This window comes from Marinobacterium sp. xm-a-152, from assembly GCF_013282965.1.
Taxonomy (GTDB): Bacteria; Pseudomonadota; Gammaproteobacteria; order Pseudomonadales; family Balneatricaceae; genus Marinobacterium_E.
Genome location: NZ_WBYI01000003.1, coordinates 169769 through 226096, shown reverse-complemented (window position 1 = coordinate 226096; position 56328 = coordinate 169769). Strand labels below are relative to the sequence as shown.

60 protein-coding genes (2 of these 60 only partly in view) are annotated in these 56328 nt (G+C 49.9%); 20 read left to right on the top strand and 40 right to left on the bottom strand.

The window, feature by feature from the left end; translation table 11 throughout:
- On the bottom strand, positions 1-408 hold the 5' end (the start) of the coding sequence (lpxL, locus tag XMA152_RS04205) for an LpxL/LpxP family Kdo(2)-lipid IV(A) lauroyl/palmitoleoyl acyltransferase (protein WP_173482803.1). 519 nt of this gene lie to the left of the window's left edge; the window shows 408 of its 927 coding nt (coding positions 1-408); its start codon is at positions 406-408; its stop codon lies off the left edge, out of view.
- 114 nt (positions 409-522) lie between these two features.
- Between lpxL and msbA the strand changes: the two genes are divergently transcribed.
- Complete coding sequence (gene msbA / locus XMA152_RS04200; RefSeq protein WP_173482802.1) at positions 523-2274, top strand: lipid A export permease/ATP-binding protein MsbA; 1752 nt, start codon at positions 523-525, stop codon at positions 2272-2274.
- The gene (waaA, locus tag XMA152_RS04195) at positions 2267-3520 is read left to right on the top strand and encodes a lipid IV(A) 3-deoxy-D-manno-octulosonic acid transferase (protein ID WP_173482801.1); all 1254 of its coding nucleotides are present in this window, start codon (positions 2267-2269) and stop codon (positions 3518-3520) included. Before msbA ends, waaA begins: the two co-directional genes overlap by 8 nt.
- Here waaA and XMA152_RS04190 read toward each other — a convergent pair.
- On the bottom strand, positions 3511-4515 hold the full coding sequence (locus XMA152_RS04190; RefSeq protein WP_173482800.1) for an NAD-dependent epimerase: 1005 nt from the start codon (positions 4513-4515) through the stop codon (positions 3511-3513). The genes waaA and XMA152_RS04190 overlap by 10 nt on opposite strands.
- Before the next feature lie 3 nt (positions 4516-4518).
- On the bottom strand, positions 4519-4845 hold the full coding sequence (gene cyaY / locus XMA152_RS04185) for an iron donor protein CyaY (protein WP_173480056.1): 327 nt from the start codon (positions 4843-4845) through the stop codon (positions 4519-4521).
- Positions 4846-5015: 170 nt separating this feature from the next.
- On the opposite strand from cyaY, the gene XMA152_RS04180 reads away from it, so the two are divergent.
- From XMA152_RS04180 to XMA152_RS04155, 6 genes are read left to right on the top strand one after another with little or no spacing between them, the layout of a single operon-like run.
- Complete coding sequence (locus XMA152_RS04180; RefSeq protein WP_217363736.1) at positions 5016-5123, top strand: lipoprotein; 108 nt, start codon at positions 5016-5018, stop codon at positions 5121-5123.
- 10 nt (positions 5124-5133) lie between these two features.
- On the top strand, positions 5134-6390 hold the full coding sequence (lysA, locus tag XMA152_RS04175; RefSeq protein ID WP_173482798.1) for a diaminopimelate decarboxylase: 1257 nt from the start codon (positions 5134-5136) through the stop codon (positions 6388-6390).
- The gene (dapF, locus tag XMA152_RS04170) at positions 6390-7223 is read left to right on the top strand and encodes a diaminopimelate epimerase (protein WP_173482797.1); all 834 of its coding nucleotides are present in this window, start codon (positions 6390-6392) and stop codon (positions 7221-7223) included. The genes lysA and dapF overlap by 1 nt, the downstream gene beginning before the upstream one ends.
- A complete protein-coding gene (locus XMA152_RS04165) occupies positions 7220-7891 on the top strand; it encodes a DUF484 family protein (RefSeq protein WP_173482796.1) in 672 nt (223 codons plus the stop codon). The genes dapF and XMA152_RS04165 overlap by 4 nt, the downstream gene beginning before the upstream one ends.
- 1 nt (position 7892) lies before the next feature.
- A complete protein-coding gene (gene xerC, locus XMA152_RS04160) occupies positions 7893-8801 on the top strand; it encodes a tyrosine recombinase XerC (RefSeq protein ID WP_173480061.1) in 909 nt (302 codons plus the stop codon).
- A complete protein-coding gene (locus tag XMA152_RS04155) occupies positions 8788-9504 on the top strand; it encodes an HAD-IA family hydrolase (RefSeq protein WP_173482795.1) in 717 nt (238 codons plus the stop codon). The genes xerC and XMA152_RS04155 overlap by 14 nt, the downstream gene beginning before the upstream one ends.
- On the opposite strand, the gene hemW is transcribed toward XMA152_RS04155, so the two are convergent.
- The 8 genes from hemW to XMA152_RS04115 all read right to left on the bottom strand — a co-directional run bounded on the left by hemW (position 9494) and on the right by XMA152_RS04115 (position 15646).
- Positions 9494-10639: a radical SAM family heme chaperone HemW gene (gene hemW, locus XMA152_RS04150; protein WP_173482794.1), complete on the bottom strand. Its 1146-nt coding sequence runs from the start codon at positions 10637-10639 to the stop codon at positions 9494-9496. The two genes, XMA152_RS04155 and hemW, sit on opposite strands and share 11 nt — an antisense overlap.
- Entirely contained in the window at positions 10640-11242 is a 603-nt protein-coding gene (locus XMA152_RS04145) for an XTP/dITP diphosphatase (protein ID WP_173480064.1), read from the bottom strand.
- Between the two features lie 2 nt (positions 11243-11244).
- The gene (locus XMA152_RS04140; protein ID WP_173480065.1) at positions 11245-11682 is read right to left on the bottom strand and encodes a DUF4426 domain-containing protein; all 438 of its coding nucleotides are present in this window, start codon (positions 11680-11682) and stop codon (positions 11245-11247) included.
- A gap of 12 nt (positions 11683-11694) precedes the next feature.
- Complete coding sequence (gene metW / locus XMA152_RS04135; protein WP_173480066.1) at positions 11695-12285, bottom strand: methionine biosynthesis protein MetW; 591 nt, start codon at positions 12283-12285, stop codon at positions 11695-11697.
- Positions 12275-13441, bottom strand: a complete 1167-nt coding sequence (locus XMA152_RS04130; RefSeq protein ID WP_173482793.1) for a homoserine O-acetyltransferase — start codon at positions 13439-13441, stop codon at positions 12275-12277. The genes metW and XMA152_RS04130 overlap by 11 nt, the downstream gene beginning before the upstream one ends.
- Before the next feature lie 65 nt (positions 13442-13506).
- Entirely contained in the window at positions 13507-14052 is a 546-nt protein-coding gene (locus tag XMA152_RS04125) for a YggT family protein (protein ID WP_173480068.1), read from the bottom strand.
- A 60-nt stretch (positions 14053-14112) separates the two neighbouring features.
- Positions 14113-14937, bottom strand: coding sequence for a pyrroline-5-carboxylate reductase (proC, locus tag XMA152_RS04120; protein ID WP_173480069.1), 825 nt, complete (start codon positions 14935-14937; stop codon positions 14113-14115).
- A gap of 16 nt (positions 14938-14953) precedes the next feature.
- A complete protein-coding gene (locus tag XMA152_RS04115; protein ID WP_173482792.1) occupies positions 14954-15646 on the bottom strand; it encodes a YggS family pyridoxal phosphate-dependent enzyme in 693 nt (230 codons plus the stop codon).
- Between the two features lie 55 nt (positions 15647-15701).
- Here XMA152_RS04115 and XMA152_RS04110 point away from each other — a divergent pair, with 55 nt between their 5' ends.
- Both XMA152_RS04110 and XMA152_RS04105 read left to right on the top strand, forming a co-directional pair.
- Positions 15702-16736: a type IV pilus twitching motility protein PilT gene (locus XMA152_RS04110; RefSeq protein WP_173482831.1), complete on the top strand. Its 1035-nt coding sequence runs from the start codon at positions 15702-15704 to the stop codon at positions 16734-16736.
- A 12-nt stretch (positions 16737-16748) separates the two neighbouring features.
- Positions 16749-17882 (top strand): PilT/PilU family type 4a pilus ATPase, encoded by a 1134-nt coding sequence (locus tag XMA152_RS04105; RefSeq protein ID WP_173480071.1) that lies wholly within the window; start codon positions 16749-16751, stop codon positions 17880-17882.
- Positions 17883-17943: 61 nt separating this feature from the next.
- Here XMA152_RS04105 and XMA152_RS04100 read toward each other — a convergent pair whose 3' ends face one another.
- The 9 genes from XMA152_RS04100 to metK all read right to left on the bottom strand — a co-directional run bounded on the left by XMA152_RS04100 (position 17944) and on the right by metK (position 25804).
- Positions 17944-19221: a dihydroorotase gene (locus XMA152_RS04100; protein ID WP_173480072.1), complete on the bottom strand. Its 1278-nt coding sequence runs from the start codon at positions 19219-19221 to the stop codon at positions 17944-17946.
- A 3-nt stretch (positions 19222-19224) separates the two neighbouring features.
- Positions 19225-20229, bottom strand: coding sequence for an aspartate carbamoyltransferase catalytic subunit (locus XMA152_RS04095; protein WP_173480073.1), 1005 nt, complete (start codon positions 20227-20229; stop codon positions 19225-19227).
- Between the two features lie 12 nt (positions 20230-20241).
- Positions 20242-20754: a bifunctional pyr operon transcriptional regulator/uracil phosphoribosyltransferase PyrR gene (gene pyrR / locus XMA152_RS04090; RefSeq protein WP_173480074.1), complete on the bottom strand. Its 513-nt coding sequence runs from the start codon at positions 20752-20754 to the stop codon at positions 20242-20244.
- A complete protein-coding gene (ruvX, locus tag XMA152_RS04085) occupies positions 20744-21211 on the bottom strand; it encodes a Holliday junction resolvase RuvX (RefSeq protein ID WP_173482791.1) in 468 nt (155 codons plus the stop codon). Before ruvX ends, pyrR begins: the two co-directional genes overlap by 11 nt.
- 10 nt (positions 21212-21221) lie before the next feature.
- Positions 21222-21785 carry a YqgE/AlgH family protein gene (locus tag XMA152_RS04080; protein WP_173482790.1) on the bottom strand — a complete coding sequence of 188 codons (564 nt, stop codon included), beginning with the start codon at positions 21783-21785 and terminating at the stop codon, positions 21222-21224.
- Between the two features lie 65 nt (positions 21786-21850).
- Positions 21851-22801: an energy transducer TonB gene (locus tag XMA152_RS04075; RefSeq protein WP_173480077.1), complete on the bottom strand. Its 951-nt coding sequence runs from the start codon at positions 22799-22801 to the stop codon at positions 21851-21853.
- Entirely contained in the window at positions 22798-23751 is a 954-nt protein-coding gene (gene gshB, locus XMA152_RS04070; RefSeq protein WP_173480078.1) for a glutathione synthase, read from the bottom strand. Before gshB ends, XMA152_RS04075 begins: the two co-directional genes overlap by 4 nt.
- A gap of 12 nt (positions 23752-23763) precedes the next feature.
- Entirely contained in the window at positions 23764-24495 is a 732-nt protein-coding gene (locus XMA152_RS04065; protein ID WP_173482789.1) for a 16S rRNA (uracil(1498)-N(3))-methyltransferase, read from the bottom strand.
- A 118-nt stretch (positions 24496-24613) separates the two neighbouring features.
- Positions 24614-25804, bottom strand: a complete 1191-nt coding sequence (metK, locus tag XMA152_RS04060) for a methionine adenosyltransferase (protein ID WP_173480080.1) — start codon at positions 25802-25804, stop codon at positions 24614-24616.
- 229 nt (positions 25805-26033) lie between these two features.
- On the opposite strand from metK, the gene tkt reads away from it, so the two are divergent.
- The 4 genes from tkt to fba are packed head-to-tail and all read left to right on the top strand — an operon-like array spanning position 26034 to position 31383.
- Positions 26034-28028: a transketolase gene (gene tkt, locus XMA152_RS04055; RefSeq protein WP_173480081.1), complete on the top strand. Its 1995-nt coding sequence runs from the start codon at positions 26034-26036 to the stop codon at positions 28026-28028.
- A 48-nt stretch (positions 28029-28076) separates the two neighbouring features.
- Positions 28077-29099, top strand: coding sequence for a type I glyceraldehyde-3-phosphate dehydrogenase (locus XMA152_RS04050; RefSeq protein WP_173480082.1), 1023 nt, complete (start codon positions 28077-28079; stop codon positions 29097-29099).
- Positions 29100-29120: 21 nt separating this feature from the next.
- Complete coding sequence (locus XMA152_RS04045) at positions 29121-30287, top strand: phosphoglycerate kinase (RefSeq protein WP_173480083.1); 1167 nt, start codon at positions 29121-29123, stop codon at positions 30285-30287.
- A gap of 31 nt (positions 30288-30318) precedes the next feature.
- Complete coding sequence (gene fba, locus XMA152_RS04040) at positions 30319-31383, top strand: class II fructose-bisphosphate aldolase (RefSeq protein ID WP_173480084.1); 1065 nt, start codon at positions 30319-30321, stop codon at positions 31381-31383.
- A 47-nt stretch (positions 31384-31430) separates the two neighbouring features.
- On the opposite strand, the gene XMA152_RS04035 is transcribed toward fba, so the two are convergent.
- Entirely contained in the window at positions 31431-31760 is a 330-nt protein-coding gene (locus tag XMA152_RS04035; RefSeq protein WP_173480085.1) for a hypothetical protein, read from the bottom strand.
- Between the two features lie 96 nt (positions 31761-31856).
- Between XMA152_RS04035 and XMA152_RS04030 the strand changes: the two genes are divergently transcribed.
- Positions 31857-32840, top strand: a complete 984-nt coding sequence (locus XMA152_RS04030) for a serine/threonine protein kinase (protein ID WP_173482788.1) — start codon at positions 31857-31859, stop codon at positions 32838-32840.
- Here XMA152_RS04030 and dbpA read toward each other — a convergent pair.
- Together dbpA and XMA152_RS04020 are read right to left on the bottom strand one after the other, a co-directional pair.
- Complete coding sequence (gene dbpA, locus XMA152_RS04025) at positions 32837-34222, bottom strand: ATP-dependent RNA helicase DbpA (RefSeq protein ID WP_173482787.1); 1386 nt, start codon at positions 34220-34222, stop codon at positions 32837-32839. The two genes, XMA152_RS04030 and dbpA, sit on opposite strands and share 4 nt — an antisense overlap.
- Before the next feature lie 51 nt (positions 34223-34273).
- Positions 34274-35116, bottom strand: coding sequence for an NAD-dependent protein deacetylase (locus XMA152_RS04020; protein WP_173482786.1), 843 nt, complete (start codon positions 35114-35116; stop codon positions 34274-34276).
- A 76-nt stretch (positions 35117-35192) separates the two neighbouring features.
- On the opposite strand from XMA152_RS04020, the gene XMA152_RS04015 reads away from it, so the two are divergent.
- The gene (locus XMA152_RS04015; protein WP_217361966.1) at positions 35193-35864 is read left to right on the top strand and encodes a 2OG-Fe(II) oxygenase; all 672 of its coding nucleotides are present in this window, start codon (positions 35193-35195) and stop codon (positions 35862-35864) included.
- Positions 35865-35907: 43 nt separating this feature from the next.
- Here the strand turns inward: XMA152_RS04015 and XMA152_RS04010 are convergent, their stop codons facing one another.
- The 7 genes from XMA152_RS04010 to XMA152_RS03980 form a co-directional block, all read right to left on the bottom strand.
- Positions 35908-38073, bottom strand: coding sequence for a malate synthase G (locus XMA152_RS04010; RefSeq protein ID WP_173482785.1), 2166 nt, complete (start codon positions 38071-38073; stop codon positions 35908-35910).
- Between the two features lie 308 nt (positions 38074-38381).
- A complete protein-coding gene (locus XMA152_RS04005; protein ID WP_173482784.1) occupies positions 38382-40268 on the bottom strand; it encodes a propionyl-CoA synthetase in 1887 nt (628 codons plus the stop codon).
- Positions 40269-40328: 60 nt separating this feature from the next.
- Positions 40329-41219 carry a 3-hydroxyisobutyrate dehydrogenase gene (gene mmsB / locus XMA152_RS04000; protein WP_173482783.1) on the bottom strand — a complete coding sequence of 297 codons (891 nt, stop codon included), beginning with the start codon at positions 41217-41219 and terminating at the stop codon, positions 40329-40331.
- A 50-nt stretch (positions 41220-41269) separates the two neighbouring features.
- Entirely contained in the window at positions 41270-42367 is a 1098-nt protein-coding gene (locus tag XMA152_RS03995; RefSeq protein WP_173482782.1) for an enoyl-CoA hydratase/isomerase family protein, read from the bottom strand.
- A 9-nt stretch (positions 42368-42376) separates the two neighbouring features.
- Positions 42377-43153, bottom strand: a complete 777-nt coding sequence (locus XMA152_RS03990; protein ID WP_173482781.1) for an enoyl-CoA hydratase — start codon at positions 43151-43153, stop codon at positions 42377-42379.
- A 10-nt stretch (positions 43154-43163) separates the two neighbouring features.
- The gene (locus XMA152_RS03985; RefSeq protein ID WP_173482780.1) at positions 43164-44321 is read right to left on the bottom strand and encodes an acyl-CoA dehydrogenase family protein; all 1158 of its coding nucleotides are present in this window, start codon (positions 44319-44321) and stop codon (positions 43164-43166) included.
- A 42-nt stretch (positions 44322-44363) separates the two neighbouring features.
- Positions 44364-45857: a CoA-acylating methylmalonate-semialdehyde dehydrogenase gene (locus tag XMA152_RS03980; protein ID WP_173482779.1), complete on the bottom strand. Its 1494-nt coding sequence runs from the start codon at positions 45855-45857 to the stop codon at positions 44364-44366.
- 151 nt (positions 45858-46008) lie between these two features.
- Between XMA152_RS03980 and XMA152_RS03975 the strand changes: the two genes are divergently transcribed.
- Positions 46009-46944, top strand: coding sequence for an AraC family transcriptional regulator (locus XMA152_RS03975; protein ID WP_173482778.1), 936 nt, complete (start codon positions 46009-46011; stop codon positions 46942-46944).
- 6 nt (positions 46945-46950) lie between these two features.
- On the opposite strand, the gene XMA152_RS03970 is transcribed toward XMA152_RS03975, so the two are convergent.
- The 3 genes from XMA152_RS03970 to XMA152_RS03960 form a co-directional block, all read right to left on the bottom strand.
- On the bottom strand, positions 46951-47526 hold the full coding sequence (locus tag XMA152_RS03970; protein ID WP_173482777.1) for a cysteine dioxygenase: 576 nt from the start codon (positions 47524-47526) through the stop codon (positions 46951-46953).
- A 127-nt stretch (positions 47527-47653) separates the two neighbouring features.
- Positions 47654-48886, bottom strand: a complete 1233-nt coding sequence (serA, locus tag XMA152_RS03965; protein ID WP_173482776.1) for a phosphoglycerate dehydrogenase — start codon at positions 48884-48886, stop codon at positions 47654-47656.
- A 221-nt stretch (positions 48887-49107) separates the two neighbouring features.
- Positions 49108-49389 (bottom strand): pyrimidine/purine nucleoside phosphorylase, encoded by a 282-nt coding sequence (locus tag XMA152_RS03960; protein WP_173480092.1) that lies wholly within the window; start codon positions 49387-49389, stop codon positions 49108-49110.
- 111 nt (positions 49390-49500) lie between these two features.
- Between XMA152_RS03960 and XMA152_RS03955 the strand changes: the two genes are divergently transcribed.
- The 3 genes from XMA152_RS03955 to XMA152_RS03945 all read left to right on the top strand — a co-directional run bounded on the left by XMA152_RS03955 (position 49501) and on the right by XMA152_RS03945 (position 51886).
- Positions 49501-50688 (top strand): MFS transporter, encoded by a 1188-nt coding sequence (locus tag XMA152_RS03955; RefSeq protein WP_173482775.1) that lies wholly within the window; start codon positions 49501-49503, stop codon positions 50686-50688.
- A 65-nt stretch (positions 50689-50753) separates the two neighbouring features.
- On the top strand, positions 50754-51455 hold the full coding sequence (locus tag XMA152_RS03950) for an SDR family NAD(P)-dependent oxidoreductase (RefSeq protein ID WP_173482774.1): 702 nt from the start codon (positions 50754-50756) through the stop codon (positions 51453-51455).
- 17 nt (positions 51456-51472) lie between these two features.
- On the top strand, positions 51473-51886 hold the full coding sequence (locus tag XMA152_RS03945) for a CopD family protein (RefSeq protein WP_173480095.1): 414 nt from the start codon (positions 51473-51475) through the stop codon (positions 51884-51886).
- On the opposite strand, the gene XMA152_RS03940 is transcribed toward XMA152_RS03945, so the two are convergent.
- The 7 genes from XMA152_RS03940 to argS form a co-directional block, all read right to left on the bottom strand.
- Positions 51883-52488: an SCP2 domain-containing protein gene (locus XMA152_RS03940; RefSeq protein ID WP_173482773.1), complete on the bottom strand. Its 606-nt coding sequence runs from the start codon at positions 52486-52488 to the stop codon at positions 51883-51885. The genes XMA152_RS03945 and XMA152_RS03940 overlap by 4 nt on opposite strands.
- Positions 52489-52513: 25 nt before the next feature.
- A complete protein-coding gene (gene ubiE / locus XMA152_RS03935; RefSeq protein ID WP_173480097.1) occupies positions 52514-53269 on the bottom strand; it encodes a bifunctional demethylmenaquinone methyltransferase/2-methoxy-6-polyprenyl-1,4-benzoquinol methylase UbiE in 756 nt (251 codons plus the stop codon).
- A 60-nt stretch (positions 53270-53329) separates the two neighbouring features.
- Positions 53330-53707 (bottom strand): gamma-butyrobetaine hydroxylase-like domain-containing protein, encoded by a 378-nt coding sequence (locus XMA152_RS03930; RefSeq protein WP_173482772.1) that lies wholly within the window; start codon positions 53705-53707, stop codon positions 53330-53332.
- 14 nt (positions 53708-53721) lie between these two features.
- The gene (gene hslU, locus XMA152_RS03925) at positions 53722-55050 is read right to left on the bottom strand and encodes an ATP-dependent protease ATPase subunit HslU (protein ID WP_173482771.1); all 1329 of its coding nucleotides are present in this window, start codon (positions 55048-55050) and stop codon (positions 53722-53724) included.
- Between the two features lie 10 nt (positions 55051-55060).
- On the bottom strand, positions 55061-55591 hold the full coding sequence (gene hslV, locus XMA152_RS03920) for an ATP-dependent protease subunit HslV (RefSeq protein WP_173482770.1): 531 nt from the start codon (positions 55589-55591) through the stop codon (positions 55061-55063).
- Positions 55592-55653: 62 nt separating this feature from the next.
- Entirely contained in the window at positions 55654-56304 is a 651-nt protein-coding gene (locus tag XMA152_RS03915; RefSeq protein ID WP_173482769.1) for an SPOR domain-containing protein, read from the bottom strand.
- 2 nt (positions 56305-56306) lie between these two features.
- Positions 56307-56328: the 3' end of an arginine--tRNA ligase gene (argS, locus tag XMA152_RS03910; protein WP_173482768.1), read on the bottom strand. The gene runs 1736 nt beyond the window's last position; the window shows 22 of its 1758 coding nt (coding positions 1737-1758); its start codon lies off the right edge, out of view; the stop codon is at positions 56307-56309.

The window sequence follows — 56328 nt, the reverse complement described above, 5'->3', positions numbered from 1 at the left end:
TAAATCCAGTGTTGAGTAGTGGGCTCCTAAGAGAATTACACCCCTGCCTTCTGACAGAGCTTCGTCTAGGTGCTCTTTACCCTCGATAGATACTTTAGAGCGAAATGATTCCCTATCGCTCCACCAGGCCATAGCCGTTTCAATAATTCCTATGCCGTTATTTTTGAAGGTGTCGGCAACTAATTTGGTCTGCTCACCTTTCGTAAGATGTGGGAAGCATAGGTGTATATTTACCTCCGCAATATGTCGGCGCTTTGAAGCTAAGTGTTTAATAATAGAACCTAAGGTCGCTCCAATTTTTATTTGAAGCGAAAAGGGGAGCAAATTGATTAGACGCAAAGCCCCTATACCTAACCATGTAGGCCAGTACCTTGGAGCTAGAAAATAGGTGTGAGCTTCAGTTTTCATAACAATAGCTAAGATGGAATCAATAAAGTTTATAGGTTTAAGTGCTTTATGGGCAATTCCCTAGGGTATACTTATTCCACTTTTTTAAAAGTTAACGCTTTATTAGGTTCAAATATGCACTCTGAGCAAACAAGCTGGTCATTATATAAACGCCTATTGCGCTATGTCCGTCCATACTGGCACGGTTTTGCTATCAGCTTTTTGGGTTTTGGACTTTATGGTGCTTCTCAGGCGGCCTCTGCAAAGTGGTTAGAGATGGTCGTTGATGCCGTTGAAGCAGGTGAGTTTGACCAGCGTTACCTACTGGCCATCATGGTCTTGGCTATTTTCGCCAGTAGAGGTTTGGGGACTTTTATTGGAAGCTACAGTATAGCTTACATTGCACGCCAAGTTATTCATGGACTGCGAGTGGATCTTTTTGAAACACTGCAGCGATTACCGACCTCTTTCTATAACCAATCGAGTAGTGGCCAAATTCTAGCAAAGCTAACTTATAACGTTGAACAGGTTACTGAGGCTGTAACTGAAGCAATAAAGGTTGGGCTTCGCGAAGGGATGACAGTTATTGGGCTGTTTGGGTACATGCTTTATCTAAACTGGAAATTGACCCTGATTTTTATTGGTGCTGCACCATTCATAGGCATAGTCGTTATGATTGCTTCTCGCAAAATGCGCAGACAATCTAAACAGCTGCAGGAGTCGGTTGGAGATATCACTGACGCAGCATCTGAAGCTGTGCGAGGCTACCAAATTGTGCGCATATTTGGCGGTGCAGAATTTGAAAGTGATCGCTTCTTTAAAGCGAGTGATCTAAATCGCAGGCAGTTCATGAAGCTAGTCGTTACTCAATCGCTCAATACCCCAATCATTCAGTTACTTGTTGCTGCTGCATTAGCGGTATTAATGTTTATTGCTATGCATCCATCGGTAATGCAAGGAATGACCACTGGTAGTTTTGTAGCCTTTTTAACAGCGGCAGGTTTGATTACAAAACCTTTGCGCTTACTTACTGATGTGAATACCAAGATTCAACGAGGTATTGCGGCCTCAGAGGGTGTCTTTGCGGTGATGGATGAACCGGTTGAAGTCGACACCGGATTGATTGAGCTTGGTCGAGCGGTTGGTGATCTTAAATTCTCAGACTTAAGCTTTGCCTATCCTGGGACTCAGGATGATGCGCTGAAGCAGATTAATTTAGATATTCCTGCAGGAACGACCGTTGCGTTGGTCGGTAAGTCTGGCTCGGGTAAATCTACTATGGTCAGTCTGTTACCTCGTTTTAATGATGGTTGGCGTGGTGAGCTTTTACTGGATGGTCAGGCAATTGAGTCCTGTACGCTAGAGTCGTTACGTGAGCAGATTGCGTTAGTTAATCAGCAAGTCGTGCTTTTTAACGGCACGATCGCGGACAATATTGCATACGGTGCGTTAGCATCATCTACTCCAGAACAGATTAAAGTGGCAGCAGAGGCTGCGCATGTCATGGAGTTTGTTGAGCGACTGCCCAAAGGTCTTGAAACAGAGATTGGCGAGGGTGGCGTACTTCTCTCAGGTGGTCAGCGTCAGCGTATTGCGATCGCTCGCGCTATTTTGAAAAATGCACCTATCCTGATTCTTGATGAGGCAACTTCGGCACTGGATACAGAGTCGGAACGACACATCCAGGAAGCACTCGATGAGGTCGTAAAAGGGCGTACAACGCTTATCATTGCCCATCGCCTCTCCACCATTGAGAAAGCTGATCTGATCGTCGTAATGGATCAGGGTCAAATAGTGGAGCGCGGTACTCATGCAGAGCTATTGGCTTTGAACGGGGCTTATGCTCAGCTTCACCGCATGCAGTTTAGTGAGCAGCTAGATGGCTAGGCTGCTCTATTCCGCGCTTTATACTTTTCTGCTGCCTCTGTTCGTTTTTCGCCTGTTAGTTCGTAGCTTTAAAGCCCCCGCTTATCGACAGCGTTTGATTGAACGTTTTGGTATTCAGCAGAAAACAATAGGTAGACCGATTTGGATTCACGCGGTTTCTGTTGGTGAAACCATTGCGATTAGCCCGCTTGTCGAGAGGCTCTTGGATCAGGGCGAATCGGTCCTTTTCACAACGACCACACCAACGGGAGCGGCACAGGTAAAACAGCGTTTTGGCGGGCGAGTCGAGCACCGTTACCTGCCATGGGATCTACCGATCTTCTTTACACTGTTTTTTAGAGCTCACTCTCCAAAATTACTTCTCATCGTTGAGACTGAGATTTGGCCGAATCTTTTGTCAGCTACATCAAGTCGAAATATTCCCATCGTTCTGGCCAATGCCCGCTTGTCCGAAAAATCATTTCAGGGCTATAAGCGTTTTTCAGGGTTAACTCAGCAAGCGCTGAATTCGATAACACTTTTGCTAGCCCAACATGAAGCGGATGCAGAAAGGTTTAAGAGTCTTGGCATGCCGGAGGACCTAATGATGGTTTCTGGCAGTATCAAATTCGATATCGACCTTCCTGAAGAGCAGATTCAAATAGGCAGAACTTGGAAAGCTGCTTTTGCCCGCAAAGTGCTAGTGGCTGCCAGTACTCATCAGGGCGAGGATAAGATTTTGTTGGATGCTTGGCGTGTCATTCCACAAGATCAGCGTCCGGTACTCATTCTCGTACCCCGCCACCCAGAGCGTTTTGACTCTGTTTATCAGTTGGCCAAAGGCTATTCTGATTTTGTAAGTAAGCGGTCACTATCTACGGCTGCTAGCAATATCGATATATGGATAGGCGACTCGTTGGGCGAAATGTTCTCTTATTATGCGGCCGCGGATTTAGCATTCGTCGGTGGAAGTTTTTCCGGCACGGGTGGGCATAATCCGCTTGAGCCGGCCGCTCTTGGTTTGCCAATTGTCATGGGGCCAAGTGATTATAACTTCCGCTCGATTATCTCGACGCTGAAAAGTGAAGGTGCACTGGTGCAGGTGCAGGTGCAGGGCGAACAAGAATTGGCTGAGCAGATTAGAGTTTTGCTCGACAATGATAACCACGCAATGTCTCAAGCGGGCATCAGGGTGGTAGAAAAAAATAGAGGCGCTATGGAGCGCCTCTATCAACAGGTTCAAAGTCTAATCACGAATTACCCGTAGTAGGACTTAAACCAGGCTATAAACTGATCTACACCCTCTTCAATCGGTGTGTTGGGCTGGTAGCCTGTGTCGCGCATCAGAGCGGCTACATCTGCATAGGTATGCTCAACATCGCCAGGTTGTAGAGGCAGTAACTCCTTCTCGGTTGTTTTACCTAACGCCTTCTCAATGCACTCAATGTAGTAGAGCAGCTCTACGGGCTGGCTATTGCCGATGTTGTAGATACGCCAAGGCGCTTTTGATGTTGCTGGATCAGGATCTAAGCCAGACCATTCCGGATTGGGTTGAGCTACATTATCCAGTGTGCGCACTACGCCTTGTACGATGTCATCTATGTAGGTGAAGTCGCGGCGGTGCTTGCCGTAGTTAAACACCTTCAGTGGTTTGTCTTCTGTAATCGCTTTTGCGAAAAGAATTGGCGACATATCTGGTCGGCCCCAAGGACCGTAGACAGTAAAGAAGCGCAGTCCAGTAGTCGGCAAGTTGTAGAGTTGACTGTAACTATGAGCCATCGCTTCGTTAGCCTTTTTGGAGGCCGCATACAGCGAAACTGGGTGGTCGACATTATTATTTTCGCTGAACGGAATGGTCTCGTTTGCACCGTATACTGAGCTCGATGATGCGTAAACCAAGTGCTCGACTTGATTGTGGCGACAACCTTCAAGAATATTCAGAAATCCAACAAGGTTGGAGTCTGCATAGGCATGCGGATTTTCAATGGAGTAACGAACACCCGCTTGCGCCGCTAGATGAACAACACGATCAAACTTCTCTTCTGCAAATAAATTAGCCAATCCATCCCGATCGGCGATGTCGAGCTTGATAAAGCGGAAGTTCGATAGGGGTTCCAATTGAGAGAGACGCGCCTCTTTCAAACTCACTTCGTAATAGTCATTAAGGTTATCGATACCGACAACCTCATCACTGCGGTTGCATAGCCACTGGCTGACGTGAAAACCAATAAAGCCGGCTGCACCTGTAACAAGAATTTTCATTAATTAGATCTCAGATAGGTCGAGCTGTTCGTCGGTTTGATCGGCGAATGCAGCCATTAGATGAGTTCGTAGCAGCGAGCCGTCAGAATCTAAAACCCAAGCCTGTTGAGCTTCATCGTAGTCAAAATGCAGCCCTTGTGTGCGGGTTGCCAGCCAAAGCTGCTTCACTGGAGGCTGGCGCGTTAGGATAATCTGGCTACGGTCAGGGCACTTAATCGTCATCATTGCGCCGTTATTGTCATAGTCCAAATCGGATTCCGCATCGTCTAACAGCTCTTCGAGTGCGTTGAGGGTCTCTTCAACACGCTCTAAATAGATCGCATCACTCATTGTCTAACCTCCTGTAAACATTAATTTCATTATACCGATTTCCGCAGCTTTGTCCGTGCTAAATAGGCCATTCGTGGTCGCCTATAGGCCTATTATCAGGGTATACTCAGGCTTTAATTTTATTGAGCAAAACCCGACACCTAAAGGGTTGGTCGTAATTGGAGTGGATTATGCGAATGTTCTTTGCACTGGTGTTCTGTTGTGCGCTCGTTGGATGCGGTCAGAAGGGTCCATTGTCGATGCCGGGTGCTGAAGCTTCGCAGCAATCAAACTCTTAAGAGAGAAAAAATGGAAAGTTTTGAATACCGCGACGGTCAACTGTTTGCGGAAGATGTCTCTGTTGCAGAGATCGCTAATACGGTTGGCACGCCCGCTTATGTTTACTCGCGTGATGCCCTAGAACGAGGCTATTTGGCTTATGCTGATGCGTTAGCAGGGCGCGATGCATTGGTCTGCTTTGCGGTTAAATCTAACTCCAACCTAGCTGTATTAAACGTATTGGCTAAGTTGGGAGCAGGCTTTGATATTGTCTCTCAGGGTGAATTAGAACGCGTACTTTTGGCGGGTGCGGATCCTTCCAAAGTGGTCTTTTCTGGTGTTGGCAAGCAAGCTGCAGAGATCGCTCGTGCGCTAGAGGTTGGCATCCACTGTTTCAATATCGAGTCTGAATCAGAGCTGGAGCGTGTTAATGCGGTCGCTGCTGAGTTAGGCAAGGTGGCCGATGTTTCATTCCGTGTGAATCCAGATGTCGATGCGGGCACGCACCCTTACATCTCAACAGGCCTAAAAGAGAACAAGTTTGGCATTGCCATTGATTCCGCTCTTGAGGTTTATCAGCGAGCGGCTCAGCTTTCAAACGTTAAAGTGGTTGGCGTTGATTGCCACATCGGTTCGCAGTTGACTGAAATCGATCCCTTCCTCGATGCGCTCGATCGCCTATTAGCATTGATCGATCGATTGGCGGAAGCGGGCATCCTGATCGAACACCTCGACCTTGGCGGTGGCTTAGGGGTTTGTTACACCGACGAGACACCACCAGAGCCCAAAGATTACATCGATGCCATCATTGATCGTTTGGGTGATCGTCAGCTTAAGTTAGTGTTTGAGCCGGGCCGTTCGATCTCTGCGAACGCGGGAATTCTACTCACCAAGGTTGAGTTCCTTAAGCGTAATGAAGAGAAGAACTTTGCCATTATCGATGCGGCAATGAACGATCTGATTCGCCCGTCGCTATACAGCGCTTACCAAGAGATTATTCCAGCTCAGCTAGAGTCATCCGCGGAAGAGGCCATTTGGGATCTAGTCGGTCCGATTTGTGAAACCGGCGACTTCCTTGGCAAAGATCGTAAGTTGGCACTGACTCCAGGTGATCTATTGGCAGTCTGCTCGGCAGGCGCATACGGCTTTGTCATGGCTTCAAACTACAACACCCGTGGTCGTGCGGCCGAAGTGATGGTGGATGATGCGCGCTTTCAAGTGGTTCGTGAGCGTGAGCAGTTTGCTGATCTTGTCCGCGGTGAATCATTGCTGTCAGAGGAAGGCTGATGCTACTGCGATTCACTAAGATGCATGGCTTGGGCAATGACTTTATGGTCATAGATGCCATCTCACAACGCGTTCGTGTCAACGCGGACCTTGTGCGTCAGCTTTCGGATCGCAATTTTGGTGTCGGTTTTGATCAGATGTTGTTGGTCGAACCGCCATCCGATCCGGATATGGATTTTCGTTACCGTATTTTTAATGCTGATGGCAGTGAAGTTGAGCATTGTGGCAACGGCGCTCGCTGCTTTGCGCGATTTGTTCGCGATAAAGGGTTGGTGTTGCGAGATACGATTAAGGTACAAACAGCACGTGGTCGCGCGGTGTTGAACATTGTGGGTCGCGATCTGGTTGAAGTTGATATGGGTGCTCCAGAGTTGGATCCGGTCGAAGTGCCTACCAGCTTCACAGAGAAGAGCACGACCTACTCGACCCAACTGGCTTCAGGTGAAACTGTTGAGTTTGGTGCTGTCTCCATGGGGAACCCTCATGCTGTCTTGGTCGTTGATTCCATTGAGGGCGCGCCTGTTGAGAGCTGGGGGCCAGAGCTGGAATCTCATGCTGTCTTCCCTAACCGTGCCAATATCGGATTTATGGAAGTCATCTCTAAGAATGAGGTGAATCTTCGTGTCTATGAGCGCGGTGCAGGTGAAACTCAAGCGTGTGGTACTGGAGCTTGTGCTGCCGTCGTGTCAGGTCGTTTGCGTGGCCTTCTCGATAGCAAAGTCACCGTTCATTTGCCTGGAGGTGATCTTGAGATTGAGTGGTTAGGTGAAGGGCACTCCGTCAATATGACTGGTCCCGTAAGTTCGGTGTATGAAGGGCAGATCTACCTATGAGCCAACCGCTAGATGAAAACCAAGTTGCAGAGTGGCTTGCACAGAATCCCAGTTTTTTTGAGAACCATACCTGGTTACTTGAGAAATTGACGGTACCTCATCAGAGAGGTTCGGCGGTCTCCTTGGTTGAACGTCAAACCAGCATGCTGCGAGAAAAAGCCAATACACTCGAAATCCACCTGTCGGATATGATCGAAGCAGCGCGTCATAACGACGGGCAATTCGGTAAGACCAAGCGGATGGTTCTGTCACTGCTAGAGGCAGACAGCTTTGATGAAGTCAGTATTGCACTTGAAGAGAGCTTGTGTGGCGACTTCAGTGGCGATGAGGTGGAGCTAATCCTCTTCTCGGATACGGAGCTCGACGTTAACTCACTAAGAGTGTTGCCGCGCAGTCAAACGTCAATTGTTCAGCCGTTGATCGACTCATCAAGCCCGGTCTGCGGACAGTTGTCGGATCAGATGACCCGTTTCCTATTCAGAAACCCTCAAAAGCCCGTTGGCTCCTGCGCTGTGGTACCTCTAGTGAAGGGCGAATCTTTAGGTCTTCTGGTTATTGGCTCATACGACGCCAACTACTTCCAGTCTACGCAAGGAACGCTATTTTTGGCGTATATCGGCGAAGTTCTAAGCAGAATCCTTGCGCGTTTGATGAATATTCGAGGCTAGCATGGGTTGCTCGGATAGCGATTTAGAATTTCGCTTTACCGAGCACCTCCGTGTCGAGCGTCAGCTATCCGATAAAACAGTCTTCAACTATCAGCGCGATCTTCAGCGCTTTCGAGAGACGCTACAACTGATTGAATTCACAGGCTGGCTTGAGCTCTCTGAGCGCCCTCTGCGTTACGCGGTGGCCGAGCTGCACTCAGAGGGTCTGTCGGGCCGATCGTTGCAACGAATGCTGTCTGCACTTCGTAGCTTTTATCGATATCTGAATCAGCAATCGATCTGCGAACATAATCCCGCTCTGGCCATTAAAGCGCCGAAAGCCCCTCGCCGTCTTCCACAAACACTGAGTTCTGAGACCTTGAATGAGGTGTTAGACACGCCACAAGATGATCCCTTAAAGATTCGTGATCTAGCCATGATGGAGCTGCTCTATTCCAGTGGGCTGCGCGTATCAGAACTGGTTGGTATTAATCTAAGCGATATCGATTTAGGTTCAGGCTCCGTCATCGTTGAGGGTAAGGGTCGCAAAATGCGCCAAGTTCCAGTGGGCGGTGCGGCTCTGCAGGCCATTAAGCTTTGGCTAAAGGAGCGCTTGGCATTAGCCGACTACAATGAAGAAGCTCTGTTTGTCGGGAAGCTGGGCAAGCGTCTCTCATCCCGCAGCGTCGAGAAACGTTTGAAAGAGCTTGGTGAACAGTCGGGTGTCGCAGGCAATTTATACCCACACCGGCTGCGTCATAGTTTCGCGACTGAAATGCTCGCCGGCTCTGGTGACCTTCGTGCCGTGCAAGAGCTATTAGGTCACGCCGATATCAGTACGACTCAGATTTATACGCACCTAGACTTCAAGCAACTTAAATCGATCTATCAAAATTCACACCCAAGGGCTAAACGACGTGAAAAAAATTAAGTGTGTCACCTTCGATCTCGACGATACCTTATGGGCCGTCCACCCGGTTGTGATTAAAGCGAACGATCTGTTGTGGGAGTGGCTAGAACGCGAGGTTCCAGCTTACACAGAGCGATATTCACTCAGTGATCTCGCCGAAGGGTCAGCACTGCGTCGCTCTCTACTTGAGCGCTATCCAGAAATTGCACACAGCATGACAGAAACGCGTATACGTCTGCTTGAAGAGGGGATGGTCTCAGTGGGGCTTACCCAACAAGAGGCGGAATCCAAAGCGGCGGCAGCTTTTGATCTGTTTTTACATCATCGCCACGCGGTCACGCCCTACGACCAGGTGATCGACATGTTACAGCAACTTAAAGATCAAGGATTGCTGATCGGTGCATTGAGTAATGGTAATGCTGAGGTCGCTAAAACCCCCTTAGCTCAGTGGTTCGATTTTCAATTTAATGCTGATGGAGTGGGTACTGCGAAGCCCCATCCTCTGATGTTTGAGAAGGCTTTAGAGTTTGCTTCGGTCAAGGCTGATGAGGTGGTTCATGTGGGTGATCACCCGATTAATGATATTCAGGCGGCTAAAGAGATTGGAATGCATACCATCTGGGTCAACCCCGAAGGGCTGGAGTGGGCCATTGAGGTGGATGCTGACTGGCACGCTGAGACGATTAGTGAGATCCCTAAGATCGTCGCTAGCCTCAATCGATAAACATCTCTAATAGATCATTCAGGAACAGCTGCCCCTCTTGGGTAGGAGCAATTCTGGTTGGCTCTTCAATTAACATGCCACGTTGACGAGCTTTTGATAGCAGAGGTTCTATACGTTCAATCGAACATCCAGTGCTCTGCTCAAAAAGCTCTGTGGCAACGCCCGATTTCAGGCGCAAGGCGTTGAGCATAAACTCAAAGGGCAGAGCCTCGGATTCTATGATCTCTCTACCTGCAACTGGGTCGATGGCATTCATGTAAGCCTTGGGTTGGCGCTGTTTATGAATACGTTCAATCAGCAGCTGACCTTGCTCCCAGCGGGAAATCTTAGCGTGTGCGCCGGCACCAATACCTAAGTAGTCACCGAACTGCCAGTAGTTGAGGTTGTGTTTTGATTCACCGCCTGGTCGTGCGAAGGCGGAAATCTCATACTGCTCATAACCATGACGTTTTAGCAGTTCACTGCCCTGCTCCTGAATAGCCCATAAGAACTCCTCGATCGGTAGAGAGGGCGGTTTAGCTGCAAACTCTGTGTTGGGCTCAATCGTCAGTTGATACCAAGAGATTTGATCAGGTTCAAACGCGATAGCCTGCTCAAGATCATTCAACGCAGCGTCCGGGGTTTGACCGGGTAGTCCGTGCATCAGATCGATATTGGTCCGTTGAAACAGTTTTGTTGCTGATTGAATGGCTTTAACGGCTTCGCCGCCTGTATGGATTCGGCCAAGAGCTCTCAGCCGATCATCATCAAAGCTCTGCACGCCAATCGACAACCGATTGATGCCCGCATCTGCAAACCCTTCAAACTTCTCTTGTTCAAAAGTCCCAGGGTTTGCTTCCATAGTAATTTCAGCGTCTGGTTCTAGGCTGTAGTTTGATTTAACAGCCTCAAGTAATCTGGCGTAGCTTTCCGGTTTTAGAAGGCTAGGTGTCCCGCCACCGATGAAGATCGAATGTATGGGTCGACCAGACGTTAGGTGTTGCTCGTTTTTTAGTTCTGAAATGAGTCGGTCCAAGTAGAGTGATTCAGGAATCTCATCTCTGACTTGGTGCGAATTGAAGTCACAATATGGACACTTTCGAATGCACCAAGGCACGTGCACATAGAGTGACAGCGGTGGTAGCTTGGCATCCATTTAGGCGAGGAAAGCAGCCAGCTGTTCTGTCAGCTGTGCAACGGCTTTGCCGCGATGGCTGACGGCTTTTTTCTGCTCTGGGGTGAGTTGTGCTGCTGCGCAGTCATACTCAGGTGACCAGAATATAGGATCGTAACCAAAGCCATTCTCCCCTTCAGGTGCACCAAGAATCTTACCTTCCCAGCTGCCCACAGCGATCAGTGGAGTAGGATCATTCTGGTGGCGCATACAGACCAGAACACAGCGAAATCGTGCAGAGCGCTGCTCCGCTTCAAGCTCACCAAGCTCTTGAAGAAGCTTATCTATATTCTGTTGGTCCGAGGCTCCTGGGCCTGCAAAACGAGCAGAGTAGATGCCAGGGGCTCCAGAGAGAGCATCCACCTCAAGGCCTGAGTCATCAGCAATGGCAGGTAAGCCGGTTGCAGCGCAGGCGTTGCGGGCTTTGATGATCGCGTTCTCGACAAAACTTAAACCGGTCTCTTCAGCATCTTCAACACCCAAGTCTCCCTGGGAGACGATCTCAAAATCCAAAGGGGCCAGTATCTTTGAGAACTCCTTGAGTTTGCCCTGGTTACCGCTGGCTAAAACAATCCGCTGGCTCATGCCTACTCCGTGTAGAAGGTTTGGTTGAAGCTAACCTTGATCGGAGCTTGGTTAGGGTCCGGTGTGACCTCGAGCTCGATCGTCATGCGTTCCTCTTCGCTGAAGCGGAACCCGCCAATGTAGTAGATTGCATCGCCTTCAATGATCGGTTTGAATTCGATGGTCTGAATCTGTTGAAGCAAATTACTCGCCTCGCCTTTTATATTGGCACGTACAGCCGTTTTGTCACCGTTCTGCTCAAGTTTGAAAACAGCCACATTGACCAGAGCTCTCACTTTACTGCGCAGGATGCCATTTGCAGCGGCGACTTCAGGGGTAACGAAACTCGAGTTGAAGGCGTTATAGTGCACTTCATAACCACGCTCAATCTGTTTCTGTTCCGCATGACCGGACAGAGCAAATAGCGAAGTGAGTAATAGAACCATTAAAGAACGCATCATTAATCTCAACCTCTAACGTGTGATTCGGTAGATCGCGATTTCACCCATCATGTTGGGCCAGAGCTTATGCCACCAACGCTGGCGGTGCTCATTATCGACTACGGTGCGTTCAATGATTCGGATGTTTCTCTCGATGCAGAGCGCTTCAAAATCTTTAAAGGTACAGAAGTGAATGTTTGGCGTGTCATACCAACTGTAAGAGAGAAACTTGGAGACCGGCATCTTACCGCGAAATGCCAAGTAGAATCGCGCACGCCAGTGGGCAAAGTTAGGGAAGGTGACGATCCCCTCATTACCAATACGCAACATCTCCTCTACGATCAAGTCGGGACGGTGCATGACCTGCAACGCTTGCGTCATAACGACGCTGTCAAAGCTTGAGTCGTCTATGCTGGCAAGACCTTCATCTAAGTTTTTTTCAATGACGTTTACACCGCGAGCAATACAGTGAGTGATATTGTCATGATCGATCTCTAAACCTAAGCCATCAACCTGCTTTTGCTGGGAGAGAAAATCGAGCAGTTCACCGTCACCACAACCCATATCAAGGACGCGCGCCTCGGGTTGAATCCAGTCTGCAATGATCTCTAAATCAGCTCTCATGGGTGACTCCTAGATTGAGTTCATTGGCTACACGGTTCATGTAGGCTCTAAAAACAGCCATGTAACGAGGGCTATCGATTAAGAAGGCGTCGTGTCCGTGATCAGAGTCGATTTCTGCGTAGCTAACATCTTTATTGGCTGCGACCAGTGCATCGGTAATCTCACGCGAGCGCTCGGGAGAGAAGCGCCAGTCTGTTGTAAACGAGACGACGAGAAATTTACAGCTAGCCTGGCTTAATGCTTTTGAAAGATCATCGCCATACTCTGATGCGGGATCAAAGTAATCCAGCGCTTTTGTCATTAACAGGTAGGTATTTGCATCGAACGCCGTCGAAAACTTCTCACCTTGGTATCGAAGGTAACTTTCGACTTGGAATTGAGTATTTAAGTCGAAACTCAGCTCACCCGTGCGCATCTCACGACCAAACTTCTCGGCCATGCCATCATCAGATAGATAGGTGATGTGGCCAATCATTCGAGCCAGTGAGAGCCCTGTTTTGGGAAGGGTTTCGTGATCGTAATAGCGTCCCTCGTGGAACTGAGGGTCTTTCGAAATAGCCTGTCTAGCCACCTCATTGAACGCGATATTCTGTGCCGTTAACTTTGGTGAAGAGGCGATGATTAACGCGTGACCCAGTCTTTCAGGGAAGTCGATTGACCACTGCATAGCCTGCATACCGCCCAAGCTGCCACCCACAATCGCTGCCCAACGTTGGATACCGAAGTGGTCTGCAAGTCGAACCTGACTGTTGACCCAGTCTCGAACGGTAACAAAAGGAAAGTCTGGTCCGTAAGGTTTTCCGGTGTTTGGGTCGATGGAAGTCGGGCCTGTTGAGCCGTGACAGCCACCAAGGTTATTCAACGACACAACAAAAAAGCGATTCGTGTCGATCGGCTTCCCAGGACCAATAGCACTGTCCCACCAGCCAGGGTATTTATCACTCTCTGAATGATATCCCGCCGCATGGTGGTGACCCGAAAGCGCATGGCAGATCAAAACCGCATTTGAGCAATCCGCATTGAGTTGCCCGTAGGTCTCAACCATTAGATCGTATTCAGGCAGCACTCGGCCGGAAGCCAAAGAGAGAGGCTCGGCAAAGTGAATCAATTCTGGTGTAACGATACCGACGGAATCCGTTGGCAAGCTAGCCGGCATTAGGCTATCTCCTGTGCAATGCTGTACGTGAAACAGTATTTAATTCTAGCAAACCACGGGTTCAGTTACATGACCAGACGAGTGATTTGAGATTGTAGAATTTGAATCACTAAAAAGATCAAAATCGGTGATAGATCCAGACCGCCAATAGGTGGAATGACTTTGCGCGCCAAGGAGAACACGGGCTCTGTGATCTGCATGATGAGCTGTGGACCAGGGTGGTAGCTGTTTGGGGCTACCCAGGAGAGAATCACAGACCCAATAACAGCCCAAAAGTAGATGGTGAGAATGCCATCAAGCACCCCGAATAGGCCAAACAGTGCCGCGCCCAACATGTTGGGGATGTTGCCCTGTGTAAAGAATATAATCGCGACAACAACAGCCACTTTAACTGCGAAGGCTAATACCAACGGGGAGATGTCTAAACGCCCAATTCTTGGAACCAGTTTCTGCAGTGGAGCCAAAGGAACTTGGGTAAAGCGAACCACCGATTGAGAGATCGGATTGTAATAGTCAGCGCCACTCGCCTGCAGTAAAAAACGCAGAAGCAGAATAAATGCAAAAACTTCACCAATCGTTCGAATGATTAATGTCAGTGTATCGCCAGCCATGTTCAATCCTATAGTTCGCTTAATGATGACAAGTGTTTAAGAGTAGCTGTTTTGCAGCCATTAGTCTTTACCGAGTTGCTCACTCATCTCTGCTGCACGGTTCTTGCAGGCGGTCATTGCTCGTAACACAACCTCGCCCAGTTGATCCTGTTCGAAGCTGTTAATCGCTTGCTCAGTGGTACCGCCTGGGGAGGTGACATTTTTTCGCAACTGGGCCGGTTCAATCCCAGTTTGAGCGGCCATCTCTGCAGCCCCTTTGGCGGTTTGAATGGTTAGTTGACGCGCCGCTTCAGGACTCATGCCGAGCGCTTGTGCCGCTTCAATCATCTTCTCCATCATTAGGAAGAAGTAAGCAGGGCCTGACCCCGAAACTGCAGTTACCTGATCGATGCCCTCTTCAGTATCACACCAGGTAGCAATGCCGACCGCTTCTGCAATTGAAGAGGCTTGAGCTTTCTGCTCATCACTCACTCTAGGGTTGGCAAACAGGCCGCTGGCGCCTAATTTGAGTAGAGATGGCGTGTTCGGCATTGAACGAATCACGGCCAGTTCACCGCCGGCCCAACGCTCCAAAGAGTCGCAGCTTATGCCTGCTGCCACAGAGATTAACAGCGGTTTACGCTGTTGCAGTGTGGGTGCTAACTCAGTCAGTGTATCGCGCATCATCTGCGGCTTAACGGAGATTACAACAATTTCCGAAGCGTTAATCGCGAGATGGTTATCGGTCGTTGTGTGAACGCCACGCTCAGCGAAACTTGCCAACTTATCGAGCTGGCGACGTGTGGCCCATAGCTTGTCGACGGGGTATCCCGTTGCAATTAAGCCCTCAAGGATTGCACCGGCCATGTTGCCTGTACCAATAAATGCGATAGATGGCTGTGCCACACTTTTCTCCTAAAAATTATTTGTTGTAGTTGCGTGGGCCGAATAGAGCCGTACCAATACGAACGATGGTTGCGCCCTCTTCAATGGCGGCATCCAGATCACCCGACATGCCCATTGATAGGGTATCCAGACTGGGTATCGTTTGTTTGATCTCTTCAAACAGAGTTCTCACCTGACAAAAACGCTCTTTTTGTAGTTCAACATCCTCAGTCGCTTCTGGTATAGCCATTAAACCACGTAAGTTTATTTTGGGGAGTTCGGCAATCTGTTTGGCGAGCTCGAGCGCTTCATCTGGAAGGCAGCCAGATTTGCTCTCTTCACAGCTAATATTAACCTGCAAGCAGATGTTTAAGTCCTCGGCATAGTAAGGCCGTTGTGCTGACAGACGTTGTGCGATTTTCAGTCTATCGACACTATGGACCCAGGCAAATTGCTCTGCGATTGGCTTCGTTTTGTTGGATTGAATGGGGCCAATAAAGTGCCATTCGAGATTAAGGGGCTCAAGAGCGGATATTTTATCCAGCGCCTCTTGCAGATAATTTTCACCGAAAGCACGTTGCCCTAAGCGAGCCAGTTCGACGACCTCATCCACACTGCGGGTCTTACTGACGGCTAGTAGGCATACCTCTTTTTCAGAACGGTTTGACTCAGCGCAGGCTTTTTCTATCTCGGATCTCACCTTTTTCAGGCTCTCTGCTATGCTAGTCATATGTGTCACTACTCATGAGGTTGATGCGGTCGTTTCCGCTAGGGTGAACTCAATTATGGATATTACCGAACTTTTAGCCTTTGCTGTACAGCAAGGAGCATCCGATCTGCACATAACGGCGGGTATGCCGCCGTTGATCCGTGTCGACGGTGATGTGCGTCGCATCAAACTGCCATCGATGGATCATAAACAGGTCCATGGGTTGCTGTATGACATTATGAATGACAAGCAGCGTAAAGAGTACGAAGAGAAGTTAGAAGTCGATTTCTCCTTTGAAGTACCTCAGCTGGCGCGTTTTCGTGTTAATGGTTTTGTTCAAAACCGCGGAGCGGCAGCGGTATTTCGTACCATCCCCAGTAAAGTGCTGACTATGGATGATCTTGGCATGGGTAAGGTCTTCCAGCAGCTCTCCGACCAGCCAAAAGGGCTGGTTCTAGTGACAGGACCAACCGGTTCCGGTAAGTCGACCACGCTGGCAGCGATGATCGATTACATCAATGACTCTCGATCTGAGCATATATTGACGATTGAGGATCCCATCGAATTTGTACACGAGAGTAAAAAGTGTCTGATTAACCAGCGTGAGGTGCATCGAGATACCCTTGGATTTGATGCGGCACTGCGTTCGGCGCTGCGTGAAGACCCCGATGTCATCCTAGTGGGTGAGATGCGTGACCTAGAGACCATTCGTCTTGCGTTGACTGCAGCAGAGACTGGACACTTAGTTTTCGGCACTCTGCATACCACCTCGGCAGCGAAAACCATTGACCGTATCATCGATGTCTTTCCAGCCGCAGAGAAAGATATGGTCCGTTCAATGCTCTCTGAATCGCTGCAGGGCGTTATCTCTCAATCCCTTTTGAAGAAGACAGGCGGCGGTCGAGTCGCAGCTCACGAGATCATGATCGGGACATCTGCCATACGTAACCTGATTCGGGAAGATAAAGTGGCTCAGATGTATTCAGCCATTCAGACGGGTTCCCAGGTGGGTATGAAGACCTTGGATCAGGCCCTTTTAGAGCTGGTTCAAAAAGGCTTTATCACGCCAGAGCAAGCGGCTGCTCGCGCTAAAGACCCTTCGATATTTTAAGTGAGGTAACCCGTGGATTTTACACAGCTATTAAAAGTAATGACCGAGCGCGGTGGTTCAGATCTGTTCATCACTGCGGGTGCACCCCCTTCTATCAAGGTGGACGGCACGATCAAGCCACTGACACGTGAGTCGCTCAACTCATCACAATCACGTGCACTGGTTTACAGTACGATGAGTGACAAGCAGCTGGCCGAATTTGAAGCAACCAATGAGTGTAACTTTGCACTGAGTGTGAACGGTATCGGTCGTTTTCGTGTTAGCGCCTATGTGCAACGAAACACGCCGGGAATGGTGCTGCGTTCTATAGCTAACCACATACCGACTATGGAGGAGCTCAAACTTCCTGAGGTGCTTAAAGATCTCTCGATGACGAAGCGTGGTTTGATCCTATTTGTCGGTGGTACCTCTACCGGTAAATCGACCTCTCTGGCATCAATGATTGATTACCGTAATGAGCATGCTGCGGGGCATATCATTACGGTTGAAGACCCCATTGAGTACATTCACCATCATAAAAAGTCGATCGTGACTCAACGTGAAGTGGGGCTTGATACTGAGTCGTTTGAAGTAGCACTGAAAAACACCTTACGTCAGGCACCAGATGTCATCTTGATGGGTGAAATCCGCTCGGCTGAAACCATGGCGTACGCTCTGGCATTCGCTGAGACCGGCCACCTCTGTTTGGCAACGCTTCATGCTAACAATGCGAACCAAGCCCTTGACCGTATCATCTCGTTCTTTGGCCCTGAGCATCATAATCAGATCTGGATGGATCTATCACTTAACTTGAAAGCGATTGTCGCGCAGCAACTGCTGCCCACTGCGGATGGTAAGGGGCGAAGAGCGGCCATTGAAGTGCTAATCAACACGCCGCTGATTCAGGATCTGATTCGCAAAGGTGAGGTGCACGAGATTAAAGATGTCATCAAGAAATCGAGCAATCTTGGCATGCAGACCTTCGATCAGGCACTGTTTGCGCTCTACAAAGAGGGTGTCATCACTTACGAAGTGGCACTGTCCTTTGCTGACTCGTCAAATGATCTGCGTTTGATGATCAAACTCAGTGATGAGGGGGGTAAGCAAGAAGGTGAGGATCTACCGTCATTTACTCTTCAAGATTCAGACGATACTCTGAATCACTGATTGGTCCATAAATAGGCAAAAAAAGACCCAGCATCGGCTGGGTCTTTTCGTTTTCAGACTATTAACTTAAGCGATGTACTGGCTGACCATTGAGTAGAGTCAGTGTCACACGGCCTTTCAGTTCAGTGTTGATGAACGGGGTATTCTTACCACGAGATTTGAGCGTTTCACTGTTGACCGTCCAGGTCGCTTCTGGATCAAAGACACACACATCTGCATCAGCCCCGACTTCGAGAGAGCCGGCTTCGATGCCTAGCACTTTCGCAGGACCCGCTGTCAATTTTTCAATCAGCTGAGGCAGGGCGATCAACTGCTGCTCTACCAACATTAGGCTCAGCGGTAATAGTGTTTCAAGTCCACTAATTCCTGGTTCAGTCGCCGCGAAAGGTGCTTCTTTTGAAATAGCATCCTGAGGCTGATGATCGGAACAGATGGCATCCAGTGTGTCGGTGACTAAGCCTTGACGCAGTCCCGCACGATCCAGCTGCGAACGCAGCGGTGGGATGACATGGAATAGGCTGTTAAAACCATTAACCTCCTCATCTGTCAGAAGCAGGTTGTGAATCGCCACATCAGCGGTCACATTGAGACCTCGTTCACGGGCACTCTGAATTAATAGAACTGACTGAGCACAGGAAAGCTGGCCGAAGTGAGCCCTTACACCGGTCTCTTCAATCAGAATCAAGCAGCGTGATACCTCTATGGTTTCAGCAGCGGAAGGAATGCCGTTCAAGCCAAGACGAGTGGCGGTGGTGCCTTCGTGCATACAACCCTCGGCAGCCAGTGCTCGATCTTCCGCTTGAAACACTACCAACAGGTCATGTGTGGCCGCGTATTCAAGCGCTCTTAGCATTACACGCGAGCTATCGATCGGGTGACGACCGTTAGTGAAACCGATACAGCCTGAGCTCGCCAGTGCATGCAGTGGCGCAAGCTGCTCGCCTTGCATTGACTGTGTCAGCGCTCCTAGCGGTAGCACTCGTGCCATACCGGCATCGGTTGCACGATCTTGTACCAGTTCAGCAACCGCTGTGCTGTCTACGACCGGTTTGGTGTTAGGTGAGGCTACCAGTGTGGTAATGCCGCCAGCAGCGGCAGCGGCAGTCTCGGATGCGATAGTCCCTTTTTGCGTTAAACCTGGTTCACGCAGATGGGTACATAGATCGATGAGACCGGGGCAGACGATCTGTCCTTCAGCATCAAACTCTTCGTCAGCAGAGAAGCCCTCTGGCGCCTCTCCTATGGCGGCGATGCGTCCTTTGACAATGTAGAGGTCATCAATTCGATCTATATTTTGTGCAGGGTCGATAATGCGCCCGCCGGCAATTTTAATCTGCACTGTTTACTCTCCTGCCTCTAATTTTTTTGCTCTCTCCGCAACCTGGCCACTCATCGCCATCGACATAACGGCCATCCTAACGGCAATGCCGTTGGTGACCTGATTCAGTATCACCGATTTAGGTCCGTCAGCTACGGAGGACGCGATTTCAACGCCTCGGTTAATCGGCCCTGGGTGCATAACGATCGCCTCAGGGTGTGCAAAGGCGAGCTTCTCCTCTGATAGGCCATAGAGTTTGAAGAACTCAGACTCGCTCGGTAACAGAGCGGAGGTCATACGCTCTTTTTGCAGACGAAGCATGATGACGACATCGGCATCACGAAGACCCTGTGCCATGTCGGTAAAAACTTTGACCCCAAGCATCTCGACATTACGCGGTAGCAGTGTACGAGGTGCGATCAGACGAATCTCGGGTACACCGAGAATCCTTAAGGCATGAATCTGTGAGCGAGCTACACGCGAATGAAGTATATCGCCGACGATCGCGACTTTTAGATGCTTAAAGCCACCTTTATGGCGACGAATAGTCATCATATCCAGCATCGCTTGGGTCGGGTGTGCGTGACGACCGTCACCGGCATTGATGATGGCGACGTTGGGTGTGACCTGGCTGGCAATGAAGTGAGCCGCACCGCTATCCGAGTGGCGAACGACAAACATATCCGAATGCATCGCTTCCAAGGTCATCAAGGTGTCTTTTAGCGTCTCCCCTTTTTTTGTGGAGCTGGTGCTGATGTTTAAATTCAGAACGTCAGCCGATAGGCGCTTAGCGGCTAGCTCAAAGGTCGACAATGTACGTGTACTGTTCTCAAAAAAGAGGTTGGCCACGGTTTTACCCCGAAGAAGCGGCACCTTTTTAACCTGCTGCTCACTCATATCCACAAAAGAGTCAGCCGTATCTAGCAGTTCTAATAGCAGTGACTCTGGCAGCCCCTCGATATCTAAAAAGTGCTTTAGCTGGCCATCTTCGGTTAGCTGCGCTTGAGTTGGGTCAGGAAAGTTAAACATGTTCGCTTCCTATTATTTGCTACGCTGACTGATGGTCAGTTCAAGGGGAGATGGGCCTGTTAGCTTTACCTGTTGATCGCTTGATAACGTCAGGGTTCCACCGATGACATCAGCTTGAATCGGCAGTTCGCGGCGTTGTAGGTCAATCAGGGTGACCAGTGTCACAGAGGCTGGACGACCAAAATCGAACAGTTCATTGAGCGCGGCTCTAGCTGTGCGACCACTCATTAACACGTCGTCAACCAAGATAATGTTGCGATCTTCGGTTGCGCTTGGCAGCTTTGAAACCCCTACTTTAGGGTTCAATCCAACGCGAGTGAAATCGTCACGATAGAAGGAGATGTCCAGCACCCCCATCTCATCCTGAATCCCCAGGTGTTGGTGAAGACGTTCAGCCAACCAAACACCGCCACTATGAATGCCAATGATGTACGGGTTATCTAAGCCGCGTGTCTCGATTAACTGCTGTGTGCTGTCACACATTCTTGTTAGGAGCTGTTCAGCGTCCAAAGTTTTACTGGTCATAATAGTCCTCAAGCCTTGCATGGCTTGGTATGCGCTGTTCTTGAAGAAACCAACCTTCTAACATCAATTGAGCGGCGATACCGTCGACAGATTCTGCACCGAAATCGGCTGATCCGCCATTCTCAAGATGAATCGATTTAGCCTCTTGAGATGTTAATCGTTCATCAAAAAGAAAGCAGGGTATTTTAGATCGTTCATGCAGGCGGTTGGCGAATTTTCTCGCTCGTCGCGCCATATCACTGATAGTGCCATCCATGTTCAATGGCAGTCCCACAACGATCGTCTTTGGCTGCCATTCAGCAATCATTTTATCGACTAAACTCCAATCGGGGATGCCATCTTTTGCAGCAATTGGATTTAGAGGTTGGGCGGTGGCTGTTAATGACTGACCAAAGGCAACACCAATTCTGCGTAAGCCAAAATCGAATCCCAGTGCGCTCTCAGTTAACTCAGTCATTGGACCTTAATTATGCGTGCCCCGCCTGTGCGGAGATTAGGTTTAGGTCGACACCCAGAGTAGACGCTGCGGATGAGAGTCTAAATTCGGGTTCAACATCGAACAGTATATCTAAATTTGCGGGTGAGCTTAACCATAGGTTCTGACTCATCTCTTCATCGAGCTGCCCCGGTCCCCAGCCCGCATAACCTAAAGCGAACAGATAGTCTTCAGGCCCCTCGCCACGCGAAATGGCCTCTAGAACATCAAGGGATGTGGTTAACGTCAGTTGCTCGGGTAGGTGTAGTGAGGATTTCCAAGCTTGCTCGCCCTGTCTGTGCAGAATAAACCCATGCTCTTCAGAGACCGGTCCGCCTTGGTAAACAGGCTGATAGTTCAAGGGAGAGTTTTCAGGGAGATCGAGCTGATCAAGGATCTCATCCATAGGAATGTCATGCGGCTTATTGACCACAATCCCCATGGCCCCCTCTTCATTGTGCTCACAAAGATAGATGAGGCTGTTGCTAAAGTAGTCACTCTCCAGACTGGGCATAGACATCAAGAAGTGGTGCTTGAGTAGGTTGGCATTACTCATCTCTTTCTCCTTTAACAACGTCGAATCTTTTTACACCCTCAGTGTAAGCTGAAAATGTTTCGATATCAGTACACTTGGGTATTTTTCTCAAATTTCCAAGTGCGAATGATCTCCAGTCGGTCCAGCCGCTGGCGCATCTCATTAGGGAAGGGCTCGAAGGGTGAAGCGCTCCTAACCGTCCGAACGGCGGCATCATCCAGTATTGAGTAGCCAGAACTTTTGAGGATCTCTAACTGCTTGACGCTCCCATCAGCGGCTAAAGTGACTAGCATCTGCAGACTGCCTTCAATGCCCTTGCGTCGCGCTTCGATAGGGTAGTTGAGATTACCTATCGTTTCGATTTTCTGACGCCAGCGCTCTAGATAGAGTGCATCAGCTTTGGCCAAGGTCGAAAGCGAAGTGACACGCCCCGTGCGTGAGCGACTCTCTAATTTTCGCTGCTCATCTTTTAAGCGCGCTTCCAAAGAGGCGATCTCCTCTGACGCTTTAAACAGAGCCGTTGAGTCGCCTGCTAAGGGATTCGAGGCGTTAGTCTGAATGGAATCAGTCTGTTGATTGGCTTTAAGCAGCGCTTGGGTATTGGCTGCTAACAGCTCATTGGTACCCGATTTAGCTTGCTGAGTTTGGTCGTTGACGCCCTCAGCATTCGAAGGAGCTAAGCCCGTTCCGGATTGTGCACTGATCTGTGCCGAGAGTTGGTTGATCTTGTCAGACCTGAACAGCGCAGGCTCAACAACACTCGCCTCTTGGTTTGTTTGTGAATCGCCCTGACCTAATTGCTGGTGCTGTGCCAAATAGGCAGGGTCTATAGGTGCCTGTGGATCCTGATTAATCGCAAAGGTGATCTCTAGTGTTTTAGATGATTGCTCTGTTTTCAGTGCATCAAATCCGACCAAAAGTATGATCAGTGCGTGCAGAGCCAGTGCCAATACCAGCATAAAGCGCAGACGCTCATCGGCATCTGCACACCATGCAGCTAATCGATTGATCGGTTTTGGCGAGGCGGTTAAGTTCATTGCTGAGCGAGTTGCTCCTCGATGCAGTCCATTAACTGCATGCCGATGTCCAAACCGAACTGATCATTGAGTTCACGAATACAGGTCGGGCTGGTGACATTGATCTCGGTTAGGTAGTCACCAATCACATCCAAGCCGACAAATAGAAGCCCTGCTTCGCGCAGTTTGGGCCCCACCTGTGCAGCAATCCAACGATCACGTTCGCTCAGTGGGCGGCCTTCGCCTCGTCCCCCTGCGGCTAGATTACCGCGAGTCTCTCCCTGACTTGGAATGCGTGCCAGTGCATAGTCGATAGGCTCGCCATTGATCATCAATATGCGTTTATCTCCCTCGACAATCTCAGGGATGTAGCGCTGCGCCATAATGGTCTCTTGGCCAAATTTTGTCAGCGTCTCTATCACCACCCCTAGGTTCAAACCATCCTCTTTGATGCGGTAGATAGAGCTGCCACCCATACCATCCAAGGGTTTGAAAATGACGTCCTTATGCTCAGCATGAAAGGCTTTTAATCGCTCCTCTGAACGACTGACCAGTACCGGCGGGCAGCATTGCGGGAAGTGCGTGGCAAATAGTTTTTCGTTGAAATCGCGCAGGCTCTGAGTGCGGTTTACGATAAGCACACCGGCGGCTTCAGCAACCGCCAAAAGATGGGTGGTGTAGATAAATTCATTGTCGAAAGGTGGGTCTTTTCGCATCAATATGACATCGAGCTCTGTTAGCGATAGATCTTGGTAGGCTTCACGTTCGAACCACTTGTTCGGGTTCATATCGACGCTAATCGGCGCCATACGAGCACGAACATCCCCATCTCTTGAGTAGAGATCGGACTGCTCCATATAGTACAGCTCCCACCCTTTCTGCTGCGCTGCCCAGAGCATCGCCAAAGAGCTGTCTTTTTTGTAGTTGATGTCGTCAATAGGGTCCATGACGATGCCCAGTTTAATGCTCATCTCTCTTTCCTTTTATGAGAAGTCACCCCAGAGGTAGTTTAGTACCGATGCCGCTGCGACGGGGGCGGTCTCTGTGCGTAATATTCGACTGCCCAGTAACCAGGGCTTAAATCCTTTTTGCAGTGCCAGCTCGACTTCGCTCTCTTCTAAACCACCTTCCGGTCCAATCAGCAGTGCCACGCTGGAGGGTCTTGGCTCACTGTTGAGCGATGTGAGCTCAAGGTGTGGATGAAGAATCAGTTTTAATTCAGCATCACTCTGTTCGATCCACTCTGTCAGTGACAGAGGAGCGTTTACGCTCATCGGCTTAGCCCGAAAACTCTGTTCGCTGGCGCTGATCGCGATCTGCTGCCAGTGAGCTGATCGCTTCTCTTGGCGATCGGCTGTTAGTTTGACCTCGGAACGATCCGTGAAAAGGGGGGTCAGGCTTTGTACTCCCAACTCTGTCGCTTTTTGCACGGCATAGTCCATGCGTTCACCGCGCGAAAGTCCCTGCCCAATATGAATGTCGATCGGGGATTCGCGATCATTCGGGTCGGCCGCAATGATCCGCACACTGGATTCACGCTTTGCCACGCTCGATAGCTCGGCCTGATAGTCAAAACCATCACCGTTGAATAGTACGAGTTTGAACCCTTGCTTCATACGCAACACTTTCACTAGGTGATTGTGAGCGGCTTCTGGCAGTTCAATTTCTGTTCCGGTGCTCAGTGGTAGGTCTAGGTAGACACGGGGTATTCGCATACTGATTCTCTGGTTACTCTGCCACTGATTATGCCATGACAATTAGGGTGCGTCAGGCTGGATTTAGACACAAAAAAGGGCAGGCTTTCGCCTACCCTTAGCCACTATTAGTTGGCGATTAGACGCCTGCAGCTGATTTTAACGCGTCTGCTTTATCGGTCTTCTCCCATGGGAAGGCCGTGAAGGTGTCATCACCAACGGTCATCTCAAATGGATCACGACCAAAGTGACCGTATGCCGCTGTCTGGCGGTACATAGGGTGCAGTAGATCTAACATGTTTGTGATTGCGTACGGGCGCAGATCAAAGGTCTCGCGAACCAACTCGATGATCTTCTCATCCGAGATCTTGCCAGTGCCGAAGGTGTTGATTGAAACTGAGGTCGGTTCTGCAACACCAATCGCGTAAGAGACTTGAATCTCACAACGATCTGCAAGGCCTGCAGCGACGATATTCTTAGCCACATAGCGACCTGCATACGCTGCTGAACGGTCCACTTTTGATGGATCTTTGCCCGAGAACGCCCCACCACCGTGACGTGCCATGCCGCCGTAGGTATCAACAATGATCTTACGACCCGTCAGACCACAGTCACCGACGGGACCGCCGATAACAAATTTACCGGTTGGGTTGATGTGCAGCTTAGTGCCAGCATGCAGTAGATCAGCTGGCAGAACATGCTTAATGATCAGCTCTTGAACCGCTTCCTGAAGATCTTTCTGGGTGACATCTGGATTGTGTTGCGTCGAAAGAACAACCGCATCAATCGCGACCGGCTTACCGTTTTCGTAACGACAAGTCACCTGAGATTTCGCGTCTGGACGCAACCAAGGCAGCAAGCCTGATTTGCGGGCTTCTGCTTGGCGCTCTACAAGACGATGGGCAAAGGTAATTGGAGCAGGCATTAGAACATCGGTTTCGTTCGACGCGTAGCCGAACATCAAACCCTGGTCACCGGCGCCTTGATCTTCAGGTTTCGCACGATCAACGCCCTGAGCGATATCCACAGACTGTTTACCGATGATGTTGATCACACCACAGGTATCACCATCGTAACCTACATCTGAAGAGGTGTAGCCGATGTCATTAATCACGTCACGAACAAGATCTTCAAGATCAATCCAAGAGGTGGTGCTGATCTCACCAGAGACAATCGCAACCCCGGTTTTCACCATGGTCTCACACGCCACTCGTGCGTACTTGTCCTCTTTTAAAATCGCGTCTAAGACTGCATCAGAGATCTGATCGGCAATCTTATCTGGGTGCCCTTCTGAAACTGATTCAGAGGTGAAAATCGAATATTCGCTCATGAGTAAATCCTATGGGTTAGGTCGAGCCGCACATGCACAGCTCTCAAAATGTGGCAGCCATTGTAACCGGTTAAGAGTCGAGTTCTAAGTAAAAAGAGCTCTTCTTCGATGAAACCTTTGATCATTACCCATGAAATTGAGTCATTTTAGCTAATGTCATTTGAATCTAAGCCCCGTCTGCGAGAGAATTTACTCCTCAATTTTTAATACCCCCCGCAGGAGTAGATTAATGTCATCTCGCCGTGAGTTAGCCAATGCGATCCGCGCATTGAGCATGGATGCTGTTCAGAAAGCCAAATCTGGTCACCCAGGTGCCCCAATGGGAATGGCGGATATTGCCGAAGTACTCTGGAATGAGTTCATGAAGCATAACCCAAGCAACCCTCACTGGTTTGATCGCGACCGTTTCGTACTGTCAAACGGCCACGGTTCGATGCTGATCTATTCCTTGTTGCACCTAACCGGTTACGACGTCAGTGCAGAAGATCTGGCTAACTTCCGCCAACTGCATGCTAAAACGGCGGGTCACCCAGAGTATGGTTACTGCCCAGGCGTAGAGACGACGACTGGGCCTTTGGGGCAAGGTATCACTAACGCCGTTGGTATGGCTGTCGCTGAGAAGACACTAGCGGCTCAATTCAACCGCCCAGGCCATGAGATTATCGACCACCACACCTACGCATTCATGGGTGATGGCTGTCTGATGGAGGGTATCTCACACGAAGCTTGTTCACTAGCGGGTACTCTGGGTCTTGGCAAACTGATCGCATTTTGGGATGACAACGGCATCTCGATTGACGGTGAGGTTGAAGGTTGGTTCAGCGATGACACGCCTGCACGTTTTGAATCTTACGGCTGGCAGGTGATTCGTGGCGTTGATGGTCACGATGCGGAACAGATCATTGCTGCTGTTGAAGCAGCTCAAGCGAACGAAGATCAGCCAACGTTGATCTGCTGTAAAACAATCATCGGCTTTGGTGCGCCAAACAAGCAGGGCAAAGAGGATTGTCACGGTGCACCTTTAGGTGACGACGAGATCGCTTTGGCTCGCCAAGAGTTGAACTGGCCACACGCCCCATTTGAGATCCCAGAAGAGATCGCAGAGGGTTGGGATGCACGTGAAGCGGGCAGTGTTCTTGAAAACGAGTGGAACGAACGCCTTGCAGAGTACTCTGAAGCCTTCCCTGAGCTTGCAGCGGAGTTGATGCGTCGCCTGTCAGGTGAGTTGCCTGCCGATTTCTCTGAAAAAGCGGATGCTTGGATTGCAGAAGTAGCTGAAAAGGGTGAGACCATCGCGTCTCGTAAGGCTTCGCAAAACGCTCTTAACTCACTAGGACCTATCCTGCCAGAGTTCTTAGGTGGTTCTGCCGACCTAGCAGGTTCTAACCTGACACTGTGGTCTGGCTCTAAAGCAATTAGCGCTGATGATGCGAGCGGTAACTACCTACACTACGGTGTGCGTGAGTTTGGTATGAGTGCGATCATGAACGGCATCGCACTGCACGGTGGTTTCATCCCATACGGTGCGACCTTCCTAATCTTTATGGAGTACGCTCGTAACGCGGTTCGTATGGCGGCTCTGATGAAGCAGCGCGCTATCTTTGTTTACACTCACGACTCTATCGGTTTGGGTGAAGATGGTCCTACTCACCAACCGGTTGAGCAGGTAGCTAGCCTGCGTATGACGCCTAACATGGAGACATGGCGCCCTTGTGACGCGGTTGAATCCGCTGTGGCTTGGCGTAACGCGGTTGAGCGTGCCGATGGTCCAAGTTCATTGATCTTCTCGCGTCAGAATTTGCCGCACCAATCTCGCAGTGGTGATCAGATCGCAGCGATCTCTAAAGGTGGCTACATCTTGCAAGATTGTGCCGGCACACCGGATCTAATCCTAATCGCGACAGGTTCTGAAGTTGAGTTGGCTATGGCATCAGCCGAAGCACTGACAGCAGAAGGCAAAGCGGTTCGCGTAGTCTCTATGCCATCAACTGATCGTTTTGATGCTCAGACTGCTGAGTACAAAGAGTCTGTTCTACCGGCTGCGGTTACAGCTCGTGTAGCGATTGAGGCGGGTATTGCAGACTTCTGGTACAAGTACGTTGGCTTTGGTGGCGCGATTGTTGGTATGGAATCCTTTGGTGAATCTGCACCGGCTGGCGAGCTCTTCAAGCACTTCGGCTTCACGGTAGAGAATGTTAAACAGAAGGCGCTAGCCCTCGTTTAAGTTGATCACGCTGGTTTTTAACCGGCGTTTTACTCTCTGAGAGGTGAGATGAGCTACCGAATAGCGATTAACGGTTATGGTCGAATTGGGCAGTGTCTGCTCAGGGCTCTGTTTGAGCGTGGCTTAGAGACTAAGCTTCAACCCATTGCGATTAATGAGTTGGCTGAGCCTGAGACGGTCTCCTATTTGACGCGTTATGACACGACGCATGGCCGCTTCCCGGCACAGGTGTCTCTTAAAGATGATCAGCTAGTTATTCGTGACCACGCCATCCAAATCTTAAATACTCCCAAGCCCGACCAACTCCCTTGGCGTGAAATGGGTATTGATCTGCTGATGGAGTGTTCTGGCTCGTTCAGTGACCGTCAAACAGCTGAGTTGCATCTGAAGCAGGGGGCCAAGCGCCTACTCTTTTCACAGCCCGCTACGGCTGAGGTAGACGCTACCGTTGTGTTTGGCTTAAACCAAGATTCAATAAACGTGAATCATAAAGTGGTCTCAGCCGCCTCCTGTACGACCAATTGTGTGATACCTATATTAGATCAGCTCGATAGGCATTTTGGCATTGAGCAGGGTGTGACCACGACGATTCACTCGGCGATGAATGATCAGCCAGTGATCGATGCTTACCATCACACCGATTTGCGACTAACCCGCAGTGCTCTGCAGTCGATTATTCCGGTGGATACAGGGTTGGCAAAAGGGATCGATCGCCTACTGCCGTCGCTGGAAGGGAAATTTAAGTGCCTCCATTTACGTGTGCCAACCCTTAATGTCTCACTGATGGATATGTCGATCAGCTTAGAGCGTGACACCACTGAAGAGGAGATCAACCAACTCTTTAAATCGCTCTCTGAAGGTCCGTTAAAAGGGTTGTTGGGATACACAGAGGAGCCGCATGCATCGACCGACTTTAACCACGACAGTCGCTCAGTCGTTGTTGATGGCACCCAGACTCGATTGTCCGGCAAGCGTTTACTGAAGCTGGTCTGCTGGTTTGATAATGAGTGGGGCTTTGCCAACCGAATGTTGGATATTGCTGAGCATTGGCTCGCACTGAAACAGAATTAATTAAATGATTGGAGAATAACAATGAACGTAAAACTGATGAAAGATTTGGATCTTGCAGGCAAACGCGTATTGATTCGTGAAGATCTGAACGTTCCTGTTAAAGATGGCAAAGTCACTTCCGATGCTCGTATTCGCGCCTCACTACCGACCATTCAGCTAGCGCTTGAAAAGGGTGCAACAGTGATGTTGATGTCACACCTTGGTCGTCCAACCGAAGGCGAATATGAAGAGCAGTATTCACTAGCCCCTGTAGCGGCCCACTTGGAAGGTCTGTTGGGTCGTGATGTTCCACTGATTAAGGATTGGGTTGAAGGTGGCTTTTCAGTAGAGCCGGGTCAGGTCGTTCTTCTAGAGAACGTTCGTTTCAACGCGGGCGAGAAGAAAGATAACGAAGAGCTATCTAAGAAGATGGCCGCGCTTTGTGATGTCTATGTCATGGATGCTTTCGGTACCGCTCACCGCGCACAAGCATCAACTCACGGCGTGGCACGTTTTGCGCCAATCGCCTGTGCAGGTCCACTGCTAGCGAATGAGCTTGAAGCTTTGGGTAAAGCACTAGATAACCCAGCGCGCCCATTGGTGGCTATCGTGGGTGGCTCAAAAGTATCTACTAAGCTTGAAGTACTTAACTCACTCTCTGAGAAGTGTGATCAGCTCATCGTTGGTGGTGGTATCGCCAACACCTTCTTGGCTGCAGCGGGCAAGCCCGTTGGTACTTCACTGCATGAAGCCGATCTTATTGATACTGCGAAAGCGTTAATGGCTCGCTGTGAAATTCCAATTCCATCGGATGTCGTGACAGCGACTGAGTTTGCAGAGAGTGCGGAAGCGATTACGAAGTCAGCGGACGACGTCGCCGACAATGAAATGATCTTGGATATTGGTCCAGAGACTGCGGGTCAGTTGGCACAAGTATTGCAGAATGCCGGTACCATCATCTGGAACGGTCCAGTAGGCGTGTTTGAATTTGATCAGTTTGGTAACGGTACGGAAGCGTTATCAAGAGCGATTGCTCAAAGTAACGGCTTCTCGATTGCAGGTGGCGGTGATACTTTAGCGGCAGTAGATAAATATTCTATTGCAGATGATGTATCCTACATCTCAACAGGCGGTGGTGCTTTCCTAGAGTTTGTTGAAGGTAAGGTACTGCCGGCAGTCGCTGTGCTTGAAGCACGCGCTAACGGTTAACAGCAAACGATTAATAGCAAATAGGTAAAAAATGGCTCTTATTTCAATGCGACAGCTGCTCGATCATGCAGCAGAGTATGGCTACGGCATTCCAGCGTTCAACGTGAATAACCTGGAGCAGATGCGCGCCATTATGGAAGCAGCTGATCGTGCCGATGCCCCTGTCATCGTGCAAGCCTCTGCCGGTGCGCGCAAGTACGCGGGCTCTAACTTCCTTCGCCACATGATCTTGGCAGCGATTGAGGAGTTTCCACACATTCCTGTCTGTATGCACCAAGATCACGGCACAAGCCCAGCAGTCTGTCAGCGCTCCATTCAACTAGGCTTCTCATCGGTCATGATGGACGGTTCACTGGGTGAAGACGGTAAGACACCGACCGACTACGACTACAACGTTGAGGTGACTCGTCGTACCGTTGAGATGGCTCACGCATGTGGTGTCTCTGTCGAGGGCGAGCTTGGCTGTCTGGGCTCACTAGAAACGGGTGAGGCTGGTGAAGAGGACGGTATCGGTGCAGTCGGTAAGCTTAGCCACGATCAGATGCTGACTGACCCTGAAGAGGCTGCGCAGTTTGTGAAAGCGACTCAGGTCGATGCGCTTGCCATTGCAGTGGGTACTTCACACGGTGCTTACAAGTTTACTCGCCCACCAACAGGAGACATTCTTGCCGTTGATCGTATTCGTGCGATTCACGAACGTATTCCTGGTACTCACCTTGTTATGCACGGTTCATCTTCCGTGCCACAAGAGTGGCTAGAGGTGATCAACCAGTTTGGTGGTGAGATTCCTGAAACTTACGGTGTTCCGGTTGAGCAGTTGGTTGATGGTATCAAGCACGGCGTGCGCAAGGTCAACATCGACACCGATCTTCGTCTAGCGTCGACCGGTGCTGTGCGTAAGTTCTTGGCTGAAAATACCGCTGAATTTGACCCACGTAAGTATCTAGCGAAAACGATTACAGCGATGTCTGATATCGCTTACGCGCGTTACGATGCTTTTGGTGCGGCGGGCAATGCTAGCAAGATCAAAGCGATCAACCTTGAAGATATGACAGAGCGTTACCTCTCAGGTGAACTGGACGCAAAAGTGAATTAATCCAAGTTCACTGGATATCAAGGAGGCTTAGGCCTCCTTTTTTGTCTCTAGTGTATGGATTCTGTATGCAACTTACTCCAGGGCTCGGTGATGTCGTACCAGATGACCGCACTGAAATACTCCATCTGTCCCGCTTCTAGCTGCTCATAGTTCACTTCAAAACTGTGTAGCGTTTGTAGGCCCTGTTGGTGGGTATGATGATCGACGATCTGAAGGGATTGCCACTCTCGCTGCAGTCCCATCTTGCGCAGGTGTTCACCCAGTAACTCCAGTAGATCAGAGTTGCCATTGATCGTTGAAGAGTAGACGACGAAAGGGGTCTCTGGCCAGCCTGTCCCCTCGGTTATGTTGAGCTGATAATCGGTTGTTCTGCGCATGATCTGATCCTTAATTGAATATAGTTACGTTTCATCACGCTGAATCGATTGGCGCAATGATAGAATACCGTCATAACCGAACGATGGAGCCATAAGATGGACAGCAAAACCCCCTTCTACTCAATGACGCCTGATCGTGTCATCGATGCGGTTGAGTCTCAGGGGTGGCTGAGTGATTTCCGTATCCTTGAGTTAAACAGTTACGAAAACCGCGTCTATCAAGTTGGCATCGATCAAGCTGAACCCCTGATTACTAAGTTCTACCGCCCGAACCGATGGAGTGATGCGCAAATCCAAGAGGAGCATGATTTCTGTTTTGAGCTGGCTGATGCCGATATCTCTGTCGTAGCACCCATTAAAAACAGCGAAGGGGAGAGCCTGCTCAACTTTGATCAGTTTCGTTTCACCCTCTTTCCACGACGAGGAGGAAGGGCACCTGAACTGGATGATCCTGAACACCTTTATCAGCTGGGTGTGGCCCTCGGCCAAATACACGCTGTTGGCGCAGCTAAGCCGTTTGTAGATAGACCCTCTTTAGATGTCGATAGCTACGGTTGGCAGAGTCGAGAGTTGTTACTGTCTGAACATATTCCACAGAGTCTTCGTGCAGCCTATAAGTCGATCTCACAAGAGGTGCTCGATAGGGTAGAGCAGCGTTTTTCAGACTATTCAGACCTAAAAGCCATACGCGTGCACGGCGATTGTCACAGTGGCAATGTACTTTGGCGTGATGATCGACCGCACTTCGTGGATTTCGATGACGCGCGTATGGCTCCCGCTATTCAGGATATCTGGATGCTTTTGACGGGCGAGCGCCATCAGATGGAGATGCAACTGAGTGAAGTGATTGCCGGCTATGAAGAGTTCTTTGAGTTCAATCCTCGCGAGCTCAACCTTGTAGAGCCACTTAGAACACTCAGAATGATGAACCACGCTGCTTGGATCGCAAAACGTTGGGATGACCCCGCTTTCCCCAAAGCCTTCCCATGGTTTAACACAGAGCGCTACTGGGGAGAGCATCTGCTTGATCTTAAAGTACAGCTTTCAGCACTCGATGAACCGGTACTGAAACTGCTTTAGATCTTACGAGCTCGTGCTGGCTTACCTTTAAGAGGACGCTGGCGCAGGATCTCAACAGCGCGATCAGCCAGTGTTCTTGGCACGGCTACGTAGCTATTAAAGTCTTGAACGGTAATGTTGCCGATCTGATCGCCTTTGATCTCTTTTGTTGCGGTGAGTGCACCGACAATGTCTCCGGGGCGAATCTTGTTCTTGCGGCCCATTGAGATTGAAATGGTGCGCAGGTTCGATTGCAGCTTAATCACATTGTTAATCTGCGCGCGGGGCATCGGTTTCGCTTCCAGTGACAAACCAACTGCTGTATTGATCTTCTCTAAACGGAACCCATCTTTAGCGCCGACCAGAGAGATAGCTTGGCCCTTACGACCAGCACGGCCCGTTCGGCCACAGCGGTGTGTGTAGACAGCCGAATCACCGGGCAGGCTGGCATTGAGTACCAGATCAACCGAGTCGATATCCAAACCACGTGCGGCAACATCCGTGGCGATCAAAAATCTTAACGTGCCGTTACTGAAGCGAATCAGTACCTGATCACGATCACGTTGTTCCATGTCACCATGTAACACGCCCGCTTTTAGACCGTAAGAGCGTAGCTCTTGCCCTAACTGGTTACAGCTCTCTTTGGTATTACAGAAGATGATGGCGGATTCCGGCATTACGGACGTCAATACCGCCAAAGTGCCTTGCCCCATTTGAGTTCGATCGCACTGGTAGGCACGATGCTTAATCGTGCTGATATCGGGATCTTTGGCAGCGATGCGCACCTCTTTAGGGTTGCGCTGATACTCTTTACTCAGTGCTTGGATGTTCTCAGGGTAGGTAGCCGAAAACAGAAGTGTCTGGCGATCTTTCGGCATTTGGCCAAGGATACGATCTAGGTCATCTTGGAAACCCATATCGAGCATACGATCCGCTTCATCAAACACCAGTGTTGAGACTTGTGATAGATCGAGAGTACGTTTGCGCAGGTGATCAACGATTCGGCCCGGTGTGCCGACGATGATGTGTGCTCCGTGCTCGAGTGAGCCGATCTGCGGGCCGATAGGTTGGCCACCGCAGAGCGATAAAATCTTGATATTACCCGGGTGACGCGCGAGCTTGCGAAGCTCATCGGCGACCTGGCCGGCCAATTCGCGTGTTGGGCATAGCACTAACGCCTGAATGCAGAAACGTTTAGGCTCTAAGCGCTCCACCAGTGGCAGACCAAAGGCCAATGTCTTACCGCTGCCGGTGGCCGCTTGTGCAAGCAGATCGGTACCCTCAAGGCTGTAAGGCAGACTTTCAGCTTGGATCTCGGTCATCGACTCGTAGCCGATCGAAGCCAAATTGTTTAACTGGCCTTCAGAAAGAGGGAGGGATTTGAACGATTTAGATTTGCTCACGGGTATGCCTTCAACTTGATAGTGCGCGAAGTATACCAGAGCTGATATCAACTAGCGCCAATCTATTCCAAGCTGGCTAGCGACCTCTTCAAGGGTGTGATTAATCTCAGCATCGATCTTGAGATCTAGCATCTCATCGGCACGAGTCACCCCTTGCGTCAGCGCCGCTTGTGGAATCTGATGTTGCTGCGCATGGCGATTAAAGCGGAATCCAGAGAAAACCTGCAGCGACGTACCAATACAGAGCAGGGCATCTGATCGCTCCAGTGCATTAATCGCACTAAATACGGTCTCTTTCGGGACGTTATCACCGAAATAGACAACGCGCGCCTTCATTACGCCGCCACAATCAGGGCAGTTGGGAACCTTGAAGTGGCTAAAATCGGCTTCAAAATCAGCATCACCATCGGGCCTTGGCGCTGAGTGCGGGGCATTAAAGTCTGGGTTTTCACGCCGACACCACTGATGCATCTCATCACGGGTAATTTCATAGTCACAATCAATGCAGGCCACGATGTCTGCACGGCCATGCAGGTCGACAACGTTCTGGCTCCCCGCCTTTTGATGCAAACGGTCGACGTTTTGTGTCACCAGTAATTCAATACGGTTTCGCTTTTCAAGCGCGGCTAATATTTTATGTGCGTTACTGGGTTGGGCATCACGCATGGTATGCCAACCCGCTAAGCTACGTCCCCAATAGCGTTGACGCACCGCCAACTGAGTAATGAATTGACCATGCTGTACCGGAGGCGGTGATTGCCAGTTACCCTTAGCGTCTCGATAAGCGGGTATCCCTGAGCCGGTACTGATGCCGGCACCCGTTAATACTAACAGTCTAGGGTGACGCTCTATAAAGTCGGCCAGCTGTTGGCTCTGAGGGTTAAATCTTGTCATTAATTGCTCTCTAAAAGCTTGCTTATTCCTCGATTTAGGAATGAAATGCATCTCTTATCTTTTTGAGTTCATACCTATGATGCCTGCTCAGCCCCTGACCGAATTGCAATCCTATGCCGATGAAGAGGTTCTATTTGAACAGATCGCGAACAACCTTCAAAGCCAAGGCTATGCGATCTGCCCCGCGTCACTGCCGGTAGAGCTCGGACAAGATATCTGCGAACAGTTATACGGCCTGGATGAAACTGAGTTCACTGTTGCGGGTATTGGCCGTCAAAATCAACACATGCAGAATGAATTTGTGCGCACAGATCGTATCTGTTGGTTTACCGGCGAAACCCCCATAGGCGCCCGTTGGTTGGCCTGGGCGAATCGTTTACAAAGTTATTTGAATCGTCGTCTATTTTTAGGCCTATTTTCGTTTGAGAGCCATTTGGCACACTACTCTGCCGGTGACTTTTATAAGCGCCACTACGATGCGTTCCGAGATCAGCGTAACAGAGTGCTGTCGATGGTCGTCTACCTAAACCCAAACTGGGGACCAGAGGATGGTGGCGAGCTGGTGCTTTATCAAAACGATGCCGACACCGAAGGACTTAAAGTCACACCGCTGATGGGTACGGTTGTTCTGTTTTTAAGTGAAGAGTTCCCTCACGAAGTGCTCCCCGCAAACCGAGATCGTTACTCCATAGCTGGCTGGTACCGAGTAAATGGATCAACCTTAGATCGTGTCGATCCGCCAAGATAAAAAAACGGGCCATGGTGGCCCGTTTTTTTTGCAGTGCTGTCTATTAGCGAGCAGCTTTCAGCTCTAGACGACGTGCGTGTAGTGCTGGCTCTGTGTAGCCGTTTGGCTGTTTGCAGCCATCGATAACTAGGTCACACGCCGCTTTGAATGCGATGTTGTTGTCGATGTCGTCACACAGTGGTGTGTAAGTTGGATCGTTCGCATTTTGGCGATCTACAACAGCGGCCATACGCTTTAGAGTCTCCATCGCTTGTGCTTCTGTGCAGATGCCATGACGGATCCAGTTAGCGATGTGCTGTGATGAGATACGCAGCGTTGCGCGGTCTTCCATTAGACCAACATCATTGATGTCTGGTACTTTCGAACAACCGATACCTGAATCAACCCAACGAACAACGTAGCCAAGGATACCCTGTGCGTTGTTATCCAGCTCTGCCTGGATCTCTTCAGCACTCCACTGTGGGTTGCGCTCTACAGGGATGGTTAGGATATCGTCTAGAGAAGCGCGCTCACGCTTCGCCAACTCTTCCTGGCGGCCGAACACATCAACCTTGTGGTAGTGAAGGGCGTGTAGTGTAGCGCCTGTTGGTGAAGGAACCCATGCAGTGTTTGCACCAGACATCGGGTGACCGATCTTCTGATCCAGCATGTTGGCCATCTGATCTGGCATCGCCCACATGCCCTTACCGATCTGTGCTTTGCCGCTTAGACCGCATGCAAGACCGATATCCACGTTCCAATTTTCGTAAGCCGCAATCCAAGAAGCTGCTTTCATATCGCCTTTGCGAATCATTGGGCCTGCTTCCATCGAGGTGTGGATCTCGTCGCCGGTGCGATCAAGGAAACCTGTGTTGATAAACACAACACGTGAGCTCGCTGCACGGATACACTCTTTCAAGTTGATCGTTGTGCGACGCTCTTCGTCCATGATGCCGACTTTGATTGTGTTCTCTTCAAGTCCCAGAGCCTGCTCAACACGGCCCATAAGCTCGTTTGTGAAAGCAACCTCTTCAGGACCATGCATCTTCGGTTTAACGATGTAGATAGATCCAGTCACAGTGTTGTTGAACTTACCGTTGTGCTTCACGTCGTGGATAGAGATGGTTGAAGTGATCATGCCATCCATGATGCCTTCAGGCACTTCGTTGCCATCTTTATCGATGATTGCGTTGTTGGTCATTAGGTGGCCAACGTTACGAACGAACATCAAAGATCGACCTTTAAGTGCCATTGGCTGACCATCTTTGCTGGTGTATTCACGATCGCCGTTTACAGTACGAGTGAATGATTGACCACCTTTTTCGATCGTTTCGCTCAGTGTGCCTTTGATAAGACCTAACCAGTTGCGGTAAACCAGAGTTTTATCTTCGGCATCAACTGCTGCAACAGAGTCTTCACAGTCCATGATGGTCGTTAGAGCCGACTCCATCACAATGTCTTTAACGCCAGCTTTGTCCTCTGAACCGATCTGGTGAGAAGCGTCGATCTGGATTTCAAAATGCAAACCGTTGTTGATCAGTAGGATGGATTCTGGTGCTGCTGTATCACCTTTGTAGCCGACAAACTGCTCAGGGTTTGCCAGTGCAACGGCGTTGCCATCAATGGTGGCAACCAGTGCGCCATCCACAATGGTGTAAGCGGTCACATCAGCATGTGAGCCTGAAGCAAGGGGTGCCGATTCATTTAGGAAGTCTCGACCAAAAGCGATGACTTTTGCACCACGTGCTGGGTTGTAAGCTTTCGTAATCTCTGCACCGCCATCAGTCGAGATCGCATCCGTACCGTACAGTGCATCGTAAAGGCTGCCCCAACGTGCGTTAGCTGCGTTCAATGCAAAACGAGCATTCATAACAGGAACCACGAGCTGTGGGCCGGCCATGGTCGCCATTTCAGGATCGACGTTAGAGGTTGTAATCTTAAAATCAGGACCCTCTTCAACCAGGTAACCGATCTCTTTTAGGAAGGCCTTGTATTCAGCAAAGTCGTAACCGCCTTGATGTGCGCGGTACCACTCATCCATCTGCTCTTGGATCTGGTCACGCTTAGCGAGTAATTCGCGGTTACGAGGCGCTAAGTCATGAATAATTGATGCAAATGAGCTCCAAAAAGCATCAGTGCTGACGCCTGTGCCTGGAAGGACTTCTTCGTTAACGAAGGTGTAGAGTTCTGTTGCGACCTGTAGGCCATTTACTTCGGTACGTTGAATCATAATTACTCCTGAGTTTCGCGTTGGCCGGCTCTGTGTCGCCGAAGGGTCGCGGTTTCAAATTGTGCTATGCAACATTAAACGACTGCCATATATATGTAACCCACCTTTAGTCTCAAGTGTGAAATGTTCTATTTCATACTGTGGAAAATTAGTCGTTATTTCATAGTGTGGAATTGGAAATAAAAAAGCCCAGCAAGGCTGGGCTTTTTACACTGCTGACAAAGCCAACGTTCTTTATCGGGGACTTTTCACAATAAAGGGATTTTAAAGGAGGGTGCGCTTGACGCACTCCCCTGTGTTTGAGCTTTTCAGAAGCCTGCTGATCTCAGGTTCTGATCTATCTCGGTGAGTATGGCCGGATCATCGATTGTCGAGGGCATTGTATAGCTCTCATTCGCTGCAATCTTCCTCAGCACAGCACGCAGCACCTTACCTGAACGAGTTTTTGGAAGTCGCTGAACAATCAGTGCCTGACGGAAACAAGCTACTGCTCCGACCTGGTCGCGCACCATTGCAGTTAACTCCTCGACCAGCGTCTCTTCAGCAATACTCTCTCCTGCTTTCAGTACAACCAATCCTAGCGGAAGTTGTCCTCTTAAATCGTCATTAACGCCGATTACAGCGCACTCGGCCACTGCAGAGTGTCCAGAGAGAACCTCCTCCATCTCACCGGTCGAGAGACGGTGTCCAGAAACATTAATTACATCGTCAGTACGCCCTGTGATGTAGATATACCCTTCGGAGTCTTTAAATCCGCCATCGCCCGTATGATAGTAACCTGGGAATGCTTCGAGATAGGAGGTCCGGTAGCGGTCATTGTTGTTCCAGATACTCCAGGCAACACCCGGTGGCATCGGCAGGCTGACACAGATATTCCCGGTTGATTCGGCCTCGACCGGAATGCCCGCATCATCTAGTACCATAATGTTATAGCCCGGAATCGGTTTGTTGGTCGAGCCCAGTCGGACCTCAGAAGGGTTTTCCCAGCCCATCATCGGTGCAGTCATTGGCCAGCCGGTTTCGGTTTGCCACCAGTGATCAATCACCGGAACCTTAAGCAGCTCTGATAGCCATGAATAGGTGGATGAGTCCAATTTCTCACCGGCGACAAACACCCATTTCAGGCTGCTAAGATCATACTGTTTCGATAAATCTGCCTTCGGGTCTTCCTTGCGTATTGCTCGAAAAGCTGTCGGTGCACAAAACATTGAATTAACGCGATACTCATCAATTACGCGCCAAAATGTGCCCGCATCGGGTGTTTTGATCGGTTTTCCCTCAAAGAATATTGCAGAGCAGCCGCCCATAAGGGGGCCGTAAACAATAAAAGAGTGTCCGACAACCCAGCCGATATCGGATGCGCCCCACCAGACATCGCCCGCTTCCATGCCGTAGACGTTGTTTAGTGCATATCTCAGTGCAACCGCATGACCTCCGTTATCGCGCACGATCCCTTTTGGCTGTCCCGTTGTGCCAGAGGTGTAGAGAATATAGAGCGGGTCTGAACCCTTAACCGTTACACAATCTGCCGGTTCCGCCTCTTGCTGAATCTCGTACCAGTCGAGATCCCAGGCCTGATCCAGTTCAGCTTGCAACATTGGTCGTTGGCATACGATGGTGTGTGCGGGTTTGTGCGTCGCCTGATCGATCGCCTGATCAACCAATGGTTTGTAAGCGATCTGCTTATCAAACTCAATACCGCACGAAGCGGTTAAAATTACTTTGGGGCTGGCATCATCAATACGGATCGCCATCTCATTGGGTGCAAACCCACCAAAGACGACTGAATGCACTGCGCCGAGTCGTGCGCACGCCAGCATTGCTACGGCGGCTTCAGGTATCATAGGCATGTAGATCAGCACGGTATCACCTTTGCTGACACCACAGGCTTTAAGTGCACCGGCAAATCGTGAAACTCTGGTGAGAAGATCCTGATAGGTGATCGCTTCTTTGGTGTTGCTGACGGGCGAATCATAGTAGAGCGCAACCTGATTGCCACGCCCTTGTTCAATCTGACGGTCTAGTGCCAGATAACAGCTGTTTAGCTCACCATCAGCGTACCAATTGTAGGTGCCAAATTCTGTTTCATGAAGAACCGTCTCTGGCTTCTTAAACCAAGCGATTCTGTCTGCTTGCGCTGCCCAATAAGCTTCTGGATTGTCCAGCGCAGTCTGGTACTCATCTTCGTATCTCATCTTGTAATCCTTTATTGTTATTTTTTTATGATTCTGGCTGTTGAAGCCGCCTTTTAACAGTTACTCATTTTGATAGAGCTTCAAGATGCTGGAGAAGTCTAATCCGCCATTTCCGTTGCTCTTGTGTTGCGAGAACAGAGCACGCGCTGCAGATCCCATGGGAGTGGGGGAAGTGCTCTGTTGGCTGACATCCATCGCCAGTCCAAGATCTTTGAACATCAGATCAACCTGAAAACCGCCCTGGTAACTATTAGAGGAGGGAACATTTGGCATCACTCCTGGGTAGGGGTTGTAGACCTGTAACGACCAGTTGTTACCTGAACTCTGCTTCATAATTTCTGAGAGTACGGCTGGGTCTAGACCATTGCGCACGCCCATATTCAGTGCTTCTGCAGTTCCGGCCATATGGATTGCCAGCAACATGTTGTTGCAGCATTTGGCGATTTGCCCTGCACCTGAATCACCGGCGCGGAAGATGTTTTTACCCATCCCCTCTAAGATCGGTTTGGCTCGCTCAAACTGAGATTCGCTCCCCCCAACCATAAATGCCAGCGTGCCGGCCGTCGCGGCTCCAACACCGCCAGATACCGGGGCATCGATAAATTCAATACCACGCTTGGCACCCGCCGCGGAGACACGTCTAGCGGTTTCAGCATCAATGGTGGAGCTATCAATAATCAGCGCGTTGGGTTCGACCTCATCAAAAAGCGGCTGATCACCAGTGAGAAAGAGTCCTTCGACATGCTTACCGGCCGGTAGCATCGTGATTACAAACTCGGCGCCTTTTACCAGGTCCACGGCTGAGGTTGATGACTGTGCGCCTTCGCTGACAACCCGTGCAATCGATTCTTCAGAGAGGTCAAATACTTTGACCTTATGGCCAGCTTTAACCAGGTTGATCGCCATAGGGCCGCCCATGTTGCCCAGCCCAATAAATCCTATTGTTGCCATAATCTATCCTTTTTATCTTTATTTTTTGGAGTTTGATCCGTTTCTATTCTCTAGATTGCCGCCAAAGGGTGAGTTTCCCATGGTGATTCAAAGAACTTATTAACAAAACTGGCTTCAACCTCTTCAACCGATTTGTAGGTCCAGTCTGGGTTTCTGTCTTTATCGACGAGGAGCGCTCGAACACCTTCGGGGAACTCGCGATGACGGCAGCACTGTACAGATAGCACCAGTTCCGCCAGAAAGACCTCTTTTAGCGATAGGTGACGAGAGCGTTTAAGCTGCTCTGCAATCAGATGAACCGACAGTGGAGAGCCATGAGTAATCGCTTTTTGAGAGCGTTGAATCCAGGGATCATCACTCACAAGGACTTTCATTGCCTCCATCAAATCCACTAATGAATCCTGGTCGGTGATCTTTTGGATAAAGTCGAAGTGATCCTGAATAGGGGATTCATCCCGGTAATTGGCCTGAGATGCCTGCTCTAAGCGACGAAGAACACGAGTTACGCAGACGTCTGCATCAGTGTTCCAGTCAGCGGCTTGAAGGCTCGAAACTAGCTCATCATATTTTGCTGAGTCGATAAAACGGTCAGCCAGCCCTAGAAAAAGCGCATCAGCGGCATAGATAGGGTTGCCTGTTAGTCCGAGGAACAATCCCGTTCGGCCAGGCATTCGATTGAGGAAGAAAGACCCGCCCACATCCGGATAGAGCCCGATTGTGACTTCGGGCATCGCCATGTGTGAGCTCTGAGTGACCACACGGTGACTACAGCCATTCATTAGCCCCATGCCACCGCCCATCACGATACCGCTACCCCAGCAGATAATCGGTTTGGGGAAAGTGTGGATGGTGTAGTCGAGTCGATACTCTGCTGTAAAGTAGTCGAGTGGAAAATTTGCGTTCTCACCAGAGGTAATCGACTTATACAGGTTGACCACATCGCCCCCTGCGCAAAAGGCTTTCTCACCCGCACTGGTCAGAATCACCGCTTTTATCTGTTTGTCATTTGCAGCACTCTCGAGACGCGGTTCGATTAGCTCGATCATCTCCAGAGTTAAAGCATTCAGTGAACGCTTAGCATTGAGCGAAACCTCTAGAATCTTATGCCCGTCCTTGGTTGGGTGTTCGGTAAAAAGTACGCTACTCATCGATAGTCCTTAGCTGTTTTTCCATTCGGGAGCACGTTTCTCAAGGAATGCATTGACCCCCTCGCGCTGATCTTCTGTGAAGAACAGGTCAACGAAGAGTTCACGCTCTAAGCGATAGCCAGCTTCCCAGTGTTGAGTGCGGTTGTTCTGAATCAGCTGCTTACACGCGGCGATTGACATAGGACTTTGTTGTTCAGCCTGTCTTGCGAGTTCTAGTGCACGTTTGAACGACTGGCCGGTTGCCACAAGCTCCTCTACGAGTCCAATCTCATGCGCTTTGGGTGCTTTAATGCGTTCGCCGAGGATAATCAACCGCTTTGCCCATCCCTCGCCAACCAGCATGGTCAGGTTTTGAGTGCCGCCCGCACAAGGGAGTAGACCAACTTTTGCTTCGGGAAGAGCCATCTGAGCTTGCTCTTCAGCAACACGGATATCGCAGGCGAGTGCAACCTCAAGCCCACCGCCCATTGCAAAGCCGTTGACCGCTGCAATTGAGACACCGCGGAAGTTGGAAAGTGCTTCGAAAGCCTCACCAAAGCCGCGTGCCATATCCCTTGCCATTGATCGGTCGCCATCTGCAAACAGGTTTAGATCGGCGCCCGCGCAAAAGAATTTTTCACTATCAGAGCGCAAAACCAATGCGAAGATCTCTCTATCAGCGTTGAGTTGATCCACTGTTTCGCTCAAAAGCTTGAGGCTTTCCACCGTCCAGGTGTTGGCCGGCGGATTGTTCATGGTGATTATGGCTGTGTGGCCCTGTTTTTCGAGTATAAGTGCGTCAGACATCTTAATTTCCTTATAACAGCTCGCTGGTATCCTGCATCAGTGCGCGGCGCGCAATAATCAGACGCATAATTTCGTTGGTGCCTTCAAGAATACGGTGGACCCGGTTGTCACGCAGGTATCGCTCCATCGGGTACTCCTTGATATAGCCATTGCCCCCGAAGATCTGAAGCGCTTCGTCTGTAACGGTGTAACCTGCGTCGGTCGCAAACTGCTTGGCCATCGCGCAGTAAGTGGTACGGTCGGGGTGTTCAGTATCCAAACGGCTAGCCGCCATGCGGATCATTTGGCGAGCTGCGACCAACTGGGTTGTCATGTCGGCAAGCTTAAACTGAAGCGCCTGAAAGTTGCTCAGTGTTTTACCAAACTGGCTGCGTTCAAGCAGGTAGTCTCTTGCTCTCTGCAGAGCGGCCTGAGCGGTGCCGATCGAGCAGGCGCCGATATTGATACGCCCGCCATCCAGACCTTTCATCGCTATTTTAAAGCCATCGCCCTCGTTGCCGAGCATTGCAGAAGCAGGAACCCGAACATCCTCAAAAGTAATCATTCGAGTGGGTTGCGAGTTCCAGCCCATCTTCTGTTCTTTGCGCCCGTAACTGATCCCATTAGTTTTGGCATCGACGGCAAAGGCTGAGATCCCTTTTGGACCAGCTTCCCCAGTTCTCGCCATAACAATTAGGACATCCGTTGCACCGGCACCGGAGATAAAGATTTTGCTGCCGTTGATTAGGTAGTCATCGCCCTCGCGCTTGGCGCTGGTTTTAAGCGAACCCGCATCAGAACCCGCATTGGGTTCTGTCAGGCAGTAGGATCCAAAGATATCACCAGCTGTCAGTCCCGGACACCAGTGCTCGCGGGTCTCTGCATTCCCAAACTTCGCGATCATCCAGGCGACCATATTATGAATGGTCAGAAACGCGGTGGTAGAGGTGCAGCCCATCGCCAGCTCTTCAAATATGATGCTGGCATCAAGGCGGCTAAGACCCAGTCCCCCAATATCATCGGGTGCATATAGGCCACAGAGACCCAGCTCGCCCGCTTTTTTTAGCGCTTCGACCGGAAATATTTGCTCTTCGTCCCAGTGAGCGGCATTGGGCTCAAACTCTTTCTTAGCAAAGTTGCGTGCAAGATCAGCAAAGGCGATCTGATCTTCATTTAATTCAAAATCCATCAATTCGTCCTCTTTATCGTTATTATTCTGTGATTTGACCCATTACTTTAGCTGAATCGTGGTATTAACCCCAGTGTCGATATCATCTTCAAACCAGCGCGCAGTGACGGTCTTTGTCTCGGTATAGAACTTAACAGCCTGCTTACCATACGCATGCTGATCCCCGTAGAAGGACTTACGCCAACCAGTGAAAGAGAACATTGGTAGCGGCACAGGGACCGGAACGTTGATGCCGACCTGACCCACTTTGATTTCATGCTGGTATTTGCGAGCAGCTGCTCCAGAGGCGGTAAAGATAGAGGTACCATTGCCGTAAGGGTTTGCGTTGATCATCTCGATGGCATCATCAATTGAATCGACCTCAATCGCGCAGAGCACCGGTCCGAAAATCTCCTCTTGATAGATCGACATCTCTGTAGTTACGTTTCGGAAAAGGGTTGGACCTACCCAGTTTCCATCTGGGAATCCTTCGACGGTACAGTCACTCCCATCGAGGATACAGTCTGCACCGGCATCCTTACCCTGCTGGATAAAATCAAGCACTCTCTGGCGCGCACCTGGATTGATAAGCGGTCCATAACCCGCATCAGGATCATTCCAAGTGCCAGGGCGAACCTTCATCATCGCTTCGCGAAGTTCTGGGATCCACTCTTTTGCCTGTCCGACGAATACGGCCACTGAGATCGCCATGCATCGCTGACCGCCGGCTCCTACTGAAGCTCCTACCAGATTGTTAATTACCTGATTTTTAGAGGCATCGGGCATGATGACCATATGGTTTTTAGCACCCGCAAATGCCTGAACCCGCTTAAGATGCTCAGTCCCGGTACGATAGATATGCTCCCCAACCGCTACCGATCCAACAAAAGATATCGCTGGAGTATCTTTATGGGTCAGTAGCTGATCGACCACCTCCTTTGTGCCGTGAACCACTTGAAGCAACCCGGCTGGAGCACCTGCTTCCTGGAACAATTCTGCAAGTCGCATGGGGGTCAGAGGATCCTGCTCTGAGGGCTTCAATACGAAGGTGTTACCGCAGGTGATTGCCATCGGGAACATCCAGAGTGGGATCATCGCGGGAAAGTTGAACGGAGTGATACCTACGCAAACGCCCAAGGGCTGGGTGATGCTGTAGCAGTCGATTTTGCGTGCAACATTCTCGACCGTTTCGCCCATCGACAGTGAGGCAATGTTGCAGGCATGCTCAACCACTTCAATGCCTCGCCATACATCACCTTTTGCATCCTCGAAGGTTTTTCCAGTCTCGCTGGATAGTAGTGTGGCGATCTCGTCATGATGCTCTTTTAGCAGTGCTTGGTAGCGCAGCATCAATCGAGCTCGTTCACCGACCGGTGTCTCTTTCCAGGTTTCAAAAGCGGTCATCGCTGCGCTGATTGCGTCTTCGACCTCATCGTGAGTCGCGCAAGGCACTTCAGCAATTACATTCTGGGTGGCTGGATCGGTTACCGAGATAAAGTTGTCTGAACGGCTCTGGATCATTTCGCCATTGATAAAAAGCGGTACGCGTTGAGTCATGAGATAGTCCTGTTCTTTTTGTTATCGAATGTTGTAATCAATCTGTAGTTCTATTTTTACCAGCCAGATAGCTCTCTGCGGATTGACAATATTGCTCTATTAATGGACTATCTTGTGGTTTTTAGTAAGTCATTCGTATTAGAGTTGTTAGATGAGTCGGCCCTCAAACTGGCCCCTGCCGCCTGAAAGTATCCGTTACATGATCCCGCGGCGTATTGTCGAGGGGCTCGGTGAGTCCGCATTGAGTCGCGGTCTCTACCCGCTGGCTATGGGCTATTACCGCAAGGCTCAGGGCCATAGCATGCTGCGAGAAGAGCATGACGATTTTCTGCTGATTTACTGTATAGAGGGGCAGGGACGTTTTCGTGTTGGAGACTCAGACACGCCTATTAACGCAGGCGATCTGCTTTTGGTACCACAGGGAATCTCCCATGCTTATCATTCGGATGACACTCAGCCCTGGACCATATACTGGGTTCATTTCCACGGAGAGCTGGCGTTGGCGTTTTTTGAACACGCGATTGGCGAGCAAGAAGATCTCGGGTACTTCCTGGAGTCAATTGGCGTTCAATCGCAACTGGTAGTGGATTTCGAAACGCTGCTGGAGGCGCGAAGCTCAGCTCAAGATATGAATACGCATTTGTTTGCTGCGAACCAATTACGCCAGATCCTGACACATATTACTGTGTTGCGACCGCTCAAAGCTGCTAAAGAGACCCGCGATGGCTGGCGCCTTGATCAGATCCACTCGCTGATGCAGGCGCATGTGCATGAGAGGTTGGATTTGGATACCCTGGCAGCGAGTGTGAATCTGTCAAAATACCACTTTGTTAAGCGCTACCGAGAAATGACAGGTACCACACCGATTAACCGTTTTATCCAGCTGAAGATAGAGCGCGCCTGTCACCTCTTAGATACCACCACAAACGAGATCAAAGAGGTCGCCTATGCAGTGGGGTATGAGGATGCTTACTATTTCTCGCGTCTGTTCAGAAAACAGATGGGGGTGTCGCCCAGCCAGTACCGACTTTCTCGTACTCAGGGGTTTTCCTATGTGCTAAGCCAGGCGCGCATACCACCTCTTTGAAGGGTATTAATATAGGTCGGGCAATTCGTTATTGGTGTAGCCCGAGATGAATGTTTTCGTTTCGCCGGCTTCGGTATATACATGGCGACTCACCTTACCGATATCGGCACCATAGACGTGCACACTGATTGAAACTTCATCCTGTGAAGCGTTGGCGACCTGATGGACATCGCCAATGGTGGGTGATACAAGACCGACATCACCTGGTTTTAACTCATGGATTTCGCCCGGTATCACCTTGCCATCCGCTATTTCAAAACGTTGTTCTACTTCGCCGCCGCGTAACATGCCGATTAGACCCCAGACAGTATGGTCATGAACGGGCGTCTTTTGTCCCGGACCCCAGACAAAACTCACGACACTGAAGCGCTCTTCTGGGTCGCGATAAAGAAGATACTGCTGATAGTGCTCTGGGTTTGGAATCGTGCAGCTCTCGGGGAGCCAGTCATCCTCCTCCACCAGCTTACCAAGGTAGATACTGGCATGATCAAGCATCTGCTCCTCATCGGGTTTGAGTAACAACAGATCATTCATCTTTTCTACAAAGCGCCCCATTTTTCCGGCTACTATTTGGCGATTCATCACGGTTCCTTTTTATTATGTTGTGTCCAATGTAAACGCTCGCAGCGATAAAAAAAAGGGGCTCATCGAGCCCCTAAAACTGAAAAAGCCCAGCAAGGCTGGGCTTTCGTCACTCTGTTGAACCGACTTAAAAGAGTCGGCGACAGCGAATTGTGCCGTCAATCTCAGAGAGTTTTTCAATAGCAATTTTTGAGCTATCAGCGTCAACATCGATTACAACGTAGCCAACTTTCTCGTTGGTCTGAAGGTACTGACCCACAATGTTGATGTCATTTTCAGAGAAGATGTTGTTGATTTTCGACAGCACGCCAGGCACGTTTTTGTGCACGTGAAGTAGGCGGTGTGCATTGTTGTGGCCAGGAAGTGCTACTTCTGGGAAGTTAACAGAGGTAATTGATGAACCGTTGTCAGAGTATTTAACGAGCTTTTCTGCCACTTCATAGCCGATGTTCATCTGCGCTTCCATTGTCGAACCACCGACGTGTGGCGTCAGGATGACGTTGTCGAACTGGCGCAGTGGGCTGATGAACTCATCATCATTTGAACGTGGTTCAACTGGGAATACGTCAATTGCAGCACCCAGCAGTTTGCCGCTCTCAAGCGTTTCGCATAGCGCATCAATATCAACGACAGTGCCGCGAGCCGCGTTGATTAGGATCGAGCCCTGCTTCATCGCTTCAAACTGAATAGGGCCCATCATGTTCTGAGTAGCCGCCGTCTCGGGTACGTGAAGTGAAACAACATCACACATACCCAAAAGTTCATGCAGTGTGCCTACCTGTTTCGCGTTACCAAGTGGTAGCTTAGTGATGACGTCATAGAAGTAGACATCCATTCCCAAACCTTCAGCCATCACACTCAGCTGAGAACCGATGCTGCCGTAACCAATAATCCCCAGCTTCTTCCCACGCACTTCGTAGCTATTTTTAGCCGTTTTCTGCCAGCCGCCACGGTGAGCAACCGCGTTCTTCTCTGGCACACCACGCATCAGCATGATGGTTTCAGCAAGAACCAGTTCAGCGACAGAGCGCGTGTTTGAGTAAGGTGCGTTGAATACAGCGACACCGCGTTCTGTCGCTGCTTGAAGATCAACTTGGTTGGTACCGATACAGAAACAGCCTACCGCAACCAATTTTTCAGCCGCTTCAAACACTTTTTCAGTTAGCTGAGTGCGCGAGCGAATGCCAACGAAATGAGCATCAGCGATGCGTTCTAGTAACTCCTCTTCTGGAAGTGAGCCCGTGTGGAACTCAATGTTGGTGTAGCCTTGCGCGTTCAATGTATCAACGGCTGATTGGTGCACACCTTCCAATAGAAGAATTTTGATTTTGCCTTTTTCTAGAGACGTCTCTTTGCTCATTTTTGCCACTCGATTCTGAGGTTTAACCACTAGGGCTTAAAAATTTAGGGGCGCGATTATAGCACAAAGGGGCGATTGGTCGGCTTTTATACAATCGTAGTGAGCGAAATATTCTCAGGTTAAGCTGAATTATTTTTATTAAAGGGCGCTATTGTCTTCTGGGTGAACGCTTTAGGAATAAAAAAGCCCTCTGTAAGAAGAGGGCCTTTTAAAAATGTTGCTTAGCTGTAGTAGCAAAGGTAAGCGGTTGCTGTGGCTACTTTGACATCAAATGAGCTGTTAGCGGGAACATTGAACTGACTGCCAGCTGGGAAGCTTTGGAACTCAGTCGCTTCAGGTAGGCGAACAACCAGTTCACCATGTACCACTTTCATTACTTCATTCTGGCTAGTGCCGAACGTATATTCACCCGGTGCCATAACACCAGAGGTCACAGGACCGTCAGCTGATTCGAAGCCGATCGATTTAACATTGTCATCAAAGTAAGAGTTAACTGACAGCATGGGTGTCTCCTAAAAAATTGAACGCAAATAGTATTCAGAGTTGCAGGGTTTGTCACTACCGATCTAAAGGAGTAGGCTTCGCCCATTCATTGCAAGGATTGCAGATAAACCATGATTGAAGCGAACAGTCGCGAATATTGGCGCGCCACTCTGGCCCTCTGTTTGGGGTCATTCATGATTTTTGCCAATGTTTACATCACTCAGCCACTTCTTCCGACTCTAGCCGAAGAGTTCCAGGTCTCGGCACTAGAGGCAAGTTGGACCTTTACCATTACAACGCTGACCTTGGGTCTCTCCTTGTTGTTCTACGGTGCACTGTCGGACTCTCTAGGGCGGCGTGGCATCATGATTTTGACCTTGGCTGGCGTGATGGGCTGCGGTTTTGCGTTGAGTCAGGTCGAGGGTTACAACCAGCTGCTCGTTTTACGTGCCGCTCAAGGGCTTCTGTTGGGTGGATTGCCTGCCATTGCCATCGCCTATATGAACGATGAATTTACTCCCCGCGCACTCTCATTGGCGGTTGGCCTCTATATTGGTGGTAATACTCTTGGAGGAATTGGCGGACGTTTAATTGGTGGTTTCGTGGGTGAATCCCTAGGTTGGCAAGGCGCCTTTTTGGTGATGGCGATGATTAGCCTGGCCTGTGTGGTGACCTTTGTCTATCTGCTGCCAGCATCGAAACGATTTGAATCTAGGCCTTTGAGAGTTGGACCGATGTTACGATCAATGGGAGATCATCTCTCCAATCCGATGCTGCTGAGCGCTTATCTGATTGGTGGCCTCAACTTCTTTATCTTCATTAATCAGTACAGCTACATTACCTTCGTTTTAGCGGATGAACCCTACAACTTGCCTGCTAGTCTATTAGGCATGCTGTTCTTAACCTATCTGACGGGCACCTTTGGTTCAGCCATCTCAGGCAAAGTGTCAGACTACCTCTCTCAGCCTAGAGCGATGGCGTTAGGCATTGCCATTTTAGCGTTGGGTAGTTGTGTCACGCTGTTTGAATCGCTTCCAATGATCATTATCGGTTTCTTAATTAATAGCTTTGGCTTCTTCTTTAGCCACTCTACCGCCAGTAGTTGGGTCAGTAAGCAGGCAACACACGCCAAAGCGAGCGCCTCTTCACTCTATCTGCTCTTTTACTATCTAGGCGCGAGTTTGGGTAGCTTCTATCTCCAGCCCTTCTGGTCGATCTGGCACTGGCCGGGTGTGATTTTAGGCTCTTTGATCGTTTTAGTTCTCACCTTTAGCTACTCTCTTCGCTTAGAGAGAAAGCGTCAGGCAGTTGCGGGTTAGTGAACCTGCGGACTGTTTGCATCCAGAACGCTACTTAGCGCGTACCTTTTATTTTTGGGTGCACCATGGCAGATCTTTTAATAATTGGCAGTGGCGGTATTGGTCAGGCGTTTGCTGAACAGTCCGCTGTTCGCCACCCTGAAACCCGAGTGCTTCAAACTACCCGATCTTCAGCGGGTGACGAACCGTTAGTCTTAGATTTAACCGATGCTAGTACCTTTCAGCCCTGTATCGATCAGTTGAAAGCGCTTGAATTTAATCCCGCTAGAATCATTTTTTCTCAAGGTCTGCTTCACAATGAGACCCAACGTCCGGAGAAGTCTCTGCGCGAAATGGATCTTGATTGGATGACTCAAGTTATGCAGGTCAATGCCCTCGGCCCTATGGCTTTCTTGGCTAAACTGATGCGACTGATTCCTCGACAGTCCGAACTGCAGATCGCATTTCTTTCAGCGAGAGTTGGCAGCATTTCTGATAACCAATTGGGTGGCTGGTATGGTTATCGAGCGTCGAAAGCGGCACTGAATATGTTGATCAAAACGCTCAGTATTGAGCTTGCAAGAACGCACCCTAAGGTTCAGCTGTTGGCGCTACATCCAGGCACAACTGATACAGAGCTCTCTAGGCCCTTTCAGGCAAGAGTGCCGGAAGGTAAACTCTTCACTACCACCTTTGCTGCCAGTGCACTGTTGGATGTTATGGAGAGCGCCCGCGGGGGGCATAGTGGTCAATTTTTAGCTTGGGATGGCTCTTCAATCCCCTGGTAAGCCATTAAGGAGTTTTTATGCTTTGGATTAAGATGTTTCACATTCTGGCGATGACGAGTTGGATGGCTGGTATTTTCTATCTTCCACGCATATTTGTGCACTATGTTGAGGGTAAGGCAGCGGGTCAAGATGTTGCGCGTTTGTCGATTATGGCGTCAAAACTCTATGGTTTCATGACCATAATGGCGATATTTACACTCGGCTTAGGGCTCTGGTTATGGTTGGGGTATGGCTTTAGTGGTGGCTGGATGCACGCAAAATTGTTGTTTGTCGGCTTTTTGATCGGTTTCCACTTCTGGTGTCGCTCTTACTTGCAGAGATTAAAGCGAGACGAGCTGACTCAGAGTGGACGCTACTTTCGACTCTTCAATGAATTACCGCTGCTCATATTCGTACCGATTCTCATCTTTGTTGTTGTGAAGCCGTTTTAAGAGTCTTTCAACAAAGCCTTTAAACGGCGCTCTAGCAGCTCAGCTTTTTGTTTGAGTTGGCGAGCGTCGTCAATAAATCCCTCAAACTCGACGCGCGTTGGCAATAGGTTGATCTCCTCTTGGAGATACTCTTTAGCGGTCGTTGTCAGTGTTTGACGACTGCTATTTGCCCACTCTAGAGACTGATTAATCGGCTTCATGATCATAGCGGCCGGTAGATCACCGATCTGTTCAGCTAACCAATCTTCCCAGTCGAGGGTTGGGTTATCGAACGCGTGAGAGAGGCGTTGTAGCAGAGCGGAATCGCCTTTAACCTCAACCCCTTGACCGAACATCACACTATTGGGGTCATTCAGCAGCTTCAGCAAATCTGAGGCTGATCCGGTTAAATGAGTGGTCGGTTCGGCGTCGTATTCACGCATGACGCTGACTTGATCATCGCTGAAAATCAGTGTGATCCTCAGCTCTTGTGGCAGTAGTGTGATTCCTAAACTCTGACCTGCAAGCTTGTTTAGAGTGTTACGAGCGCTAGGACGAGTGGATAGATAAGCGTTTATCGCTGATTCAATGGAGCCTGTCAGAGTCGCATCGATCAGATTCATAAACCTAGCCTCTCAATCCGTTATGTTAGGGTTTAATTCCGGTGTGAAGGGCAACAATGCCCTGGGTCAGGTTGCGGTAACGCGTCTGCACAAAGCCAGCACTGTCCATCATCCCTTTCAGAGTCTCTTGATCAGGATGCATGCGAATCGATTCTGCCAAGTAGCGGTAGCTTTCGGCATCGTTAGCAATCAACTGCCCCATTTTCGGCAGTAGATTAAAGGAGTAGAAGTCGTAGGCTTTTGTCAGTAGTGGGTTCTCAGTTTTAGAGAACTCCAACACCATCAATTTACCGCCTGGCTTCAGTACCCGATTCATAGAGCGCAGTGCAGCGTCTTTGTCGGTCACGTTGCGAAGGCCAAAGGCGATGGTGATGATATCGAAGGTGTTGTCTTCAAAGGGTAGGCATTCGGCATTGGCTTGCACGTACTCAACGTTACCCGCAACACCCTTGTCGATCAGCTTATCGCGACCCACTTTCAACATTGAGTCGTTGATATCCGCCAACACCACCTTGCCTGACTGGCCAACAATCTGTGCAAAGCGGCGTGTTAAATCACCTGTTCCGCCAGCGATATCGAGAATTTTATGGCCAGGACGTGCACCTGAACTCTCGATCGTGATGCGTTTCCAAATGCGGTGAATACCGCCGGACATCAGATCATTCATCACGTCATACTTAGCGGCTACCGAGTGAAATACGTCGGCAACGCGGTTAACTTTTTCATCAACCGGCACCTCTTGGTAGCCAAAATGCGTGGTGTTTTTCTGATTGTCTGACATGGGTTGGATCCACTTAACTGTTCAATGGGGCTATTGTAACGACTGAGTGGGAGCTTGTCGTTAACCTATCGCAATCATTCCGTTGTCTCGGCTAGCACCGGCTGCATCAAGTCGAGCTAGATATTCACTCCAGTACTGCTCTTGATTGTGCGCGAGGTCGTGGAGGTAGGCCCAGGTATAGAGTCCAGAGTCGTGCCCATCATCAAAGATCAGCTTTAGAGCGTAGTTACCGCTTGCTTCGACGCCTTTAAGGCCGACCAAGCGCTTGCCGGTCTGAAGGATCTCTTGCCCAATGCCATGCCCACGAACTTCTGCAGAAGGGCTATGAACGCGCAGAAACTCGGCGGTCAGCTCATAGTTGCCATCCTCATAAACCAACTCTAGTGTCTTAGAGCGCTTGTGAAGGTGGATCTGTCTCGGCATGGGCACAGAACTCATGGGGTAACCTCGTATTAAAGAATGTAGTGACTCAAGTCCTCATCGGCGCTCAGTTCACCAAGGTATTGGTCTACAAAGCTACGATCAATTTCGACGGTTTGACCACTCTTATCCGCAGCGCTGAAAGAGAGCTCCTCAAGTAGGCGCTCCATCATTGTATGCAGACGTCGTGCTCCAATGTTTTCGGTCTTCTCGTTCACCGACCAGGCGAGTTCGGCGATGCGCTGAATCCCCTCTTGGGTAAATTCAATCGAAACGCCTTCAGTGGCCATCAGGGCTTTATATTGCTCTGTAAGAGCGGCTTTGGGCTCGGTCAAAATACGAGAGAAGTCTTCTGGTGTCAGTGCTTCTAGTTCTACACGAATCGGTAAGCGACCTTGGAGTTCTGGGATCAGATCCGATGGGCGAGCCAGGTGGAAGGCGCCTGACGCGATGAAGAGTATGTGATCGGTTTTGATCATGCCGTGCTTCGTGCTGACCGTACACCCTTCGATAAGCGGTAGAAGATCTCTCTGTACCCCTTCACGTGACACGTCAGCGTTGCCAGACTCGGCGCGTTTACACACCTTGTCGATCTCATCTAAGAAGACAATGCCATTCTGCTCTACCGCTTCTAGCGCTTGCTGTTTGAGGTCGTCCTCTTTAATCAGCTTAGCGGCCTCCTCTTCGGTTAGAAGCTTGAAGGCCTCTGATACCTTAAGACGGCGCGACTGCTTCTTATCCTGCCCCATGTTGGCGAAGAGACTCTGCAACTGATTCGTCATCTCCTCCATGCCCGGTGGTGTCATGATCTCAACACCGACCTTGGGTTGAGCAATTTCAATATCGATCTCTTTATCGTCGATCTGACCTTCACGCAGCTTTTTGCGGAAGATTTGGCGGGTTGCTGAGTCGGTTTTGTCTAGCTCTTCACTGCCGATAGGGCGTGCTTCAGGTAGCAGTGCGTCCAGAATACGCTCTTCGGCAGCCTCTTCAGCACGGAACTTGTTCTTCTCGATCGCCTGTTCACGCAGCATTTTGATCGATTGGTCGACCAGATCGCGGATGATGGTCTCAACATCACGACCCACATAGCCCACTTCTGTGAATTTTGTCGCTTCAACCTTAATGAACGGAGCGTTCGCAAGCTTCGCCAAACGGCGTGCAATCTCGGTCTTACCTACACCGGTAGGTCCGATCATAAGAATGTTTTTAGGGGTGACTTCACCGCGCATCTCTTCATTCAGCTGCATGCGGCGCCAACGGTTACGCAACGCAATTGCAACAGAGCGTTTAGCGGAATCCTGGCCAATAATGTGACGATCGAGTTCTGATACGATCTCGCGAGGGGTCATAGCTGACATAAAAGGCTCCTTAAGCGACAGACTCGAGTTGTTCGATGGTTAGGTTGGCGTTAGTGAAGACACAGATGTCGGCTGCGATCTTAAGGCTCTTCTCAACGATGTCGCGTGCGTTTAGCTCACAGTTATCAACCAGCGCGCGAGCTGCCGCAAGGGCATAGTTACCCCCTGAACCGATCGCAATAACACCGTCTTCCGGTTCGATCACATCGCCGCTGCCGGAGATAAGAAAGGTCTTCTCAGAGTTAGCCACCAGCATCAAGGCCTCTAAACGACGCAACACTCGATCCGAGCGCCACTCGCGAGCAAGGTGGATAACCGCGTTCACAATGTTGCCTTGGTGTTTATCAAGCTGTTGCTCAAATAGATCGCGAAGAGTAATCGCATCGGCAGTACTACCAGCAAAGCCGGTGATGACTTTGTGTTTATCGATGACATTAACTTTGCGGGCGCTACCTTTCATTACAGTATTACCCAGAGAGACTTGGCCGTCGCCGCCTACAACGACTTGATCACCGCGGCGAACAGAAACAATAGTGGTCATTAGAGATTTTCCCAATCATAAGCTTATCTGCATTTATTGGGATGAATCGCCCGTTTTCAAGGCTAGTTTACTTTGCGCTTAACTGGGTGGATGTTCAGCTTTTCGAGTTTGGCTGTGGCGCTTTTTAACTCGTTATAGGTCGAGAAGTTTCCAGTCGATACTCGGTACCAAACGCCGTTGCTCCCCTCTGTACGGGACATGGTCACGTTTGGCAGGCCAGAAAGTGCCAGTCGTGCACGCTGAGCTTCAGCATCGCGGGCATTGCGGAATGAGCCTGTCTGCAGTCGGTAAACGGCATCCAGTGAAGCCGTTTTGGGGGTCGAAACATAGGCTGACTCTTCAGGTGTTTGGACTTCGCTCTCTTCTAATAGCTTGTAGAAACCAAACCGCTCATCCTGTGACTCTAGGTCGATGTTATCTAAAGGGAGAGATTCCCCAGGTTGTCGGGGTTCGACTTTAGCGGGAATCACGGGCTCCAGTGTTGGAACCTGCTGAACCGCTTTGCTATTGCTCGTTGGTGCCGGTTGTTTAATCAAAAAGAAGATCAGACCAGCAAGCAGACCCAAAGCCACGACAACAGCAAGCACTAAACCTGCAGATACTCCTGAAGGTTGAGGAGCAGCCGGTGTTTTGCGAGCGCTCGAAGTGGTACGAGTGGCACCAGCTCGAGGCTTGTTTGACTTGGGTTTGGATGCAAAGTCTCGGTTCGACATGATTACATCTGTTCAGGTGCCGAA

Bases quoted from the DNA above. Each gene is read 5' to 3' on its own strand.
- msbA (WP_173482802.1), top strand. From the start codon at position 523: ATGCACTCTGAGCAAACAAGCTGGTCATTATATAAACGCCTATTGCGC.
- waaA (WP_173482801.1), top strand. From the start codon at position 2,267: ATGGCTAGGCTGCTCTATTCCGCGCTTTATACTTTTCTGCTGCCTCTG.
- XMA152_RS04190 (WP_173482800.1), bottom strand. From the start codon at position 4,515: ATGAAAATTCTTGTTACAGGTGCAGCCGGCTTTATTGGTTTTCACGTC.
- cyaY (WP_173480056.1), bottom strand. From the start codon at position 4,845: ATGAGTGATGCGATCTATTTAGAGCGTGTTGAAGAGACCCTCAACGCA.
- XMA152_RS04180 (WP_217363736.1), top strand. From the start codon at position 5,016: ATGCGAATGTTCTTTGCACTGGTGTTCTGTTGTGCGCTCGTTGGATGC.
- lysA (WP_173482798.1), top strand. From the start codon at position 5,134: ATGGAAAGTTTTGAATACCGCGACGGTCAACTGTTTGCGGAAGATGTC.
- dapF (WP_173482797.1), top strand. From the start codon at position 6,390: ATGCTACTGCGATTCACTAAGATGCATGGCTTGGGCAATGACTTTATG.
- XMA152_RS04165 (WP_173482796.1), top strand. From the start codon at position 7,220: ATGAGCCAACCGCTAGATGAAAACCAAGTTGCAGAGTGGCTTGCACAG.
- xerC (WP_173480061.1), top strand. From the start codon at position 7,893: ATGGGTTGCTCGGATAGCGATTTAGAATTTCGCTTTACCGAGCACCTC.
- hemW (WP_173482794.1), bottom strand. From the start codon at position 10,639: ATGGATGCCAAGCTACCACCGCTGTCACTCTATGTGCACGTGCCTTGG.
- XMA152_RS04145 (WP_173480064.1), bottom strand. From the start codon at position 11,242: ATGAGCCAGCGGATTGTTTTAGCCAGCGGTAACCAGGGCAAACTCAAG.
- XMA152_RS04140 (WP_173480065.1), bottom strand. From the start codon at position 11,682: ATGATGCGTTCTTTAATGGTTCTATTACTCACTTCGCTATTTGCTCTG.
- metW (WP_173480066.1), bottom strand. From the start codon at position 12,285: ATGAGAGCTGATTTAGAGATCATTGCAGACTGGATTCAACCCGAGGCG.
- XMA152_RS04130 (WP_173482793.1), bottom strand. From the start codon at position 13,441: ATGCCGGCTAGCTTGCCAACGGATTCCGTCGGTATCGTTACACCAGAA.
- XMA152_RS04125 (WP_173480068.1), bottom strand. From the start codon at position 14,052: ATGGCTGGCGATACACTGACATTAATCATTCGAACGATTGGTGAAGTT.
- XMA152_RS04115 (WP_173482792.1), bottom strand. From the start codon at position 15,646: ATGACTAGCATAGCAGAGAGCCTGAAAAAGGTGAGATCCGAGATAGAA.
- XMA152_RS04110 (WP_173482831.1), top strand. From the start codon at position 15,702: ATGGATATTACCGAACTTTTAGCCTTTGCTGTACAGCAAGGAGCATCC.
- XMA152_RS04095 (WP_173480073.1), bottom strand. From the start codon at position 20,229: ATGTTTAACTTTCCTGACCCAACTCAAGCGCAGCTAACCGAAGATGGC.
- pyrR (WP_173480074.1), bottom strand. From the start codon at position 20,754: ATGACCAGTAAAACTTTGGACGCTGAACAGCTCCTAACAAGAATGTGT.
- ruvX (WP_173482791.1), bottom strand. From the start codon at position 21,211: ATGACTGAGTTAACTGAGAGCGCACTGGGATTCGATTTTGGCTTACGC.
- XMA152_RS04080 (WP_173482790.1), bottom strand. From the start codon at position 21,785: ATGAGTAATGCCAACCTACTCAAGCACCACTTCTTGATGTCTATGCCC.
- XMA152_RS04075 (WP_173480077.1), bottom strand. From the start codon at position 22,801: ATGAACTTAACCGCCTCGCCAAAACCGATCAATCGATTAGCTGCATGG.
- gshB (WP_173480078.1), bottom strand. From the start codon at position 23,751: ATGAGCATTAAACTGGGCATCGTCATGGACCCTATTGACGACATCAAC.
- XMA152_RS04065 (WP_173482789.1), bottom strand. From the start codon at position 24,495: ATGCGAATACCCCGTGTCTACCTAGACCTACCACTGAGCACCGGAACA.
- metK (WP_173480080.1), bottom strand. From the start codon at position 25,804: ATGAGCGAATATTCGATTTTCACCTCTGAATCAGTTTCAGAAGGGCAC.
- tkt (WP_173480081.1), top strand. From the start codon at position 26,034: ATGTCATCTCGCCGTGAGTTAGCCAATGCGATCCGCGCATTGAGCATG.
- XMA152_RS04050 (WP_173480082.1), top strand. From the start codon at position 28,077: ATGAGCTACCGAATAGCGATTAACGGTTATGGTCGAATTGGGCAGTGT.
- XMA152_RS04045 (WP_173480083.1), top strand. From the start codon at position 29,121: ATGAACGTAAAACTGATGAAAGATTTGGATCTTGCAGGCAAACGCGTA.
- fba (WP_173480084.1), top strand. From the start codon at position 30,319: ATGGCTCTTATTTCAATGCGACAGCTGCTCGATCATGCAGCAGAGTAT.
- XMA152_RS04035 (WP_173480085.1), bottom strand. From the start codon at position 31,760: ATGCGCAGAACAACCGATTATCAGCTCAACATAACCGAGGGGACAGGC.
- XMA152_RS04030 (WP_173482788.1), top strand. From the start codon at position 31,857: ATGGACAGCAAAACCCCCTTCTACTCAATGACGCCTGATCGTGTCATC.
- XMA152_RS04020 (WP_173482786.1), bottom strand. From the start codon at position 35,116: ATGACAAGATTTAACCCTCAGAGCCAACAGCTGGCCGACTTTATAGAG.
- XMA152_RS04015 (WP_217361966.1), top strand. From the start codon at position 35,193: ATGATGCCTGCTCAGCCCCTGACCGAATTGCAATCCTATGCCGATGAA.
- XMA152_RS04010 (WP_173482785.1), bottom strand. From the start codon at position 38,073: ATGATTCAACGTACCGAAGTAAATGGCCTACAGGTCGCAACAGAACTC.
- XMA152_RS04005 (WP_173482784.1), bottom strand. From the start codon at position 40,268: ATGAGATACGAAGATGAGTACCAGACTGCGCTGGACAATCCAGAAGCT.
- mmsB (WP_173482783.1), bottom strand. From the start codon at position 41,219: ATGGCAACAATAGGATTTATTGGGCTGGGCAACATGGGCGGCCCTATG.
- XMA152_RS03995 (WP_173482782.1), bottom strand. From the start codon at position 42,367: ATGAGTAGCGTACTTTTTACCGAACACCCAACCAAGGACGGGCATAAG.
- XMA152_RS03990 (WP_173482781.1), bottom strand. From the start codon at position 43,153: ATGTCTGACGCACTTATACTCGAAAAACAGGGCCACACAGCCATAATC.
- XMA152_RS03985 (WP_173482780.1), bottom strand. From the start codon at position 44,321: ATGGATTTTGAATTAAATGAAGATCAGATCGCCTTTGCTGATCTTGCA.
- XMA152_RS03980 (WP_173482779.1), bottom strand. From the start codon at position 45,857: ATGACTCAACGCGTACCGCTTTTTATCAATGGCGAAATGATCCAGAGC.
- XMA152_RS03975 (WP_173482778.1), top strand. From the start codon at position 46,009: ATGAGTCGGCCCTCAAACTGGCCCCTGCCGCCTGAAAGTATCCGTTAC.
- XMA152_RS03970 (WP_173482777.1), bottom strand. From the start codon at position 47,526: ATGAATCGCCAAATAGTAGCCGGAAAAATGGGGCGCTTTGTAGAAAAG.
- serA (WP_173482776.1), bottom strand. From the start codon at position 48,886: ATGAGCAAAGAGACGTCTCTAGAAAAAGGCAAAATCAAAATTCTTCTA.
- XMA152_RS03960 (WP_173480092.1), bottom strand. From the start codon at position 49,389: ATGCTGTCAGTTAACTCTTACTTTGATGACAATGTTAAATCGATCGGC.
- XMA152_RS03955 (WP_173482775.1), top strand. From the start codon at position 49,501: ATGATTGAAGCGAACAGTCGCGAATATTGGCGCGCCACTCTGGCCCTC.
- XMA152_RS03950 (WP_173482774.1), top strand. From the start codon at position 50,754: ATGGCAGATCTTTTAATAATTGGCAGTGGCGGTATTGGTCAGGCGTTT.
- XMA152_RS03945 (WP_173480095.1), top strand. From the start codon at position 51,473: ATGCTTTGGATTAAGATGTTTCACATTCTGGCGATGACGAGTTGGATG.
- XMA152_RS03940 (WP_173482773.1), bottom strand. From the start codon at position 52,488: ATGAATCTGATCGATGCGACTCTGACAGGCTCCATTGAATCAGCGATA.
- ubiE (WP_173480097.1), bottom strand. From the start codon at position 53,269: ATGTCAGACAATCAGAAAAACACCACGCATTTTGGCTACCAAGAGGTG.
- XMA152_RS03930 (WP_173482772.1), bottom strand. From the start codon at position 53,707: ATGAGTTCTGTGCCCATGCCGAGACAGATCCACCTTCACAAGCGCTCT.
- hslU (WP_173482771.1), bottom strand. From the start codon at position 55,050: ATGTCAGCTATGACCCCTCGCGAGATCGTATCAGAACTCGATCGTCAC.
- hslV (WP_173482770.1), bottom strand. From the start codon at position 55,591: ATGACCACTATTGTTTCTGTTCGCCGCGGTGATCAAGTCGTTGTAGGC.
- XMA152_RS03915 (WP_173482769.1), bottom strand. From the start codon at position 56,304: ATGTCGAACCGAGACTTTGCATCCAAACCCAAGTCAAACAAGCCTCGA.